Source organism: Streptomyces sp. NPDC086777 (assembly GCF_040702065.1).
In the GTDB taxonomy this organism is placed as follows: domain Bacteria; phylum Actinomycetota; class Actinomycetes; order Streptomycetales; family Streptomycetaceae; genus Streptomyces.
In genome coordinates this window covers 430,111-486,080 of sequence record NZ_JBFBJI010000002.1, presented here as the reverse complement: position 1 = coordinate 486,080, position 55,970 = coordinate 430,111, and the positions used below count along the sequence as shown (strand labels likewise).

Annotated in this window: 52 protein-coding genes and 1 riboswitch (2 of these 53 only partly in view); of the genes, 19 read left to right on the top strand and 33 right to left on the bottom strand. The window is 72.6% G+C overall.

Features of this window, described 5'->3' with window-relative positions; all coding sequences use genetic code 11:
- Positions 1–213: the beginning of a nitrate- and nitrite sensing domain-containing protein gene (locus tag AB0472_RS04830; protein ID WP_366353406.1), read on the bottom strand. Its footprint begins 2,622 nt before the window's first position; only the first 213 of its 2,835 coding nucleotides appear in the window; it begins with the start codon at positions 211–213; its stop codon lies off the left edge, out of view.
- Positions 214–646: 433 nt separating this feature from the next.
- Here AB0472_RS04830 and AB0472_RS04825 point away from each other — a divergent pair, with 433 nt between their 5' ends.
- Positions 647–1,117, top strand: a complete 471-nt coding sequence (locus tag AB0472_RS04825) for a hypothetical protein (RefSeq protein ID WP_366353404.1) — start codon at positions 647–649, stop codon at positions 1,115–1,117.
- A 58-nt stretch (positions 1,118–1,175) separates the two neighbouring features.
- Here AB0472_RS04825 and AB0472_RS04820 read toward each other — a convergent pair whose 3' ends face one another.
- From AB0472_RS04820 to AB0472_RS04805, 4 genes are all read right to left on the bottom strand, one after another.
- Positions 1,176–5,783, bottom strand: a complete 4,608-nt coding sequence (locus AB0472_RS04820) for a hypothetical protein (protein WP_366353402.1) — start codon at positions 5,781–5,783, stop codon at positions 1,176–1,178.
- 62 nt (positions 5,784–5,845) lie between these two features.
- Complete coding sequence (locus AB0472_RS04815; RefSeq protein WP_366353400.1) at positions 5,846–6,715, bottom strand: hypothetical protein; 870 nt, start codon at positions 6,713–6,715, stop codon at positions 5,846–5,848.
- A 106-nt stretch (positions 6,716–6,821) separates the two neighbouring features.
- Positions 6,822–8,351 (bottom strand): hypothetical protein, encoded by a 1,530-nt coding sequence (locus AB0472_RS04810; RefSeq protein ID WP_366353398.1) that lies wholly within the window; start codon positions 8,349–8,351, stop codon positions 6,822–6,824.
- 132 nt (positions 8,352–8,483) lie between these two features.
- Complete coding sequence (locus AB0472_RS04805) at positions 8,484–9,185, bottom strand: GntR family transcriptional regulator (RefSeq protein ID WP_366353396.1); 702 nt, start codon at positions 9,183–9,185, stop codon at positions 8,484–8,486.
- Positions 9,186–9,357: 172 nt separating this feature from the next.
- On the opposite strand from AB0472_RS04805, the gene AB0472_RS04800 reads away from it, so the two are divergent.
- From AB0472_RS04800 to AB0472_RS04780, 5 genes are all read left to right on the top strand, one after another.
- Positions 9,358–10,677, top strand: a complete 1,320-nt coding sequence (locus tag AB0472_RS04800) for an MFS transporter (protein ID WP_366353394.1) — start codon at positions 9,358–9,360, stop codon at positions 10,675–10,677.
- Positions 10,674–11,522 (top strand): putative hydro-lyase, encoded by an 849-nt coding sequence (locus tag AB0472_RS04795; RefSeq protein ID WP_366353392.1) that lies wholly within the window; start codon positions 10,674–10,676, stop codon positions 11,520–11,522. The genes AB0472_RS04800 and AB0472_RS04795 overlap by 4 nt, the downstream gene beginning before the upstream one ends.
- Before the next feature lie 19 nt (positions 11,523–11,541).
- Complete coding sequence (locus AB0472_RS04790; RefSeq protein WP_366353390.1) at positions 11,542–12,300, top strand: 5-oxoprolinase subunit PxpA; 759 nt, start codon at positions 11,542–11,544, stop codon at positions 12,298–12,300.
- Between the two features lie 125 nt (positions 12,301–12,425).
- The gene (locus AB0472_RS04785) at positions 12,426–13,043 is read left to right on the top strand and encodes an allophanate hydrolase subunit 1 (protein WP_366353472.1); all 618 of its coding nucleotides are present in this window, start codon (positions 12,426–12,428) and stop codon (positions 13,041–13,043) included.
- Positions 13,040–13,909 (top strand): biotin-dependent carboxyltransferase family protein, encoded by an 870-nt coding sequence (locus AB0472_RS04780; RefSeq protein ID WP_366353388.1) that lies wholly within the window; start codon positions 13,040–13,042, stop codon positions 13,907–13,909. The genes AB0472_RS04785 and AB0472_RS04780 overlap by 4 nt, the downstream gene beginning before the upstream one ends.
- Before the next feature lie 102 nt (positions 13,910–14,011).
- Here AB0472_RS04780 and AB0472_RS04775 read toward each other — a convergent pair whose 3' ends face one another.
- The 3 genes from AB0472_RS04775 to AB0472_RS04765 are packed head-to-tail and all read right to left on the bottom strand — an operon-like array spanning position 14,012 to position 17,216.
- Positions 14,012–14,863, bottom strand: coding sequence for an SGNH/GDSL hydrolase family protein (locus tag AB0472_RS04775; protein WP_366353386.1), 852 nt, complete (start codon positions 14,861–14,863; stop codon positions 14,012–14,014).
- Positions 14,860–16,089, bottom strand: a complete 1,230-nt coding sequence (locus tag AB0472_RS04770) for a glycosyltransferase (protein WP_366353384.1) — start codon at positions 16,087–16,089, stop codon at positions 14,860–14,862. The genes AB0472_RS04775 and AB0472_RS04770 overlap by 4 nt, the downstream gene beginning before the upstream one ends.
- Positions 16,086–17,216, bottom strand: a complete 1,131-nt coding sequence (locus tag AB0472_RS04765) for a glycosyltransferase family 1 protein (protein WP_366353382.1) — start codon at positions 17,214–17,216, stop codon at positions 16,086–16,088. Before AB0472_RS04765 ends, AB0472_RS04770 begins: the two co-directional genes overlap by 4 nt.
- On the opposite strand from AB0472_RS04765, the gene AB0472_RS04760 reads away from it, so the two are divergent.
- A complete protein-coding gene (locus AB0472_RS04760; RefSeq protein ID WP_366353473.1) occupies positions 17,118–17,336 on the top strand; it encodes a hypothetical protein in 219 nt (72 codons plus the stop codon). The two genes, AB0472_RS04765 and AB0472_RS04760, sit on opposite strands and share 99 nt — an antisense overlap.
- 127 nt (positions 17,337–17,463) lie before the next feature.
- Here the strand turns inward: AB0472_RS04760 and AB0472_RS04755 are convergent, their stop codons facing one another.
- A complete protein-coding gene (locus AB0472_RS04755) occupies positions 17,464–18,882 on the bottom strand; it encodes a HEAT repeat domain-containing protein (protein ID WP_366353380.1) in 1,419 nt (472 codons plus the stop codon).
- Between the two features lie 301 nt (positions 18,883–19,183).
- A complete protein-coding gene (locus tag AB0472_RS04750; RefSeq protein WP_366353378.1) occupies positions 19,184–19,576 on the bottom strand; it encodes an ankyrin repeat domain-containing protein in 393 nt (130 codons plus the stop codon).
- 340 nt (positions 19,577–19,916) lie between these two features.
- On the opposite strand from AB0472_RS04750, the gene AB0472_RS04745 reads away from it, so the two are divergent.
- Together AB0472_RS04745 and AB0472_RS04740 are read left to right on the top strand one after the other, a co-directional pair.
- Positions 19,917–20,111 carry a hypothetical protein gene (locus AB0472_RS04745; RefSeq protein ID WP_089103318.1) on the top strand — a complete coding sequence of 65 codons (195 nt, stop codon included), beginning with the start codon at positions 19,917–19,919 and terminating at the stop codon, positions 20,109–20,111.
- 37 nt (positions 20,112–20,148) lie between these two features.
- Positions 20,149–21,705, top strand: a complete 1,557-nt coding sequence (locus AB0472_RS04740; RefSeq protein ID WP_366353376.1) for a hypothetical protein — start codon at positions 20,149–20,151, stop codon at positions 21,703–21,705.
- A 181-nt stretch (positions 21,706–21,886) separates the two neighbouring features.
- Here AB0472_RS04740 and AB0472_RS04735 read toward each other — a convergent pair whose 3' ends face one another.
- Entirely contained in the window at positions 21,887–23,380 is a 1,494-nt protein-coding gene (locus tag AB0472_RS04735; protein ID WP_366353374.1) for a PLP-dependent aminotransferase family protein, read from the bottom strand.
- Between the two features lie 138 nt (positions 23,381–23,518).
- On the opposite strand from AB0472_RS04735, the gene AB0472_RS04730 reads away from it, so the two are divergent.
- From AB0472_RS04730 to AB0472_RS04715, 4 genes are all read left to right on the top strand, one after another.
- On the top strand, positions 23,519–24,172 hold the full coding sequence (locus AB0472_RS04730; protein WP_366353372.1) for a hypothetical protein: 654 nt from the start codon (positions 23,519–23,521) through the stop codon (positions 24,170–24,172).
- Positions 24,169–24,936: a glycerophosphodiester phosphodiesterase gene (locus AB0472_RS04725; RefSeq protein ID WP_366353370.1), complete on the top strand. Its 768-nt coding sequence runs from the start codon at positions 24,169–24,171 to the stop codon at positions 24,934–24,936. The genes AB0472_RS04730 and AB0472_RS04725 overlap by 4 nt, the downstream gene beginning before the upstream one ends.
- A gap of 41 nt (positions 24,937–24,977) precedes the next feature.
- Positions 24,978–26,324, top strand: a complete 1,347-nt coding sequence (locus AB0472_RS04720; RefSeq protein WP_366353369.1) for an MFS transporter — start codon at positions 24,978–24,980, stop codon at positions 26,322–26,324.
- 281 nt (positions 26,325–26,605) lie between these two features.
- A complete protein-coding gene (locus tag AB0472_RS04715; protein ID WP_010046329.1) occupies positions 26,606–26,980 on the top strand; it encodes an RNA polymerase-binding protein RbpA in 375 nt (124 codons plus the stop codon).
- Positions 26,981–27,084: 104 nt separating this feature from the next.
- Here AB0472_RS04715 and fxsA read toward each other — a convergent pair whose 3' ends face one another.
- From fxsA to AB0472_RS04695, 4 genes are all read right to left on the bottom strand, one after another.
- On the bottom strand, positions 27,085–27,648 hold the full coding sequence (fxsA, locus tag AB0472_RS04710; RefSeq protein WP_366353367.1) for an FxsA family membrane protein: 564 nt from the start codon (positions 27,646–27,648) through the stop codon (positions 27,085–27,087).
- Positions 27,649–27,726: 78 nt separating this feature from the next.
- Positions 27,727–28,521 carry a polyprenol monophosphomannose synthase gene (locus AB0472_RS04705; protein ID WP_366353365.1) on the bottom strand — a complete coding sequence of 265 codons (795 nt, stop codon included), beginning with the start codon at positions 28,519–28,521 and terminating at the stop codon, positions 27,727–27,729.
- A gap of 586 nt (positions 28,522–29,107) precedes the next feature.
- Entirely contained in the window at positions 29,108–30,724 is a 1,617-nt protein-coding gene (locus tag AB0472_RS04700; RefSeq protein ID WP_366353364.1) for an amidohydrolase, read from the bottom strand.
- A 272-nt stretch (positions 30,725–30,996) separates the two neighbouring features.
- Complete coding sequence (locus AB0472_RS04695; RefSeq protein WP_066997022.1) at positions 30,997–31,437, bottom strand: Lrp/AsnC family transcriptional regulator; 441 nt, start codon at positions 31,435–31,437, stop codon at positions 30,997–30,999.
- A 268-nt stretch (positions 31,438–31,705) separates the two neighbouring features.
- Between AB0472_RS04695 and AB0472_RS04690 the strand changes: the two genes are divergently transcribed.
- Positions 31,706–32,161, top strand: a complete 456-nt coding sequence (locus AB0472_RS04690; protein ID WP_366353362.1) for a hypothetical protein — start codon at positions 31,706–31,708, stop codon at positions 32,159–32,161.
- Position 32,162: 1 nt separating this feature from the next.
- Here AB0472_RS04690 and AB0472_RS04685 read toward each other — a convergent pair whose 3' ends face one another.
- Both AB0472_RS04685 and AB0472_RS04680 read right to left on the bottom strand, forming a co-directional pair.
- Positions 32,163–33,266 (bottom strand): phosphotransferase family protein, encoded by a 1,104-nt coding sequence (locus tag AB0472_RS04685; RefSeq protein WP_366353360.1) that lies wholly within the window; start codon positions 33,264–33,266, stop codon positions 32,163–32,165.
- Positions 33,267–33,280: 14 nt separating this feature from the next.
- Positions 33,281–34,381 (bottom strand): hypothetical protein, encoded by a 1,101-nt coding sequence (locus AB0472_RS04680; protein ID WP_366353358.1) that lies wholly within the window; start codon positions 34,379–34,381, stop codon positions 33,281–33,283.
- A 148-nt stretch (positions 34,382–34,529) separates the two neighbouring features.
- On the opposite strand from AB0472_RS04680, the gene AB0472_RS04675 reads away from it, so the two are divergent.
- Positions 34,530–34,781: a hypothetical protein gene (locus AB0472_RS04675; RefSeq protein WP_366353356.1), complete on the top strand. Its 252-nt coding sequence runs from the start codon at positions 34,530–34,532 to the stop codon at positions 34,779–34,781.
- Here the strand turns inward: AB0472_RS04675 and AB0472_RS04670 are convergent.
- The gene (locus tag AB0472_RS04670; RefSeq protein WP_366353354.1) at positions 34,744–35,916 is read right to left on the bottom strand and encodes an acyl-CoA dehydrogenase family protein; all 1,173 of its coding nucleotides are present in this window, start codon (positions 35,914–35,916) and stop codon (positions 34,744–34,746) included. The genes AB0472_RS04675 and AB0472_RS04670 overlap by 38 nt on opposite strands.
- A gap of 330 nt (positions 35,917–36,246) precedes the next feature.
- Between AB0472_RS04670 and AB0472_RS04665 the strand changes: the two genes are divergently transcribed.
- Positions 36,247–37,488: a glycoside hydrolase family 18 protein gene (locus AB0472_RS04665; protein ID WP_366353352.1), complete on the top strand. Its 1,242-nt coding sequence runs from the start codon at positions 36,247–36,249 to the stop codon at positions 37,486–37,488.
- 93 nt (positions 37,489–37,581) lie between these two features.
- Here AB0472_RS04665 and AB0472_RS04660 read toward each other — a convergent pair whose 3' ends face one another.
- The 5 genes from AB0472_RS04660 to AB0472_RS04640 form a co-directional block, all read right to left on the bottom strand.
- A complete protein-coding gene (locus AB0472_RS04660; protein ID WP_366353351.1) occupies positions 37,582–38,241 on the bottom strand; it encodes a TetR/AcrR family transcriptional regulator in 660 nt (219 codons plus the stop codon).
- A 53-nt stretch (positions 38,242–38,294) separates the two neighbouring features.
- Positions 38,295–38,435, bottom strand: coding sequence for an SCO1431 family membrane protein (locus tag AB0472_RS04655; protein ID WP_366353349.1), 141 nt, complete (start codon positions 38,433–38,435; stop codon positions 38,295–38,297).
- A 97-nt stretch (positions 38,436–38,532) separates the two neighbouring features.
- Positions 38,533–39,942, bottom strand: a complete 1,410-nt coding sequence (locus tag AB0472_RS04650) for a peptidase C39 family protein (protein ID WP_366353347.1) — start codon at positions 39,940–39,942, stop codon at positions 38,533–38,535.
- A 192-nt stretch (positions 39,943–40,134) separates the two neighbouring features.
- The gene (locus AB0472_RS04645) at positions 40,135–41,589 is read right to left on the bottom strand and encodes an amino acid permease (protein WP_366353471.1); all 1,455 of its coding nucleotides are present in this window, start codon (positions 41,587–41,589) and stop codon (positions 40,135–40,137) included.
- A 79-nt stretch (positions 41,590–41,668) separates the two neighbouring features.
- Positions 41,669–42,619 carry a hypothetical protein gene (locus tag AB0472_RS04640; protein WP_366353469.1) on the bottom strand — a complete coding sequence of 317 codons (951 nt, stop codon included), beginning with the start codon at positions 42,617–42,619 and terminating at the stop codon, positions 41,669–41,671.
- A 242-nt stretch (positions 42,620–42,861) separates the two neighbouring features.
- On the opposite strand from AB0472_RS04640, the gene AB0472_RS04635 reads away from it, so the two are divergent.
- On the top strand, positions 42,862–43,482 hold the full coding sequence (locus tag AB0472_RS04635; RefSeq protein ID WP_366353468.1) for a hypothetical protein: 621 nt from the start codon (positions 42,862–42,864) through the stop codon (positions 43,480–43,482).
- 430 nt (positions 43,483–43,912) lie between these two features.
- Positions 43,913–45,775 (top strand): AAA family ATPase, encoded by a 1,863-nt coding sequence (locus AB0472_RS04630; protein WP_366353345.1) that lies wholly within the window; start codon positions 43,913–43,915, stop codon positions 45,773–45,775.
- A gap of 189 nt (positions 45,776–45,964) precedes the next feature.
- Here the strand turns inward: AB0472_RS04630 and AB0472_RS04625 are convergent, their stop codons facing one another.
- From AB0472_RS04625 to AB0472_RS04580, 10 genes are all read right to left on the bottom strand, one after another.
- Positions 45,965–47,053, bottom strand: coding sequence for a hemolysin family protein (locus AB0472_RS04625; RefSeq protein WP_366353343.1), 1,089 nt, complete (start codon positions 47,051–47,053; stop codon positions 45,965–45,967).
- Positions 47,050–48,378 (bottom strand): hemolysin family protein, encoded by a 1,329-nt coding sequence (locus AB0472_RS04620; protein WP_366353341.1) that lies wholly within the window; start codon positions 48,376–48,378, stop codon positions 47,050–47,052. The genes AB0472_RS04625 and AB0472_RS04620 overlap by 4 nt, the downstream gene beginning before the upstream one ends.
- Positions 48,379–48,634: 256 nt before the next feature.
- Positions 48,635–49,090, bottom strand: coding sequence for a PH domain-containing protein (locus AB0472_RS04615; RefSeq protein WP_366353340.1), 456 nt, complete (start codon positions 49,088–49,090; stop codon positions 48,635–48,637).
- Between the two features lie 13 nt (positions 49,091–49,103).
- Positions 49,104–49,952: an ATP phosphoribosyltransferase gene (gene hisG, locus AB0472_RS04610; RefSeq protein WP_366353338.1), complete on the bottom strand. Its 849-nt coding sequence runs from the start codon at positions 49,950–49,952 to the stop codon at positions 49,104–49,106.
- A 60-nt stretch (positions 49,953–50,012) separates the two neighbouring features.
- Entirely contained in the window at positions 50,013–50,285 is a 273-nt protein-coding gene (locus AB0472_RS04605; RefSeq protein ID WP_030946750.1) for a phosphoribosyl-ATP diphosphatase, read from the bottom strand.
- 34 nt (positions 50,286–50,319) lie between these two features.
- On the bottom strand, positions 50,320–50,805 hold the full coding sequence (gene ribH / locus AB0472_RS04600; protein ID WP_366353336.1) for a 6,7-dimethyl-8-ribityllumazine synthase: 486 nt from the start codon (positions 50,803–50,805) through the stop codon (positions 50,320–50,322).
- A 23-nt stretch (positions 50,806–50,828) separates the two neighbouring features.
- A complete protein-coding gene (locus tag AB0472_RS04595) occupies positions 50,829–52,121 on the bottom strand; it encodes a bifunctional 3,4-dihydroxy-2-butanone-4-phosphate synthase/GTP cyclohydrolase II (RefSeq protein WP_366353334.1) in 1,293 nt (430 codons plus the stop codon).
- A complete protein-coding gene (gene pnuC, locus AB0472_RS04590; protein ID WP_366353332.1) occupies positions 52,118–52,768 on the bottom strand; it encodes a nicotinamide riboside transporter PnuC in 651 nt (216 codons plus the stop codon). The genes AB0472_RS04595 and pnuC overlap by 4 nt, the downstream gene beginning before the upstream one ends.
- Positions 52,765–53,370, bottom strand: a complete 606-nt coding sequence (locus AB0472_RS04585; RefSeq protein ID WP_366353331.1) for a riboflavin synthase — start codon at positions 53,368–53,370, stop codon at positions 52,765–52,767. The genes pnuC and AB0472_RS04585 overlap by 4 nt, the downstream gene beginning before the upstream one ends.
- 154 nt (positions 53,371–53,524) lie before the next feature.
- A riboswitch (FMN riboswitch) is annotated at positions 53,525–53,655 on the bottom strand.
- 274 nt (positions 53,656–53,929) lie between these two features.
- Positions 53,930–55,180 (bottom strand): ROK family transcriptional regulator, encoded by a 1,251-nt coding sequence (locus tag AB0472_RS04580; RefSeq protein WP_366353329.1) that lies wholly within the window; start codon positions 55,178–55,180, stop codon positions 53,930–53,932.
- A gap of 132 nt (positions 55,181–55,312) precedes the next feature.
- On the opposite strand from AB0472_RS04580, the gene AB0472_RS04575 reads away from it, so the two are divergent.
- Positions 55,313–55,970 carry the 5' portion of an MFS transporter gene (locus AB0472_RS04575; RefSeq protein WP_366353327.1) on the top strand. 557 nt of this gene lie beyond the right edge of the window, so 658 of the gene's 1,215 nt are visible here — the first part of the coding sequence; it begins with the start codon at positions 55,313–55,315; its stop codon lies off the right edge, out of view.

Genomic DNA, 55,970 nt, shown 5'->3' with positions numbered 1-55,970 from the left:
GACCAGGGTCTGCCGGCGCTCCTGCTGGAGGGCGCGGACCGCGTCCTCGGTGGGGTAGCCGAGGTCCTCGACGATCGCCGACACGTGGAACAGGTGGGTGACCTCGCGTCCCGTGAGCACGGCCGCGAATCCCCAGACGGCCGTCAGGGACACCAGCGGCACGAGAAGCAGCGCCACGATCTTCCGGCGGATCGACTTCCCGCGAAAGCGCATGGCCTCCCCCAGCTCGACCCCCGCCGGCCGGGGGTACACGTGTACGTCAACAAACGGCGCGAGCCTACTACCGTCACAGGGATAACTCGAAGAACTGTCCGGACGGTGAACTTCCGCCCGGGTGCACGGACATGGCGGACAGCCAGGACGAGTTGTCCGGGCATTGCGGGAGATTGCCACCGCGATCGCGTCGACTTCACGCGAGTGGGGCGGGAACGGCACGAAGGATCAGTTGGCCGGAATTTTTCCCTGGTCGGGAATCATCGGGCGAGTTCGTTCGTCCTTGTATGCGAGTGATGAGTGCGGATCCGGCCACAGGAGCCGCATCTCTGATCCGGGCGGCGTAAAACAGCGCAAGCCGGGCAGCCACAGGGGAGCCGGGGTCGTCGGACACCGGTGCGAAGGCTTGCCGGCGGTGGGGAGTGACACGTTGATGGGGACGGCTGAGCGGCGCCTGGCGCCCGAGGACGGCGCGGCCACGCACTCGACGGTGCGGCGACAGCAGGCGCAGTACCGGACGTTGTGGATCGAGGAGCCTGCCAAGCGGTACCGGATGCCGGACCCGGTGCGGACGGCGGCGGTGCGGTCGGTGATCATCGTCGCCGTCACGCTGTTCCTGGCCATGGTGGCGTTCTTCTGCACGATGACGCAGTCGTGGCTGGCGTTCCCGATGGTGATCAGCAGCGTGGTGAGCACGGTGGTGGCCACCTGGAGCGCGGTCGACGTCCTGGTGACCCGTCAGGTGTGGAACCAGCGCTACGGCGTGGTCTCGGAGCCGAGCAGCACGGCCCGTTCGCTCCGCCGGGAGCGGCGCGCGGCCCGGCGGCAGGAGCGGACCGCCGAGCGCGAGCAGAAGCGGATACGGCGGCGGGGCGGCCAGGCCGGACAGCTGACACACCCCTGACGCGCCGATGACACTCCCCCCGAGGCCGCCGTGCCCGGTGTCGCGGGGGGACCGTCCGTCAGGCCGACGGCTTCCTGAACATCCGGGTTGCGGTGATCTCGCTGTGCCCGGCCTCTCCCGCCTGCGGCTGCTGCGGCAGCCCGGGCCGGAGATGTTCCTCCACGCTGATGTACTTGAGGCCGGCCCGTAGGTCCGCGTCGTTCCGCAGGCGGATGACCAGCGGGAACTCGGCAAGCGCCGTGGTGTCGAAGAGCCCGGTCGTGTACAGCAGTTGCACGCCGAGCGCGTCCGACACGGCCCGCTGGAGCTCCAGCAGGTACGTCGCGTTGGCCCGCCCGATGGGGTTGTCGAGGAACAGCGTCCCCGCGTGCCGGTGCTTGTCCCGGCCCCGGTCGTTGGAGCGCAGGGCGGCCATCGTGCAGTACAGGGCGATGGCGGCGGTCAGCAGCTGGCCGCCGGAGAACACGTCGCCCATCTGACCCACCGGCACCCGCTCGGCGCGCAGCACCGCGTCCGGCTTGAGGATCTCGACGGCGACGCCCTTCGGCTGCAGGGCGGCCCCGACGCCCCGCAGCAGCAGGGACATTCCGTCCCGCCGCAGATCGGAGTTCTTCTTCACGGCGGCCCGGGTCGCCTCGTCGACGACCTCACCGAGCCGCTCGGTGAGGGTGGCCTGGTCGGGCTCCTCGAAGCGGATGCGGAGGAACTCCTGCCCGGACCACTCGCCGAGTCCCTCGGGCAGCCGGGAGAGCCGCTGGGCGGAGCGCAGGGTCGCCAGCGCGGACTCGACGAGCCCCCGCAGCCGGTCCACGATCGAGTCCCGGTTCCGCTCCAGCTGGGCCAGTTCGTCGGTCAGCACCCGCAACCGCGGCGCGAAGGCGTCCGACCACTTCTGGGCGTGCTCGGGCAGCGCGGAGGCGGGCAGTTCCCGGATCTGCTGGCGCGCGGGGGTCCGCACCGCCTCGTACCGGGTGGCGTTGGCGTGCCGTACGAGCACGTCGCTCGCCTCGCGGACGGCGGACTCGGCGGCGGACAGGTCCCCCGCGCAGCCGCGCAGCGACCTGCGGGCCTCGGCGGCGGACTGCCGGGCCTCCTCCAGGCCGCCGGGGTACGGCTCGGGCTCCTCCTGCTCCTCGTCGGCGGTGTGCTCGCGCAGCAGGTCGCGGAGCATGGCGGCGATCTCCTCGAAGCCGCTCGCCGCGTCCTCGGCCGCCCGGTGCGTGTCCAGCAGCTCGGCGTGCGCCTGACGGGCCTGGGTCAGCGCCTCGGTGCGGGCGGCCAGTTCGGCGGTCGCCGTGCGCAGCAGCGCCTGGGCGTGCTCGGCGTCGCGCGGCTGGAGTTCCTCGGGCAGTTCGGTGTGCGCGCCGCCGTCCTCGGGGGCGTGCCGCTCGGCCTCGCCGCGGAGCCGCCCGAGCTGCTCGCTCGCGGTGGACATGCGGGTCTCCAGGAGCTGCACCAGTTCCTCCGCGCGGGCGGCGGCGGCCTGCCGGGAGGGCCCGTCGGAGCCGTCGGGTGACTGGAGGAGCTGCTCGGCGCGAGTGCGGACCTTGTTGGTGAGCCGTTCCAGTTCGGCGAGTGCGGCGCTCTCGTCGCTCTCCGCACGGGCCTGTTCGGCACGGAGGTCGGCGCCGACGCCGACCTTCTCGTAGACCTGCGAGGCGGCCCGGTAGGCCTCGCGCAGGGCGGGCAGCGAGGACCGGGAGGCGTCCTCGTCGGTCTCGGGCACGTCGTCGGGGGCGCCGGCGATCTCCGAGCGCTCGGCGCGCAGCGCGCGGGCGGTGCGGCGGGCGTCGTCGGCGGCGCGCTGGGCGCCGCGCCGGTCCTCGTCGGCGACCCGGGCGCGTTCCAGGCAGGTCTGGGCGCGGGCCTCGGACTCGGTTGCCTCGTCGGCGAGTTCACGCAGCCTGACCTGCCAGCCGGCCCGCTCGCGCAGCCGGAACGCGAGCCCGGCGAGCGCGTCGGCCGCGCGCCGGGCCCGCTGGGCGGCCTCCTGCCGTTCGTCGCGCAGCTGTGCGGTCTCGGCGGCGGCCTCCTCGGCCTCCGCCCGCGCGGTCCGGGCCTCGGCCAGCTCGGCCTCGGACTCCTCCGCGAACACGCGTGCGTCCCGGGCCTCCTGCGCCAGCTCCACGAGCCGCCCGGCCGGGCAGCCGGTGCGCCAGGAGGCGAGCCGCGCGGCCAGCTCGCGGTCCTTGCCGAGCCGGGCGGCGAGGGCACGGATCTCCTCGTCCCGTTCGGTGGCCCGGGCGCGCAGCGCCTGCCGCTCCTCGTCGGCGGCGTGCTCGTCGTGCATGGCCGGGTTCGGCGGTACGAGGAACACGTCGCCCGGGGTGGCGTCGGGCGCCGGGGTCGGCGCGAGCAGGGCGGCGGCGGTGCCGACGGCGACGGCGGAGCGGGGCAGCAGGGCCGCCTCGCTCAGCGCCTCGCGGGCGCGGGCGTGCGTGTCGGGGTCGGTGATGACGACGCCGTCGACGAGTTCGGGGCGGGCGGCGAGCACGCGGGCGTGGTCGGCGGGGTCGACGGCCTGGGCGAGGTAGCGCCAGCCGGGCAGGGCCGGGATGCCGTGCTCGCCGAGGAACTCGACGGTGGCCAGCACGTCGGGGCCCGGCGGCAGCAGCCCGCCGTCGCCGAGGGCGCCGAGGATCCGGGCGTCGTCGGCGGCGGCGGTCCGCAGGTCGAACAGCTGCCGCTCGGCGGACCCGACGGCGTCGTCGAGCAGCTCCCGCAACTCGTCCGCGAACCGGTCGAGTTCCTCCGGCCCCAGGGCCGTGGGGGTGGTGTCGTCGTCGCTCTCGTGGCGGGGCCGGGGAACGGTGGTGCGGGAGCCGGTGAGGCCCAGTAGCCCGGTGAGCCGTTCCTCCGCCGCGAGGGTCTCGGCCAGGCGTTTCTCGGCGTCGTACGTCCGCTCGGCCGCGGTCGCCGCGTCCGCGGCACGGGCGGCGGTGAGTTCGGCGCGGGACTCGGCGGAGGCCGCCTCGCGCGCGTGCTCGCCCGCTCGGTGGGAGGCCTCACGGGCGGTGTCCCAGGCGGCCACGGCCGTCTTCTCGGCGTCGCTCGCCGCGAGGGCGGCCCTGGCCGGGTCGGCGTCCGGGGCGCTGTCGTCGAGCCAGCCCGCGCGGACCGCCTCGGCGGTCTCCTGCTCGACCTCGCCGAGCCGCTGCCTGAGGTGTCCGGCCTCGCTGCGGGCGCGCTGCGCCTCGGTGGCCGCGGAGGTCGAGTCCCGGTAGGCGCTGTCGCCGACCTCCTGGAGTGCGGCGGACCGCTCCTCCTCCTCGTTGGCGAGGCCCTCCGCGCTCTCGGCGGCCGCGTGCAGGGCCCGGACGAGTGCGACGGCGGCCTTGGCGCGGGCGGCCAGGGCGGGGGCCGCGTCCCGCTCCGCCTCCTGGATGGCGGCGGCCACGCGCGCGACGCGGTCGGCGGCCGCACGGTGGCGGAGCACGGCTTCGGCGGCCTGCCAGGCCGAGTGCAGGGTGCGCGCGTCGGCCAGCTCGCGCTTCTGCGCGGCGGCGGACTTCTCGCCGACGGCGAGCGCCAGAGAGGCGTGCCGGTAGGCGAGTTCGGCGGCGATCAGCGCGCTGCGCTCGCGGGCGCCGTCGGAGTGCGTGACGGCGTAGGCGGCGGCGGTGACCCGCTGGGCCAGGTCGGCGGCGCGCAGCCGCTCCTGCACGCCCCGCGCGGACAACCGGCGCGCCAGCGTACGCGTACGGCGTTCGGCGCCCGCGTGGATGTCACGCGCGCGCGACCGTCCCTCCGCGGCCTCCACGATCCGCCCCAGCAGGTCCACCGAGCCGGCGGTGAAGTCCCGTTCGGCGATCAGCTCGGCGCGCCGCCCGAGCTTGTTGCCGAAGCCGCCGACCAGGTCGGCGAGTCCGTCGGTGTCCCGGGTGTCGGTCACGGCCCGCAGCAGCAGGTCGGTGAAGTCGGAGTCCTTCTTCACCGCGAACAGGCCCGCGGCCTCGCCCTCGTCGGCGTTCATCTCGCGCTGGTAGCGGAAGAGTTCCGGGTCGAGGCCCAGGTCGCCTAGGTGCTCGATCCAGCGGTCGTGGATCTCCTCCCAGTACACGTCCAGGTGCGGGTACGCCTTGCCGGCCTCGGTGATGGCGTCCCGGAAGCCCTTCATGGTGCGCCGCCGCCCCCGGGCCCCGGAGGTGCCCTCCGCGGGCTGCCGTACGGCGGTGGATTCGGCGACCGGCAGATTGTCCAGCGAGAGCCCAGGTCCGGGCCGGAACGAGTACCAGGCCTCGGCGAACTTCCGCGGGTCGTTGGAGACCTGGCGGCCCCGCCACTCGCTCGCCTTGCCGACGACCACGCACTCGCCGGTGAGTGTGTGCTGCCACTCCAGGGCGACGTGCCCGCAGTCGTCGGCGAGCAGGAACTTGCGCAGCACACCCGAGCTCGCGCCGCCGAGGGTGTTGCGGTGGCCGGGCAGCATCACCGAGAAGATCAGCTTGAGCAGTACCGACTTGCCGCCGCCGTTCTCCAGGAAGAGCACGCCCGCGGGCGCGGGCCGGCGCGGCGGGCCGACCGGCTCCTCCTCGAAGAACTCCGCCTGGGTCGGCGCGGGGTCGGGCACGGGCTCGCCGACACCCCGCAGGTCCAGCACGGTGTCGGCGTAGCGCGCACCGGCCGGCCCGATGGAGTAGAGGCGGACCCGGGACAGCTCGTACATGGCGGACTCTCGTATGACGTGGGAAGAGGGTGGTGACGGCTCGGAAGGGGGGCGGGAACGGCTCAGGAGTGGAACGGGAGGCCCGCGTCGGCGACCAGGTCCAGGTCCTCGGTGGCGTCGGCGGGCAGCAGGCTGGCCGTGCCGTCCGTGACGGGGACGACGCCGAGCTCCAGCAGCTCGGCCATGGCGGCGGCGCCGGCCATGTCCCGTACCTGGAGCTGGTAGCGGGCCGTCGTGCGGTACGTGCCGCCCTGGTCGTCGCCGGTGCGCTGGAGGAACCCGGAGTCGGTGAGGAAGACGACCGCCTTGCCGATGATGCCGGTGGTGGAACCGGCCAGCCGGCGCGCGTCCTTGGTGGCCCCGGTCGCGCTGCGCCTGGCCCAGATCCGCCAGGCGGCCTCCAGACCGGGCGCGTCGGTGGCCGGATCGGTGTTCTCGCCGGCCTCCTCGGCCCGCTCCTCCAGCCGTCGGCAGGCCTGCCGGACGAAGGCGTCGACGCCGTTGACCGTGATCCGTCCGATGTAGCCGTCGTCGGCCAGGTCCTCGGGGCGGGGGAACGCCAGCGCGGCTACGGCGAGATGGGCGAGGCCGTGCAGGAAGCGGTCGCTGCCGTCCGCCGACGTACGGCGCGCGTAGTCGCCCATGCGAACGGCGAACACCGAGTCCTCGGCGGCGGTCACGGCCATCCCGGCCCGGGGCGACACCTCGAGGACCACGAGCCCGAGCCCGGCGGCCACCGCGTCGGCGAGCCGCGCGAACGGCGGGTCCTCCCGGTAGCGCCGCAGCAGCTCGGTGTACTCCTGATCACGCGCGGGCTGCACCTTGGGCTGCAGCCCGAAGGCGACGAGCCGCGCGGCGTCGGCGGCGTCGGCGGGCGTGACGGCAGTGTTGGCCGGCGCAGCAGGTGCGTCGGCCTCGACGTACTCGTTCACGGGGACAACTCCTTGAGCTTGGGAACAGAGGTCGGCGCGAGCGCCCCGGCAGCGGCGCGGGGACCTGCGCGACCAGCCACGGACGGCCTGCACCGGGCGTACGGCATCACGCCGCCTCGGTCCGGTCCGCGGCCATCCCCGCCGCGTCCAGCAGTGCCGTCCCGACGATCAGGTCGGCACCGCCGAAGCCGGGGTCGTCCAACTGCGTGCCGTCGTCCACCGCGAACAGCAGCTTCTCCTCGCCCTGGCGGTAGGCCGTGCCCACGGCCGGGCTGGCGGCGTGCACCGCCAGCAACGCGACCAGGTAGGCCAGGTCCTCGCCCCCCACGCGCCGCGCCTCCGCCAGCAGCCCGGACAGCCGGCGGGGCGCGTCGGCCGGCAGGTCCAGCAGCCGCATGGCGTCCGCCAGCTGCTCCTCGCTGAACCGGCTGTCGTCGGGGGTGGCGATGAGGTCCGGCTCCGGCATCTCCGCACCCAGGTGCTCCCGCTCCACCGGCGGCGTCAGCAGTATGTCGACGAGGTCGCCGACCCGCACCGACACCGGTGTCCGCAGCCCGGTCCCGCGCGCGAAGAACGCCCCCGTGACCCGGCCGGCCTGCTCCAGCGGCAGCGGCAGCAGCGGGGCGAGGAGGTGGCCGTAGAGGTCCGTCCCCGATGTGGTCATGGGCGTCGCGAACGCCTGCCGGTCCTGCTCCGCGCGGAACAGCGGCCCCGCCTCCAGCAGTCGCGACTGCAACTGGGTGTGCCGCCGGATGCAGTCCTTGACGATGTCGACGAGCTCGGCGGCGCGCCGCTTGTTCTCCGGCTCCTCGGTCTCGTCGCGGGCCTTGCGGATGTTGGTGAGGATCGCGTTCTCGTGCCGGTAGCGGTCGGCGACGTGGTCCAGCGCCTCGGCGATCATGTCGGGGACGGCGTTGAGCCAGTCCACCGCGCGGACGTTGCGCCGGGTGGCCTCCAGGGCCCGGCGAAGGCTCTCGGAGTACTGGACGGTCCGGTAGCGGGCCTGCTCCGCGGCGAGCTGGGCGTCGGCGAGCCGGCCGCGGTTGACCAGCACCTCCAGCTTGACCTCGGCGGCGATCTGGGCGCTGGTGACGTCCGTGTCGAGGGCGCCGACGAGGACGTTGACCGCCTCGTCGGTGGTACGGAGGTACACCGTGCCCTCCGGGCCGGGCACCTCCTCGATGAGCTTGAAGTCGTAGTCCCGGCGGACGTACGACCCGTCCGGCGCGAAGGTGCCGTACACCGCGCGGAAGCCGCGGTCGACGCTGCCGACGTTGATCAGGTTCTCCAGGACCCAGCGGGCCACGCGCTCGTGCTCGGCGACGGGGCGGTGCGGGGTCTGGGCGGAGATGCGCGGGATCAGCCGGGCGACGATCTGCTCGTGGTCGGCGCCGGTGTCGAAGTCCATGTTCAGGGTGACCAGGTCGATGGCGGAGAGGGCCACCTCGGCCATGCCGTACACCGAGTACTCGCCGGCCAGGTTCGCCTTGCGTGCGTCGAGGTCGTGCAGCGGTGCCGTGCAGGCGAGCGCGCGCAGCCGGCGCGCCAGCCCCTCGTCGGCGGCCGGGCCCGGTGCGGGGCGCGGCCCCGCGCCGAGCTGGGGCGGCACGCTGTCCGTCGATGCAGGCGAAGTCACGGTGCACAGACTAGGTCCTGGGTCTGACATCGGCCCAAACGGCACGGGTGGCTCCGCCAGTGGGGCCGGGTGCCGCAGGACGGTTGTCCGGGTGCGGGCCTGCGGGGGCTGGTCGCGCGGTTCCCCGCGCCCCTAGGGGGCGCTGTCCTCGCCCACCCTGCGGCGGTAGACCTCCACCACCCGTTCCAGGGAGTCCGTGAGGTATGTCTCCAGCAGGCGCTCGGCGGCGCGCCTGTCGCCGCGCTGCAGGGACTCCAGGATCTCCTGGTTGCGGGCCAGGTACGGCTCGTGCAGGGCGTGGGGGTCGTCGACCACGTGGAAGGCGAGGCGGAGCTCGGCGAAGACGCTGCGCATGAGCTCGTCGGTGCGTTCGCTGGCGGCCAGGGCGACCAGTTCCCGGTGGAAGTGGATATTGGCGGTACCCACCGCTTTCCAGTCATCCGCGCCGGCCGCCGACTGCCCCTCGGTGACCGCCGCCGACAGGCTCTCCAGGGCGTACGGCGGATCGCCGAGGCGGCGGACGACCGCACACTCGACCAGGGCGCGGGTGCGGTAGATGTCCTCGACGTCCTCCACGGTCAGGACCCGGACGAAGACGCCCCGGTTGAGTTCGTGCACCAGCAGTCGTTCGTGGGTGAGCAGCCGGAACGCCTCGCGCAGGGTGTTGCGGGAGACCCCGAGCGCGCCCCCGATGCCGTCCTCCGACAGGCGGGTGCCTGGCGGGAAGTAACCGTCCGCGATGCGGCTCCTGAGGATGTCGGAGACCCGTTCCGCGGTGCTGGTCCGCCCGAGGAGGGCGCGGTCGTCGGCCAGTCCCGTCAGCTGCTCTGCCATGCCCGGAATTCAACCGCAGACACAGGAACGAAACAACGCGGGTATTGAAGGATCGTTGAACGATCCTCTACGGTGCTCATCACGCTCACCTTGGTAGGCCGTTGGCACGGCCCCGGCACGGCCCCGCACCGCTCACTCCCCGCACCCTCCGTCCCTCATCTGCGAGGTGCCCATGAGCACGACTCCTCCACCGCAGGCCCTGTCCTCCGACGCGCACCCGGGCAGGGGTGAACGCACCGCCGAAGACGGCGCGTTCGGCTGGCTGCGCGCCCTCGGTCCGCGCGGCCGGCGTGCGTTCGCCGGAGCTTTCGGCGGATATGCCCTTGATTCGTACGACTACTTCACTCTGCCGCTGAGCATGGTCGCGCTCGCGGCGTACTTCGGCCTGGACAGCGGCCAGACGGGCCTGTTCACCACCGTCACCCTCGTGGTCTCCGCGGTCGGCGGCGCCGCGGCCGGCGTGTTCGCGGACCGGGTCGGCCGGGTCCGCGCGCTGATGATCACGGTGATCACCTACGCGATCTTCACGGTGGCCTGCGGCTTCGCGCCCAACTACGAGACCCTGCTGGTGTTCCGCGCGCTCCAGGGCCTCGGCTTCGGCGGCGAGTGGGCGGTCGGCGCGATCCTGGTCGCCGAGTACGCGAGCGCCCGCCACCGCGGCCGTACTCTCGGCGCCGTCCAGAGCTCCTGGGCGGTCGGCTGGGCGCTCGCCGCGATCGTGTACACGCTGGTCTTCTCGTTCGTCGGCGGCGACCTGGCCTGGCGGGTGATGTTCTGGACCGGCGCGCTGCCCGCGCTTCTCGTGGTGTGGCTGCGCCGCCGGGTGCACGACGCCCCGCAGGCGGTCGCGGTACGCGAACAGAGCCCCCGGCGCGGCTCGTTCGCCGCCATCTTCCGGCCGGGCACGGCCGACGCACCCGGACTGCTGCGCACCACGGTCTTCGCGGGCCTGCTGTCCACGGGGGTGCAGGGCGGGTACTACACGCTGGCCACCTGGGTCCCGACGTACCTCAAGACCGAGCGCGGTCTGTCGGTCGTCGGCACCGGCGGCTATCTGACCTTCCTGATCTCGGGAGCCTTCCTCGGCTATCTGACCGGCGGCTACCTCACCGACCGGCTGGGCCGGCGCCGCAACATCTGGCTGTTCGCGGTGCTGTCGGCGGTCTGCGTGCTGGCGTACGCGAACATCCCGGGCGGCGCCAACACGCTGCTCCTGGTGCTCGGTTTCCCGCTCGGCTTCTGCATGTCGGCGATCTTCAGCGGGTTCGGTTCGTACCTGAGCGAGCTGTATCCGACGGCGGTGCGCGGCACCGGCCAGGGCTTCACGTACAACGCGGGCCGCGCGGTGGGCGCGGTCTTCCCGACCCTGGTGGGCTTCCTGGCCGACAGCTGGGGCGTGGGCGGCGCGCTGGTCTTCGGCGCGGCCGGTTACGCACTCGCCGCCGTGGCCCTGTTCGGACTGCCGGAGACGCGCGGGAAGGAACTGGCGTGAACCGTACGGAAGAAGTCCTCGCCGCCCGTGCCGCGCAGGACCTGCCTGTCGCCCTCGTCGACGAGCACGCGCACGCGTGGAGCCCGAGAAGTGCCCGGGCCCGTTTCCGGGAGGGCCTCACGGGCCCGACGGCCGGGGTCGCGGCCGGGCACACCCAGGCCAACCTGATCTCGGTGCCGGCCGACTGGGCGTACGAGATGCTGCTGTTCTGCCAGCGCAACCCGAAGCCCTGTCCGGTGCTCGACGTCACCGACGCCGGCGCGACCGGCACCGCACTCGCTCAGGGCGCGGACCTGCGCACCGACCTGCCGCGCTACCGGGTGTGGCGGGACGGGGAGCTGGTGGACGAGCCGACGGACGTGCGCGCGTACTGGCGGGACGACCTGGTGTCGTTCCTGCTCGGGTGCAGCTTCACGTTCGAGTGGGCGCTGGCCGGGGCCGGGGTGCCGATCCGCCATGTCGAGCAGGGCCGGAACGTGCCCATGTACGTGACCAGCCGGCCGTGCCGTCCGGCGGGGCGGCTGCGTGGGCCGATGGTGGTGTCCATGCGCCCGGTGCCACCGCGGCATCTGTCGGCCGCGATCCGGGAGAGCAGTCTGCTCCCGGCGGTGCACGGCGGGCCCGTGCACTGCGGCGATCCCGCGGCGCTCGGCATCGCCGACCTCGGTCGGCCCGACTTCGGCGACCCGGTGGACGCCGAGCCGGACGACATCCCGGTGTTCTGGGCCTGCGGGGTGACCCCGCAGGCGGCGGTGACGGCGTCCCGGCCGCCGTTCGCCCTCACCCACGCACCGGGCCAGATGTTCATCAGCGACGCCCGCGACGAGCAGTACCGCGTGGCCTGACAGGAGAGACGGCGCATCCATGACCCCGATCGACCTGAACGCGGACCTCGGCGAGGGCTTCGGCCGCTGGCGGCTCACCGACGACGAGCAGCTGCTGTCCGTCGTGACCAGCGCCAATGTGGCCTGCGGCTTCCACGCGGGGGACGCGGCCACCATGCGGCGGGTGTGCGAGCTGGCGGCCGGGCGCGGGGTGACGATCGGCGCCCAGGTGTCCTACCGGGACCTCGCGGGGTTCGGACGGCGCGCGATGGACGTGCCGCGCGCCGAGCTGGCGGCCGAGGTGGCCTACCAGATCGGCGCTCTGGAGGTCTTCGCGCGGGCCGCCGGAGCGCGTGTGGCGTACGTGAAGCCGCACGGCGCGCTCTACAACCGGGTCGTGCACGACGAGGAGCAGGCCGCCGCGGTGGTCGACGGCGTGCTCCTCGCGGACGCCTCGCTGCCGGTTCTGGGGCTGCCCGGCTCCCGGTTGCTCGCAGTGGCCGGGAAGGCAGGACTGCCGGCGGTCACGGAGGCTTTCGCGGACCGCGCCTACACCGACGAGGGGACGCTCGTCCCGCGCGGGCGCGAGGGTGCGGTGGTGAGCGACCCGGAGGCGGTCGTGGAGCGCTCGGTGGAACTGGCGCGCTCCGGCACGGTCACCGCGCACTCGGGCGCGCGCATCGCAGTGCGCGCCCGCTCGCTCTGCCTGCACGGCGACACCCCGGGCGCCGTGGAGCTGGCGCGCAGGGTGCGCGCGCGGCTCACGACCGAGGGCATGACCGTGGCGGCCTTCGCATGAGCACGAGTACGAGCGGGAGCACGAGTACGAGCAGGAGCACGAGTGAGAGGACCGGCACGAACGTGAGCACCGGCCCGAGGAGCACGGGCACGCACGAGAGCACGGACCGTCCGTCGGCCGCGCCCGTGACGGTCCACCCGGTCGGCGACGACGCCCTCCTCGTCGAGGTCGGTTCCGGCGCGCAGGCGCAGGCCCTGCACGCCGAGCTGCTGCGCCGCCGTGCGGAGGGCTCGCTGACCGTCCGCGAGATCGTGCCTGCCGCCCGTACCGTTCTGCTCGACGGCCTCGACGACCCGGCCCGCCTGGCCGCCGAGCTGGCCGCCGCCGTGGTCCCGCCCGCTCCGCCGCACGCGCGGGCGGCGATCGAGCTGCCGGTGCGCTACGACGGCCCGGACCTCGCCGAGGTCGCCGCCCACTGGCGGGTTCCCGAACGGGAGGTGGCCCGGATCCACGCGGGCACCGAGTTCACGGTCGCCTTCTGCGGCTTCGCGCCCGGCTTCGGCTACCTCACCGGGCTGCCCGCCCGCTACGACGTGCCGCGCCGGGCCACCCCGCGCACCGCGGTGCCCGCGGGCGCGGTGGCGCTGGCCGGGCCGTACACCGGTGTGTACCCGCGGTCCTCGCCGGGTGGCTGGCAGCTGATCGGAACGACGGAGGCGGTGCTGTGGGACCACGCGCGCGTGCCGGCCGCGCTACTGGCGCCGGGGACGCGCGTGCGGTTCGTGCCGGTGGGGGACGTATGACCGACCGTGCGCTCGTGGTCGTACGGGCCGGTGCGCTGACCACCGTGCAGGACCGGGGGCGGCCCGGGCACGCGCATCTGGGGGTGCCCCGTTCCGGGGCGCTGGACCCGCCCGCGGCGGCACTGGTGAACCGGCTGGTCGGCAACGCGCCGGACGCGGCCGTTCTGGAGACGACACTCAACGGGTGTGCCGTGCGGCCGCGTTCGGCGGTCGTGGTGGCGGTCGGCGGCGCGCCGTGCCCCGTCACGGTGGGCGGGCGTCCGGCGGCCTGGGGCGCGCCGGTCGTGGTGGCGGCCGGGGAGCTGCTGGAGGTGGGAACGGCCCGCTCCGGCGTACGGGGTTATGTGGCCGTCGCCGGCGGGATCGCGGTGGAACCGGTGCTCGGCAGCCGGTCCACGGACCTGCTCTCCGGGCTGGGTCCGGCCCCGCTGGCGGACGGCACGGTGCTGCCGCTCGGCACACCCGCGGGACCGCACGCGCGCGTGGACGTCGTACCGCAGCCGTCCCCGCCGACGGAACTCGTGCTGCGGGTGACGCCCGGCCCGCGGGCCGACTGGTTCACGAAGGAGGCCGTCCGGGCGTTCACCTCGCGCGCGTACCGCGTGTCGTCCGCGAGCAACCGCATCGGGCTGCGCACGGAAGGGCCCGCCCTGGAGCGGGCCCGTACCGGTGAACTCCCCAGCGAGGGCATGGTTCTCGGCGCCGTGCAGGTGCCGCCGGACGGGCGTCCGGTGGTGTTCCTGGCCGACCATCCGACCACCGGCGGCTATCCGGTGATCGCGGTGGTCCGCGCCGCCGACCTCCCGGCCGCGGCCCAGGCGGTCCCGGGCATCCCGGTCCGTTTCCTGGCCGTACGCCGCCGCTGAACCGCCGTACCACGCAGCCGAACCGCCGTACCACGCAGCCGAACCACTGCGTCACGCAGCCGTACCGTGCCCCGACGTGGCTGATTCACCGCGGTGGCCTCGTCACGCGGCGTCCGCCGGCCGCTCCGGCGGCTGGAGGGCGGCCAGCGCGGCGGAGACCGCGGCGGACGCGCTCAGGTCCAGGCGGGCGCTGGTGCCCCTGCGGCGGTGCCGCATCTCGTCGACGGCCAGCCGCAGCAGCTGGGGCAGCAGGTCCCGGCAGCGCCTGATCACCCAGGCGGTGCCGGCCGTGGCCAGCCACAGGAGACTCGCCTTCTTCGTCGGCGGCGGGAACTCGGGCTCGGGGGACGGCGCCGTCCCGGTCGCCATGCCCAGCGGGGCGAGCAGGGCGTGGAAGCGGACGGCGAGCTGCCGGTGCCCGCGCTCGCACGGGTGCAGCCGGTCCGCGCTCCACATCTCCCGGTCGGTGAGCCAGGCGCCCTCCGACGCGTGCAGGTGCACGGCCCCGTACCGCTCGGACAGGGCGTGCACCACGGCGTTCACCGCACGGCCCCGGCGGGCCAGCGGCCGGGCCAGGGCGCCCGGCAGCCCCCACATCGCACCGGGGTCGGGCAGGCACGCCGTGAGCAGGGTCGCGCCCTGCGCGGTCAGGGCCGCGTAGACCTTGTCGAGCCGTTCGGCCACCGCGTGGATGTCGAACGTGCAGCGCAGGGTGTCGTTGACGCCTATGACGACGGCGACGATGTCGGGACGCAGTTCCAGCGCGGCCGGGGTCTGGCGTTCCAGCACGTCACGTGTCTGTGCCCCGCTGACCGCGAGGTTGGTGAACTCCACCTCCTTCACGGCGAGCCCGCCGGCCAGCAGCGCGGCCCAGCCGCGCCACCCGTCGCCGGCGGGATCGCCCACGCCCTCGGTCAGCGAGTCGCCGAGCGCCACGAAGCGAACCGTTCTCATGCCACGCCCTCCGGCACGACACGGCGGACCGGTGCCGTCGTTCCGCTGTCGCCGGGACTGGCGTCAAGGCTCCCGTCACGGCGGGACAGCACCGGCGCGTCGTGCGCGGCGAGGAACGCCTCGACGGCCGTTTCCCAGCCGAAGCACTCCGCACGCGCGCGTGCCGTCTCCCGGCGCTCGGCCGTGGGCCGCTCCAGGAGCATCTCCACGGCGTCGGCGAACGCCTCGCCGCGGTCCGCCGCGGTGGCGCCGGCGGAACCGATCACCTCGGGCAGCGCGGACGAGGCGCTGGCGACCACGGGCGTCCCGCAGGCCATCGCCTCCAGGGCGGCCAGCCCGAACGTCTCGGCGGGTCCCGGCGCCAGGGCGACGTCGGCGGACGCCTGCAGCGCGCCCAGACTGTCGCGGTCGGAGACGTGCCCCAGGAAGGTCACCGGCAGCCTGCGCTCCCGCACCCGCTGCTCCAGACGCTCCCGCAGCGGCCCGTCGCCGGCCACCACCAGGATCACCCGGCGGCCGCGCCGTACCAGCGCCTCCACGGCGTCGACGGCGGTGCCGGGCCGCTTCTCCACGGACAGCCGCGAGCACATGACGAGCAGCGCCTCGTCCTCGCGCGCGTACCGCGCCCGCAGGTCGGGGGCGCGGAGCGAGGGGTGGCGGCCCGCGAGGTCGACGCCCAGGGGGGCGCGTACGACGTTGCGCGCGCCGATGCGGATGAACTCGCGCTCGGCGAACTCGGTGGTGCACACCACGCGCGCGTAGGTGTGCGCGGTACGGATGTTGAGCGCGTCGGCGGTGCGCCGGGACATGTTCTCGGACATGCCCCAGGTGCGCAGGACTCCGTCGGCGGTCTCATGGGAGACCATCACGGCGGGGATCCGGGCGCGCCGGGCCCAGCGGCCGGTCCAGCGCAGGGTGGTGCGGTCGGACACCTCCAGTCGGTCAGGGGCGAGGTGCTCCAGGAGGGTCTGGACCCGCTTCCTGTCGACGAGGACGCGGTAACCGCCGGTGCCGGGCAGCAGCGGGCCGGGCAGCGTGATGACCCGGCCCTGCTCCTCGTACCGGTCCGAGTAGCGCTCGCCCGGCACGATCAGCACCGACTCGTGCCCGGCCGCCACGAAGCCCTTGCCGAGTTCACGCAGGGCGGTGCGCAGACCGCCGGAGGCGGGGGCGACGAAGTTGGCCAGCCGGACGATGCGCAGCGGGCCCGGCGTGGTGGCGCTCATGCCGCCACCACCGGTCGGCGCGCCGCGAGCACGTCCTCGTAGTGGCCGATCAGCTGGTCGCCGACGGCGGCCCAGGTGCGGCCCTCGACCGTGGTCCGCGCGGCGTGGCCGAACGCGGCCCGCATCCCGGCGTCGGCGACGAGGGAGGCCACGGCCGCCCGTACGGCGCCGGCGTCGCGGGGCGGGACCAGGAACCCGGTGCGGCCGTGGTCGACCAGGTCGATCGGACCGCCGACGGCGGGCGCGACGACCGGGACACCGCTGGCCATGGCCTCCTGGACGGTCTGGCAGAACGTCTCGAAGGGGCCGGTGTGCGCGAAGACGTCGAACGAGGCGAAGATCCGCGCGAGGTCGTCGCCGGTGCGGCGGCCGAGGAAGACCGCACCCGGCAGCGCCTCGGTGAGGTGGGCCTGGGCGGGCCCGTCGCCCACGATCACGACCTTGACGCCTTCCAGGCCGCAGACCCCGGCCAGGAGTTCGACCTGCTTCTCGGGGGCGAGACGGCCGACGTAGCCGACGATGACCTCGCCGTTCGGAGCGATCTCGCGGCGCAGTGCCTCGTCGCGGAACTCGGGGCGGAAGCGGACGGTGTCCACGCCGCGCTGCCACAGCTGGATCCGGGGCACCCCGTGCGCCTCCAGATCGGCGATCGAGGCGGTGGACGGGGCGAGGGTGCGGTCGGCGGCGCCGTGCACGGACCGGATCCGCCGCCAGGCGGCCGCCTCGCCGGCGCCCACGTAGGTGCGGGCGTATCCGGCCAGGTCGGTCTGGTAGACGGCGACGGCCGGGATGCCGAGCCGGGCGGCGGCGGCCATGCCGCGGACGCCGAGGATGAAGGGGCTGGCCAGGTGCACCACGTCGGGGCGGTGCTCGATCAGCGCGGCGGCGAGCCTGCGGCTGGGGAGAGCCACGCGGACCTGGGGATAGCCCGGGAGCGGAAGGGAGGGGACGTGGACGACAGGGCAGGGCGCGGCAGCCGCGGCGAGCCTGTTTCCGGGGGCGGGGGCCGGAGCGACGACGAGGGGAGCGTGACCGCGATCGACGAGGTGTCGGGCGGTCTGGAGCGCGCAGTGGGCCACGCCGTTCACATCGGGGGGAAAGGATTCGGTCACGATGACGACACGCATACCGGTGTTGTCGCCGCGCTGGACGTGGCCGCGTCAAAGTGGATCTTTCCGGTGGTTAAACGTCCCATGAGCGTTGCCCTGCACACCCGAGCGGGCCAACCGGCGGCCATGCCCGGCTGACCCGGCGGTCACCGCTCGTTCACCCGGCGCGCAGTCGTCCGCTCGTGGAACGTGCACGGGATCCCCCGTGGTTCCCGTGGTTCCCGCTGATCCCGTGGTGAAAGCAGGTGCCCGGTGCAGTGATATGTCACATGGCAGCCGGGTCCGGTCCGATACGGCTGCGTACGGCCGTCTGCACCTCCGCCTCCTCGGCGGGGTCGGCGGCGAGCCGGCGGAGCTGTTCGACGACCCGGGCGTCACCGGTCTCGGCGTGCCGGGCGGCGAGTTCGCGGGTGGTCTCCTCGCAGTCCCACAGGCATTCGACGGCGAAGCCGGTGGCGAAGGAGGGATCGGTGGCGGCCAGGGCGCGGGCGGCGCGGCCACGCAGGTGGGACGAGGCGGTCTCGCGGTAGACGTGGCGCAGGACGGGGGCGGCGCAGACGATGCCGAGGCGTCCGGTGCCGTCGACGAGCGTCCACAGCGTGGGCGCGTCCGGGCCTTCGCCGCGTACGGCCTCCCGGAGTGCGGCGAGGACCAGTTCGCTGTCCTTGGATCCGCCCCGGCAGGCGAGCATCCGGGCGGCGGCGGCGCCGAGGGCGTCCGGCCGGCGGGCCCAGCCGCGCGCCCGGTCGACGGCGGCGATGCTGCGCATGCGTTCGAAGGCGTCGACGGCGGCCTCCACGACGGCGGCCGTGCCGTCGGCGACCGCGGCCTCGATGAGGTTCAGCGCGTCGGGGTCGTTGCTGTCGGCGAGGTAGCGCAGTGCGGTGGAGCGGGCTCCGTCGGTGCCGTCCTTGGCGGCCTGGAGGATCTCCGGCCGGTCCTCGGGGCCGGCGACGGCGACCAGGCAGCGGGCGGCCGGCACGTGGAGGGCCGCGCCGCGCTCGACGCCCTGCTGGGCCCATTCGAAGACGGCCCGCACGCTCCACCCCGGACGGGGCCCGGTAGGTCGCAGCTGCCGCTGCCAGCGGTCGAAGCAGCCGGCCTCCTGTGCGGCACGCACGCGTGTGGCGATGGGCTCGCGGGGGTCCTCGGCCCACAGCCGCCAGGGCCGTGGCTCGAACGCGTCCCGTACGGCGGCGGCCAGCTCGGCCTCGCCCTCGGCGTCCGTGGTGAACCGTGCCAGCACCGGAGCGGCGAGGGCGCGCAGGCCGGCGTCGTCGTCGCGCAGCGCCAGCTCGTCCAGGGCCCAGGCCCAGTTGGAGCCCGTCGCGGCATACCGGCGCAGCAGGTCGAGCGCGTCCCGCCTGCCGTAGGAGGCGAGGTGTCCGAGGACGGCGAGCGCGAGGCCGGTGCGGGACTCCTCGGTGTCGAGGACGTCCTCGGCCTCGAAGAGGTGCGCCTCGACGGCGTCCAGCTCGCCGTGCAGGTCCAGGTAGAGCCGGGCGTAGTACAGGGAGCGGTTCTCCACCTGCCAGTCGTGGCGGGGGTCGTGGAGCACGCAGTGGTTCAGCGCCGCGAGCGCCTCGGCGCGCGGTGCGGTGAGCGCGTGCAGCGTGCCGTCGCCTCGGCCCCGCTGAAGCAGGCCGAGCAGCGTGCCGCTGGGCGCTATGACCGGATCGAACATGGGAAACAGCCTCACATCAAGCGTCGACGCAACCGGAGAACACGCACTACCTGGCCGCGTGACACAACGTCGGAGCGCCCGCCGTCTCTTGCTTGCTGTAGACCATTTCTCTCTGCCTCTCGTCAGTGGCCCATGCGGGCCGCATCACGGCCCGCGCGGTGCGGCAACACCTGCCCAGCCATCGCGTCCGTGAATCACGACGTCATGATGACTCGGCACTTCGACCTGCCGCGACCGAAATTTCGGCGGCCCTGTACCGCCTCCCCCGTTTTGTGTGTTTTAGCTGGTCAGAACAGATGGGTCAGGAGGTGCCGAATAGTTCCAGAACCTCCGTCTTGCTGAACATCCGCGCGGTGTCGACCGCCGAGGGAGTGCCCGCCGCCGGGTCCGCGCCGGCTTCCACCAGCACCCTGACGACGTCCGTCTCGCCCTTGAAGACCGCTCCGGCGAGTGGCGACTGGCCTCGGTCGTTGACCCGGTCCGCCTCGGCGCCCCGGGCGAGCAGCTCACGCACCGCCGCGGCATGGCCGTGGTAGGCGGCGAGCATCACGAGGGAGTCGCCGCGGTCGTTGGTGAGGTTGGCCGGAACGCCCGCGTCGAGGTACGCCACGAGCTCCTCGGTCCGCCCCTGCCGGGCCAGATCGAAGATCCTGGTCGCCAGCTCCACGACCTCGGGGTCGGGGGCTTCGCTCATCGGCCGGACCGCCTCTCCTGTGCACTGCGGGGACTATCGCGGACTGAGGGAGCGTACGGCAACGGGCGGGCCGCGGGGCCGTACGAGTGAATCGCCAGCCTACTGGCTCAGGGTGCACATGACCGGATCTGCCCGAGGTAAAGATCACCGCGCCCCCGCCGGACGATCACCTTCCCGCACCACAGGGCGGCCAATCCGGCCAACACAGAACACGAACGATCCACCAGATGGGTGAAATAAGTCGACATTCACCCATTCGCACCTTTAATCGTATGGATACCTGGTGTGATCCTGGAAGAACTCATGGTGACTGTCCCCCTTCGACACCAGGAGATCTCAAATGATCCTCTCCATCTCAGGCGTCATCGTCCTCGGCATCGTCGTCTTCCTCTTCTTCCGCAAGGACGGGCTGAAGCCGTCGCACGCCACGGCCTCGGCGCTCTTCGGCTTCTATCTCGCCAGCACGGCCATCGCGCCGAGCATCAAGGCAGGCGGCGAGAGCCTGGCGAGCCTGCTCGGCGGCATCAAGTTCTGACACCCGACCCGCCCGTACGCACCGTGAGGAGACAGCAGTGGCACGGCGCCCTCTCCCCCGCATTCTGAGCAACGGCGGCGCGCAGCTCGCCCGGAGCCGGGAGCTGGCCCGGACGGCCGCCGACAGCGCCACCGACGTCCTCCACCCCCTCATCACCGTGACCCGCGGGCTGAGCCGGCTGGCCGCGGCCGGGCGGCGCAGATGGGCGGAGACACCCAAGGACAAACGCGGGCCGCTCCTGTTCCTGGGGGCCTCGGTCGTCCTGGTCGTGGCGCTGGTGCCGTACGGACCGCTGCTCGCCGTCATCACCCTGATGGCGGCGAGCGCCTGGCAGGGCCGCGACCGCACCCCACCCCCGCCGGAGGGCCCCGACGAGTCGCAGACCCAGCGGCTCCAGTCCCTGTACGAGGCCCTGGTGCCGTACTTCTCGGCCGCCGAGGACCCGGCGCCGCTGTACGCACACGGCGGGGAGTGGGACAAGGCCTTCCTCGCCCACGAGTTCGACGACGCGGGCCGCCTCGGCCAGCTGCTGCTCCGCTACCCCGCGTACTTCCCTGACGGCGAGCCGCAGGCCCGCGCGCGGATCGAGAACCTGCTCACCGCGAAGTCCGGGCGGGGCCGCGAGTACCACTTCGCGTGGGACGAGGAGGGCAACCGGCTCATGGTGACCGTCCTCGCCCCGCTGCCCACCGACATCGCCGCCCAGCGCTTCGTCACCGCGCCGGGCGAGACGGTCCTCGGGTTCACCGACGCCGGCGAGGTCCAGCGCACGCTCCCGCTCGGGTACGGCGACGAGCAGCGTGACGTACCGCCGGTCGTCTGGCGCACCGGCGCCCGCTCCACCGAACCGCACCTGCTGGTCATGGGCCGTCCCGGCAGCGGTACCTCGACCCTGCTGCGCTCCGTCGCCCTGCAGGCCCTCCAGTACGGCGACGTCCTCATCGTCGAGGGCGGCGGCACCGGTGAGTACATGTGCCTCGCCGGCCGGGACGGGGTCCTCGCGGTGGAGTGCGGGCTGGCCGGGGCCCTGGCCAGCCTGGAGTGGGCCGCGAACGAGACGGAGCGGCGGCTCATCGCCGTCAGCCGCGCACGCCAGGCGGGCCACCCGCCGCCGGACGACTGCCGCCGCCCCCTGTGGATCCTCCTCGACCGCCCGAGCGCCTTCGTGCACCTGGCCGCGGCGGACGGCAACAAGGACCCGCAGGCCCTGCTCCAGGCTCCTCTCCGGCACGGCCGCGCGGCCAACGTCACCGTGGTGGTCGCCGAACAGCTCGACAACGCGGACGTGTTGAGCGAGGCGGTACGACAGCACGCGTGCGCGCGGGTCGTGCTGGGACCGGCGCTGCCGGACGAACTGGCCGCCGCGCTGGGGGCCCCGCCGCACACGACGCCGCTGGCTCAGGTCCCGCCGGGGCGGGGGTATGCGCGGCTGGGACACGGTCCGGTGCTGCGGCTTCAGGTGCCTGCGACTCCGGATCCGTACGACGACGCGACGAGCGAGGTGGACCGGGAGGCGGTGCTGGCCCTGTTGCCGCCGAGGAGCGAGGGGGTGCAGGAGGCGGCACCCCTGGAGGCTGCGGTCGCCGAGGGCTGAGGTGGGGGCGGGTGTCCCTCGCCCGATCTTGCGGGGTGCCGCCGCGCCCACCCGTACCGCCCTGCGGCACGACTGCCCGCGGCTGTAGCCGGATGAGACACGGCTTGGGCAGCGCGCCCCGAGGGGCGCGGGGAACTGCGCGACCAGCCCCCACTCACCCGCAGCCGAACGACGACCCCTGCTACGCCACAAAGGTGCGCGGTGCCTCCCCACTCCCCCCGGCCTCCACCAGCCGCGCCGCCGCGGCCAACCGCACCGCCGCCTCCTCCGCCACCGCGCCCCCCACGGTGAACGGAAGACGCACATAGCCCTCGAAGGCCCCGTCGACCCCGAAGCGGGGACCGGACGGGACGCGGACCCCCACCCGCTCCCCCGCCTCCGCCAGCCGGGAACCGGACAGTCCCCCCGCCCGGACCCAGAGGGTCAGCCCGCCCTTGGGCACCTCGAACTCCCAGGTCGGCAGCTCGCGGCGGACCGCCGTCACCAGGGCGTCCCGGTTCTCGCGGGCCTGGGCCCTGCGCAGTTCGACGGCCTGGGCCCAGCCCCCCGTGCTGAACAGCCAGTTCACCGCCAGCTGCTCCAGCACCGGCGTGCCCAGGTCGGCGTAGGCCCGCGCGGCGACCAGGCTGCGGATCACGTCGGGAGCCGCCCGTACCCAGCCGATGCGCATGCCCGCCCAGAACGCCTTGCTGGCGGAGCCCACGGTGATGACGGTGGAGCCCGCCGGATCGAAGCCGCAGACCGGACGGGGCATCTCCACGTCGTCGTCGAGCCACAGCTCGCTCATCGTCTCGTCGGCGACCAGCACCGTCCCGGCCGAGCGGGCCGCGTCCACCAGCCGGCGCCGCTGGTCGTCGTCGGCGAGCGCCCCGGTGGGGTTGTGGAAGTCGGCGACCACGTAGGCGATCCGGGGCGCGGCCTCCCGCAGCACCTGACGCCAGCGGTCCAGGTCCCAGCCGCCCAGTCCCTCGGCCATCGCCACCGGCACCAGGCGGGCGCCCGCCTCCCGCATCAGCTGGAGGATGTTGGCGTAGGAGGGTGACTCGACAGCGATGCGCTCGCCGCGCCCGCCGAAGAGGTGGCAGATCGCGTCGATCGCGCCCATCGCCCCGGTCGTGACCATGATCTGCTCGGGCATGGTGGGGATCCCGCGCGCCGTGTAACGCTCGGCGATCATCGACCGGAGGACGGGAAGCCCGGCCGGGTAGTCGCCGTGGGTGTGGGCGTAGGGCGGGAGTTCCGCCAGGGCGCCCTGGACCGCTCGGGTCAGCCACGGCTCGGGGGCGGCCGGGGCGGCGGTGCCGAGGTCGATCACCGAGCCGAGCGCCTCGGGGGGCAGGGGTTCCAGGCCGCGGGCCGGAAGCGGGTTGCCGGCCGGGACCGCGGTCCAGCTGCCCGCACCGCGGCGGGACTCCAGGAAGCCCTCCGTGCGCAGCGCCTCGTACGCCGCCGCCACCGTCGTGCGGCTCACGGACAGGGCGAGGGCCAGTTCGCGTTCGGCGGGCAGCCGGGCGGCGACCGGGACGCGGCCCTCCAGGACCAGCAGCCGGACGCCGTCGGCGAGGGCGCGGTAGGCCGGCGGGCGCCGGGTGCCGGGACCGGCCGGGCGGTCCTGCTGCGAGTTGAGCAGCCGGGCGAGCTGCGCGGGCCCCACCGCCGAGGTCCACTGCGCCATGCGAATCAGTCCACCTTCCCCGAATTGGCCATGGATGCCGTTCCCTTCCAAGCCACAGAGTGACACGAGCCAGTCCACCTTTTCCACTGCCGGCTCTTGCCGCCGCCGTCCTTTCCCTCACCCATCAGGGGGTACCTCTTGTCCACGCAAGGCCGTCTCGGGCGACGGTTGGTCCAGCTCTACGCGGGGCTCACGCTGTACGGCGTCAGTTCCGCGCTGCTCGTCGAGGCGGGCCTCGGCCTGGAGCCGTGGGGTGTGCTGCACCAGGGGCTCGCCGGGCACACCGGGCTCGGCATCGGCACGGTGTCGATCGTCGTGGGGGCGGCCGTGCTGCTCCTGTGGGTCCCGCTGCGCCAGCGGCCGGGCCTCGGCACGGTCTCCAACGTCTTCGTCATCGGCCTCGCCATCAACGCCGCGCTCGCCGTCCTCCCCGACGCGCACGCGTTCGCCGTGCGGATCCCGCTGATGGCGGGCGGCATCGTGCTCAACGGGGCGGCGACCGGCCTGTACATCGCGGCGAGCTTCGGGCCCGGCCCGCGGGACGGCCTGATGACGGGGCTGCACCGGCGTACCGGCCGTTCGATCCGGCTCATCCGGACGGCGATCGAGGTCGCGGTGGTCGCCACGGGGTTCGCGCTCGGCGGGACGGTCGGCGTCGGCACCCTGCTCTACGCGGTGTCCATCGGACCCCTGGCACAGCTGTTCCTGAGGGTGTTCGCCGTCCCGGCGGCATCCGGCCGCAGCACTGTCGTTGCCACGGGGTCACCCGGGCGCGCGATACTGCGCAAGTGAGCACGCTGACACGCCACCCGTACCTGGACCACCCCGGCCCCATCGCCTTCGCCCATCGGGGCGGAGCCGCGGACGGCCTGGAGAACACCGTGGCGCAGTTCCGGCGCGCGGTCGAACTCGGCTACCGGTACATCGAGACCGATGTGCACGCCACGGCGGACGGCAGGCTCGTCGCCTTCCACGACGACACCCTGGACCGGGTCACCGACGGGGCCGGCCGGATCGCCGACCTGCCGTGGGAGGACGTACGGCAGGCGCGCGTGGCGGGCCGCGAGCCGCTCCCCCTCTTCGAGGAGTTGCTGGAGGAGTTCCCGGACGTCCGCTGGAACGTGGACGCCAAGGCGGAACCGGCCCTGCGGCCGCTTCTCGAGCTCGTCGAGAAGACGGACTCCTACGACCGGGTCTGCGTCGGGTCGTTCTCGGAGGCGCGGGTGCTGCGCGCGCAGCGGCTGGCCGGGCCGCGCCTGGCCACTTCGTTCGGCACGCGCGGTGTGGTCGGGCTGCGGCTGCGCTCCTGGGGACTGCCCGCGTCGGTGCGCCGGTCGGCGGTCGCCGCGCAGGTGCCCGAGTCCCAGTCGGGGGTCCCGGTGGTCGACCGGCGCTTCGTGCGCGCCGCCCACGCGCTCGGGCTGCACGTCCACGTGTGGACCATCAACGAACCCGAGCGGATGCACCGGCTCCTGGACCTGGGAGTGGATGGCATCATGACCGATCACATCGACACGTTGCGTGAGGTCATGCAGGATCGCCGCGTCTGGTTCTGAGGCGCGCGAGCGGTACTGCTGCGGGAGAGGCAAGGGCGCGGGTGGGCACCGAAACCGTGCGGTCGGGGGTCGTCGACGAGGCCACCGAGCTGCGGCGCGAACAGCGCGGCTGGTATTTCTACGACTGGGCGTGCTCGGTCTACTCGACGAGCGTCCTGACCGTGTTCCTCGGTCCGTACCTCACGTCGGTCGCCGACCACGCGGCGGACGCCGACGGCTACGTCCACCCGCTGGGCATCCCCGTCCGGGCGGGCTCCTTCTTCGCCTACTCGGTCTCCCTGTCGGTGGTCCTCGCGGTCGTCCTCATGCCCCTGGTGGGCAGCGCGGCCGACCGGACCGGCCGCAAGAAGCACCTGCTCGGCGTGGCCGCGTACACCGGGGCCGCGGCGACGACGGGCATGTTCTTCCTGGACGGCGACCGCTATCTGCTCGGCGGGCTGCTGCTGGTCGTCGCGAACGCCGCCCAGTCCGTCGCCCTGATGCTCTACAACTCCTACCTCCCCCAGATCGCCCCGCCCGAGGAACGCGACACCGTCTCCGCCCGGGGCTGGGCCTTCGGCTACGTGGCCGGCTCCCTGGTGCTGGTCGTCGACCTGGTCCTCTACTCGGCACACGACTCCTTCGGCCTCTCCGAGACGGAGGCGGTCCGCATCTGCCTGGCCGGGGCGGGCCTGTGGTGGGGCGCCTTCACCCTCGTACCACTGCGCCGGCTGCGCGACCGCGGCGGCCGGACGGACGGGGCGACGGCGCCGGGGCTGCGACAACTCGCGGCGACGGTCCGGGACATGCGCCGCCATCCGCTGACGCTCTCCTTCCTGCTGGCGTACCTCGTCTACAACGACGGCATCCAGACCGTGATCTCCCAGGCGTCCGTCTACGGCTCGGAGGAGCTCGGGCTCGGCCAGTCGACGCTCATCGGCGCGGTCCTGATGGTGCAGGTGCTGGCCGTGGCGGGCGCGCTGACGATGGGGCGGCTGGCCAGGACGTACGGCGCGAAGCGCACCATCCTGGGATCGCTGGTGGCATGGACGGTGACGCTGGCGGCCGGGTACTTCCTGCCGGCCGGGGCACCGGTGTGGTTCTTCGCCCTCGCGGCCGGCATCGGTCTGGTCCTCGGCGGCAGCCAGGCCCTGTCCCGCTCCCTGTTCTCCCATCTCGTGCCGCCCGGAAAAGAAGCCGAGTACTTCGCGGCGTACGAGATGAGCGATCGGGGGATGAGCTGGCTGGGACCGCTGTTGTTCGGGATCACCTACCAGCTGACCGGGAGCTACCGCTCGGCGATCATCTCGCTGGTGGTCTTCTTCGTCATCGGGTTCGCGCTGCTCGCGCGGGTACCGGTGCGTCGGGCGATCGGCGAGGCCGGCAATCCGGTTCCGCAGAAGGTCTAGCGGGAAGATCCAGCGGGAAGATTTAGCGTTCAACGCGGAAGGGCGGTAGTGTACGCGTTTGGCCTGCCAGGCGTACCGTTACTGCGCGTCAAAGATGCCGAAACGCTGGGTGACATCTGTTAGCAGATGTGACAAACCGGGCGCTGGTGGGTACAACAAGGGGCGGCTACGACGGCGACGCATGACCCGGAACGGGAATCTTTACCGCCGACCGGACGTTGACCGGATGACGACGACAGCGACACCTGTCCTGTGGGCGACAAGCCCGGGAGGCACGATTCATGAGTGAGCGAGCTCTTCGCGGTACGCGCCTCGTGGTGACCAGCTACGAGACGGACCGCGGTATCGACCTGGCCCCGCGCCAGGCCGTGGAGTACGCATGCGAGAAGGGGCACCGGTTCGAGATGCCCTTCTCGGTCGAGGCGGAGATCCCGCCGGAGTGGGAGTGCAAGGTCTGCGGGGCCCAGGCACTCCTCGTGGACGGCGACGGCCCTGAGGAGAAGAAGGCCAAGCCCGCGCGTACCCACTGGGACATGCTGATGGAGCGGCGCACCCGTGAGGAACTCGAAGAGGTCCTCGAGGAGCGTCTGGCGGTTCTGCGTTCCGGGGCGATGAACATCGCGATCCATCCCAGGGACAGCCGCAAGTCGGCATAGTCCGTGCAGTTCCGCGTAGCAGCGGAAGCCGACACAACAACCGAGGGCGCCGTACGTTCACGAACGTACGGCGCCCTCGGTTGTTGTGGGCAGGTGCGACGCGCTCACCGCGTCAGCGGCGGTCGCTCCCCCGCCGGCTCGTCCCCGGGCCGGGGACCGTCGTTGCGGATCACCTCGCCCTGGACGACCTTTCCGTCCGGGCGGTGCATGCGGACCTGCTGGAAGGCGTCGCCCAGGGTGCCGGGGACGGCGGAACGCAGCTTGCGGTCGAAGGTGCGCTCGGCGAAACGCGAGACCGCCTTCTGGACCGGGGGCAGCAGGAGCAGCAGGCCGAGGACGTCGGAGGCCAGGCCGGGGATCATGAGCAGCAGGCCGCCCAGCATCATGAGGCCGTTACCACCGCCGCGCTCCGGGGAGCCGCCGCGCTGGATCGCCTCGTTCAGGCTTCGGAAGGCGCGCCGCCCGGCCCGCTTGATGACCACGGCACCGGCGACGAAGCCCGCCACCAGCAGCAGGAACACCGTCATGCCGCCCGCCGCGCCCGCGACCACCGTCAGCAGCCAGATCTCCAGCACCAGCCAGACCGCCAGACCCAGCGGCAGGTATCTGCCGAGCCGCGAGCGGCGGGGCCGGGTGGTGGACGGAGGGGTCTGCGCGCCAGTCGTCATGCACCCAGTGTGCCTGGGCCAGGCTCAGTGCGGCATAAGGGGATGATCAACCGGAACCGTGGGTTTCCCGGGCGTCGGCTAGGAGGGCCTGCCCTTGCCGGTCATCCGGCCCACGCGGTCGGTGACGCCCCACGAGGTGACCCGCCACAGCGCCTCGACAAGGATGTCGCGGCTCATCTTGGAGTCGCCGAACTCCCGCTCGACGAAGGTGATGGGCACCTCGACGACCTGGTAGCCGGCCTTGATCGCGCGGCGGGCCAGGTCGACCTGGAAGCAGTAGCCCTGCGAGGCGACCTCGTCGAGCCCCAGGCCCTCAAGGGTCTCGCGGCGGAAGGCGCGGTACCCGCCGGTGATGTCCCGGAGGGGAAGGTCGAGGGCGAGCCGGGAGTACAGGGAGCCGCCCCGGGAGATGAACTCACGGGACTTCGGCCAGTTGACCACCCGGCCGCCGGGCACCCAGCGGGACCCGAGCACCAGGTCGGCGCCCTTCAGCGCGGTCAGCAGCCGGGGCAGCTCCTCCGGCTGGTGGGAGCCGTCGGCGTCCATCTCGACGAGCACGCCGTAGCCGTTGTCCATGCCCCAGCGGAAGCCGGCGAGGTAGGCGGCGCCGAGGCCCTCCTTGCCCTTGCGGTGCAGCACCTGGACGTGGTCGTCCTCGGCGGCCAGCTCGTCGGCGAGCTTGCCCGTGCCGTCGGGGCTGTTGTCGTCCGCCACCAGCACGTGTGCCTCGGGGACGGCCTGGCGCACCCGGCCGACGATGGACTTGATGTTCTCCGACTCGTTGTACGTGGGAATGATCACCAAGGCCGTGCCGAGCGGGCCGAACCGCCTCCCCTGGGACTGTGCCGCAAGGGTTCCGTCGCCGTCGTTCACTGCTGCCCCTTCATGTCGTACGCAGGGGACCACCATAGTGGCCGCTGCCTGCACTGAAGCGACAGCTCATTCGTATGGTGGTGTCGATTCCGCAAGAACGGGGTAAGGATGCCCGTTTCGGGTGGCGGCCATACGTGCTTTCGCCACTCTGTTCCCCTGCGGATGGGGGCCCGGCGCCCTTCGGGCCGACCTGGGACCCGCTGGCTGCGGATCGACCGAAAGCCGTTGTCTACTGAGCTCCGGGCCCCACCCGGGTCACACCTCCCGACCGGCCGGAACGTTCCCTCGTCGGCGCGGGCGCTGAGCCTGGCTCCCAGTGACGGTGCCCCGGTGCGGCACACCGTCCCTGACCCAGCGGCGCTGCGACGAGTGCGCGAACTGCTCCCCGGTCGGGCGTCCGGTGGTGGACTCCGCCGAACCTACCGGCCCGCTGCCGCTGGCTGTCAACAGCCGTTTGACCTGCGTAAATGCCCCCAAACCGCTGGTCAGCGCAGAGGATGCGCAGGTCGCGCGACGGAGCATCGGCCGTCGATCACGGCCGCGCCACCCCGGGAGATCACTCGCCCGGCCGTACGAATGTGGGAGGTCACTCGCCCGGTCGTACGAACACGGTCCGGCCGCCCACCACGGTGCGCAGACAGACCGGCAGCTCGTGACCCGGGCTCAGGTCGGGCAGGCCAGGGGTGCCGGAGCGCGGGTCGGTGGACCAGCGGGCGACCCGGTCGTCGGGCGCCTGCACCACCAGTTCGTCGGTGCGCCAGACCGCGTAGTCGGCGGGCGCCCCCGGTACCAGGACACCCGCGTCGTCCCGGCCGATCGCGCGCCAGCCGCCGCGGGTGTGCGCGGTGAACGCGGCCCGCACGGAGACCCGGTGCTCGGGCGTGTGGTGGAAGGCGGCGGCCCGGACGGTCCCCCAGGGGTCGAGCGGGGTGACGGGGCTGTCGGAGCCGAAGGCGAGCGGGACCCCGGCCTTGAGGAGGGCGGCGAACGGGTTGAGGGTGCGGGCCCGCCCGGCGCCGAGCCGCTGGGCGTACATGCCGTCCGGGCCACCCCACAGCGCGTCGAAGGCGGGCTGTACGGAGGCGATCAGGCCGAGTTCCGCGAAGCCGGCGATGTGCTCGGGCGTGAGCATCTCGGCGTGCTCGACGCGGTGCCGGGCGGCGCGGACGCGGGCCAGGCCGACCTTCTCGGCGGCGGCGCGCACGCCCTCCACGACGGCGGTCACGGCGCCGTCGCCGATGGCGTGGAAGCCGGCCTGCAGTCCGGCCTCGGTACAGGCGGTGACGTGGGCGGCGACGGCGACCGCGTCCAGGTAGGCGGCCCCGGTGCTGTCACCGGCGTCGGCGTAAGGCTCGTGCAGGCAGGCGGTGTGGGAGCCGAGGGAGCCGTCGACGAACAGGTCTCCGGCGGCGCCGAGGGCGCCCAGGCGACGGGCGTTGGCGATGCCCTCGTCGGCCGCGTCGGCCCAGTAGCCGACGACGCGCGGTCCCGGCAGTTCGCCGGCGAGCCGCAGCAGCCCGGTGAAGTCGTCCTCGGAGGAGATCTTCGGCCCGCCGCACTCGTGCACGGTGCCGATGCCGAGCGAAGCCGCGTGCGCGAGGGCGGTGCGCTGGGCCTCGGCGCGCTGCGCGGGCGTCACGGCCGCGAACGCGGCGGCGCGGACGGCGTGGTGGGCGTCGCTCGTCAGAGGGGCGTCCGCCCGGGGCAGCGCATCCGCGACCAGGTCCAGCAGGGCGGTGGTGACGACCGCCGAGTGGACGTCGATACGGGAGAGGTAGAGCGGGCGGCCGCCGGTGGCCGCGTCCAGTTCGGCGCGGGTCGGCGGGCGGCCGTCGGCCCAGCGGGCGGCGTCCCAGCCGTGCCCGAGCAGCACCCGGTCGTCCGGGCGGGCGGCGGCGAAGTCCCTGACCAGCGCGAGGGCCGCGGCCAGCGAGGTGGCCCCGGACAGGTCGAGGCCGGTCAGAGCGAGGCCGGTGGAGGTGGTGTGCACGTGGGCGTCCGTGAAGGCGGGCGTGACCAGGGCCCCGTCCAGGTCGACGACCTCGTCGACCGCGTCCGCGAAGGCGTCGGCGGCCCCCTCGGAACCGACCCAGGCGACCTGCCCCCGCTCCACGACCATCGCGGTCGCGAACGGATCGGCGGGACTGTGGACCTCGCCGCGGCGGAGAAGGACGGTCTGGGGCTCGGGGCTGCGCTCACTCATGGAGAACAGTTTCGCCCCTCGGTCCCGATCACTCTGAACGGGGGGACCCCGAACGCGCTCCCTCAGGGGCACGGGGAACTGCGCGACCAGCCACGACGCACCCGCGGCCGGCCGTCTCCCGCCCGCCGTGGCCCAAGTTGCGCTCGGAGCACGTTCACAGGCACCCGGCACCGTCGGCCGCGCCCACCCGTCCCGCCCTGCGGAACGCCTGCCCACGGCGGTATCAGTCCCAGCGGCAGCCGCAGCCGGCACGACGACGGCGGGCGCGGCGTTCAGATCTTCGGCGGACGTGCCTCGTACGGCGTCGACAGCACCACCGTCGTGCGGGTCGAGACCCCCGCCAGGCTGCGCAGCCTGGCCAGCAGTTCCTCCAGTTCGTGCGGGGTCGCCACCCGCACCTTGAGGATGTAGTTCTCGTCGCCCGCCACGCTGTGGCACGCCTCGATCTCGGGCACGCCGGCCAGGCGGTCCGCGATGTCGTCGGGGGCGCTGGGGTCGAACGGTTTCACCGAGATGAACGCCGTCATCGGCAGCCCGACGGCCTCCGGGTCGACCACCGCGGCATAGCCGCGGATGACGCCACGCTGCTCCAGCCGGCGCACCCGCTGGTGCACGGCCGACGTGGACAGACCCGTGGCCTTGCCCAGGTCCGTGTAGCTCATCCGCCCGTCCTTGACGAGCAGCTGCACGATTTGACGGTCCAGCTCCTCCATGGCGCAAAAGCTACAGTGCGCCTGATCTCCACGGATAGCTCGGCCGCCCAGGTCATGGCCGGTTCGTGATGTCAGGGAGCGCCGGCCGCGGGCCGCCCGGGGGGACAAATCCGCCCCAGCGGGCACCTGCGTGCGGCATGTGACGAACGCCACAGCCCTTGAACAGGCTCCGTGATGCCCTCGCGATTACCGCCGAGACCGGACGGGAAGTGCTTGCTGTGGTCGAGGCCGCAGCGCCGTAACGGCCCAGCCCGAGGGGGAGTTACCCATGCAGAGTCTTAAGCGCCCTGGTCGTCCCGTGTCCAAGCGCCCGCAGTTGGTGGTCGAGCCCGAGCCGGAGGGCGTCGAACCCGACCTCTACGAGGCCGAGGAACTGGACACCTACGACACCTTCGAGATGTTCCGGGTGATCTGCCCGGACTGCGCGCAGTCCATCGCGCTGCTGGCGGACGAGGAGTTCCTGCCGGAGCACGCGCTGTGCGCATCGCCGTGGAACCCGTTCGGCCTCACGGTCTGTGCCGGCACGGGCCGCGCGGCGGACGACGTCCCGTCCGCGGACGAGTCCGCCGAGCCGCAGGAGCAGGACACCGCCCTCCTGCTCACCCTGCCGCAGGGTCTGAACTGGCGGACGCAGCCCTTCTCGCACGTCGGCGGCCCGGGCTCGCGCCCGATGCGCGTGTCGGCGCTGCGCCCCGGCGGCCGCGACGTCCGTCAGGCCGCCTGAGTCACCGCACCGCGTCCCAGTACCTGCCCTGCACCATGGCGCGCAGACTCCCGTGGTGCAGGATCAGTGTGTCCGGGTCCGCGGGGACGGCGGCCTCGCCGAAGTACACCTGCCGGTAGGCGATGCGCAGCATGACGATCGCGTGCCGCAGGGCGGCGTAGAGGGTGTAGAAGTCCATGTCCCGCGGGGTGTGGCCGGTCAGGCGGGCGTAGCGGGCCTCGACGCGGTCGCGGCGCAGGAACGCGGGCAGCCCCGGCTGCCCGGCGGCGGCCGTGAGGTCCTGGAAGAAGCGGTGCAGGTAGACGCTCCAGCCGAGGTCCACCTCGCGCGGGGCCACGGCCGCCATCTCCCAGTCGAGGACGGCGACGGCGTCGAACCCGTCGTACACGACGTTCCCGATCCGGGCGTCGCCCCAGTTGAGGACGGGCGTGCCGGGTTCGCGCGGCCACAGGTCGGCCAGCCGGTCGAAGGCGGCCTCGATCAGGGGTGAGCGCGCGAGTCCGTCCACCACCCAGTCGTAGTAGCGCCGTTGGGACTCGACGTGCCGGTGCAGGGCGTCGCCGTCCCCGGGGAAGGTGAGGAACTCGGCTTCGGCAAGGGGCACTTGGTCGTGCAGTCGGGCCAACAGGTCGACGGAGACGGCTTCGAGGTGCTCGCGTTCCGTGTCGGTGGCCGCGTGCAGCCAGTTCCCCTCGTACGTGTAGGGCATGACGTCGGGCGGGACGCGCCCCTCGACGCGCTCCATCACGAAGAAGGGCGCGCCGAGCGGTCCGGGGTCCTCCTCCAGCCACAGGACGCGGGGCACGGGCAGATCCGTGCGGTCGGCGACCAGTCGCATGGTCCGGTACTGCCGGGTGAGGTCGTACGACGGGAAGACCGTGTACGCCGACGGGTCCGCCGCCAGTCTCAACGCGCAGGCCCGCACCGGCGGTTCAGGGTGCTCGATCTCGAAGAGCAGGGTCTCGCTGGACATGCCGTTGGAGGCGGGGACCGTGACGCCGGCGGCCTTGGCGCCCGGGAGCCGGGTGTCCAGCCACGCGGTCAGCCGGCGCGCGAGGTCCTCCGGGTCGCGGGTGGTGGTGCGTGGACGCGGTTTCGTCGTCATCCCGGCCTCCTCCGTCAGGGCGCCACCGAGTCGAAGCCGGTGAAGCCGCTGGGATCGTGTCTGCCGAACGAGCCGTGTTCGAAGATGCCGTGGCCGAGCCGTCCGTCGAGGCGGAAGCGGGCGGAGTGGTCGGTGACGCCGTAGGCCGCGCGGGGGTGCGGCGCGGTCAGGTCGTAGGTACGGCGGTCCACCCATCCGCGGCCCTGCCAGGTGCCGTGCTGCCAGTCCTCCGCCGGCGGGTAGCCGGCGCCGACCGCGAGCGGTGTGGAGGTGAGGATCTCCACCTCCAGTTCCCGGGGTTTGCGCGGGTCGCCGAGGTGGACGACGGCCCGTTCGGGGTGCCGGGTGCCGGAGCGGTAGGCGATCTCGGTGTGCGGCCAGCCGAGTTGGCGGTCGCGGTCGCCGGGGCGGACCAGGGTGGCCTCGTTCAGGGTGCGGTGGCCGTCGGCGTCCTCCTGGGTGATGACCATCAGGAAGCGGTCCTCGAAGCGGACCGGGCACCAGATCCAGTGGAAGCCCTCGGTCGGGTTCTCCTCGGCGAGCCGCCCGGCCTCCTCCCCCGGGATGGGGCGGACGCCCCAGCTGCGGTCCCGGGTGCCGGTCCAGCCCGCCGGGTCGGCCCGGAACTCCTCGCCGCCGGCCCGGATCACCCCGGACACTCCCCCGGCCTGCACGAACCTGCGGCCCTCCAGGGTGAGCCGGTCGCCCCGGCGCTGGAGGTGGTGCGGTTCCCACAGGGCCGGGTAGTCGGCGGTCCAGACGAGGTCGTAGGAGAGTGCGTCGTCGGCACAGGTCAGGCGGAAGCGCCGGAGAGGTTCCTCGACCTCGATGCGCAGCGGGCCGACCGCGAGCCGCATCCGGTCCTCGCCCAGGGCGTCCGAGGCGCGGACCGCGTGCAGGGTGTCCCCGGTGCGCAGGGTGGCGTAGGCGTCGATGACCCCGACGTTCGGGTAGACGCCGAGGCCGAGGATGAGCAGGGCGCGGCCGTCGTGGTCGAGGACGTGGAAGATGCACCGGTCGTAGGCGTTCCGGTCCCCGGTGGCGACGTGCTTCATCGAGAGCGGGACCTGGTGCACGGGGTACTCGTCGAGCGGTACGGGACGGTCGTCGGCCATGGCAGGCCTCCCCGGAGGCTGGAGACGGGGTCCGGCTGACGGTACGTCAGAAAACGGACGGAGACCAGATCCGGGAACGGACGTCCACGAACTCACGCACGATTCGGGGGATCGGTGACCAGGGCGGCCGCCTTCGCGTTGGCCGGTCATGACGACCACCTACACCGCTCTCGGCCGTCAGCGCCGGATCTTCGTGCCCCCGCCCGCGGCATCGCTGCCGCCTCCCCCGCCGCAGGATCCGCCCATCTACCGCGATCTGATGCGGACCTGGGCCGAGCGGGGCCGCGCCCTGCCGGGCCGCCACGACCCGGAGTGGGTCAGACTGGCGGCGCCGACGGTCACCCGCGGGCAGTTCAGCGGGTTCAGCGACTTTCCGGCCCCGCCACGTGACGGGCGATGACCATCCGCTGGATCTGGTTGGTGCCCTCGACGATCTGCAGGACCTTGGCCTCGCGCATGTAGCGCTCGACCGGGAAGTCCGCGGTGTAGCCGTAGCCGCCGAGTATCTGGACGGCGTCGGTGGCGACCTTCATCGCGGTGTCGGTGCAGTGCAGCTTGGCCATGGCCGCCTGCTTGGCGAACGGCCGGCCCGCGTCGCGCAGCCGGGCCGCCGCGAGGTACAGCGCCCGGCCGGCCTCGATCTGGGTGGCCATGTCGGCGATCATGAAGCGCAGGCCCTGGAAGTCGGCGATGGGGTGGCCGAACTGCCGTCGGCCGGTGGCGTAGCCGACCGCCTCGTCCAGGGCCGCCTGAGCCAGGCCGACGGCACAGGCGGCGATGCCGAGCCGCCCGGAGTCCAGCGCGGAGAGGGCGATGGCGAAACCCTGGCCCTCCTCCCCCAGGCGGCGGTCGTCGGGGACCCGCACGTCGTCCAGGTGGACCTGGGCGGTGGGCGAGCCCTTCATGCCCATCTTCTTCTCGGGCACCGCGCCGCTGAGCCCCTCGGCGTCGCCGGGGACCAGGAAGGCGGTGATCCCGTGCGAGCCCTCGGCGCCGGTGCGGGCCATGACCGTGTAGAAGTCGGCGACGCCGCCGTGCGTGATCCAGGCCTTGGTGCCGTTGATCACCCAGGAATCACCGTCCCGGACGGCCCGGGTGCGCAGGGAGGCGGCATCCGAACCGGAAGCCGGCTCGGAGAGGCAGTAGGCGCCGAGCAGGCCGCCGCCGAGTATCGCGGGCAGGTGTTCGACCTGCTGCTGCTTGGTGCCGTAGGCGGCGAGCGCGTAGCTCGCGAGGGTGTGCACGCTGACGCCGAGGCCGACGGTGAGGCGGGCCGCGGCCAGTTCCTCCAGCACCTGGAGGTAGACCTCGTAGGGCTGCTCGCCGCCGCCGTACTCGGCGTCGTAGGGCAGGCCGAGGAGGCCTGACTCGGAGAGCAGGGTGAAGACCTCGCGGGGGAAGCGCCCGGCGTCCTCCTCCTCGGCCGCCTTCGGCGCGATCTCACGGCGGGCGATCTCCCGGACCAGCGCGAGCAGGTCCCTCGCCTCGTCCGTGGGCAGTTGACGCTCCACCGGCTGCGGGTCGCGGTCGGACATGGCGTCGGTCTCCTCCCTGTCGGGCAACGACGGTCACGGCCCGTGGGATAGGGGCGGCTCCGCCTGTCGTACGGATGCGGCCGAGGTCGGTGTTCCGGGTCGCGGAAGCTGCTGACCTGCGGCTGCGCAGTGAGTATGCCCGATCGGGGACCTCCCGTCACCAGTTAACGACCGCTTACTTCAGGAATTCCAGGCCAACATCCCCAACCCGCGAAATTGGTCCGAACCATTGACCCGACTGGTCTAGTCCTCCTAAGGTCCATGACCAACGCTTTACCGCGTTCATGCCAATCGGCGCGCGTTCCCCTCTCCCCCAGGAGGAGACACCCGATGCACATCTCCCACCGCTCCCGGTTCCGGGCGCTGCTCTCCGCGGCCTGTTGTGCCGTCCTCGGCGCCGGGCTGCTGGCCGGCGCGGGCACGGCGACCGCCGCCGCCCGTTCCGCCCCGGCCGCCCCCCACGTACAGGCCGGCTCCAAGGTCGTCGGCTACTTCACGGAATGGGGCACCTACGACCGCAAGTACCTGGTCAAGAACGTCGAGACCTCCGGCTCGGCCGCGAAACTGACCCACATCAACTACGCCTTCGGCAACGTCACCGGCGGCAAGTGCGCGATGGGCGACTCCTACGCGGCGACCGACCGGACCTACACCGCCGCCGAGTCCGTGGACGGCGTCGCCGACACGTGGGACCAGCCGCTGCGCGGCAACTTCAACCAGCTGCTGAAGCTGAAGAAGAAGCACCCGAACCTCAGGATCCTCTGGTCCTTCGGCGGCTGGACCTGGTCGAGCGGCTTCGGCGAGGCCGCCAGGAACCCCACCGCCTTCGCCCAGTCCTGCTACGACCTGGTGAAGAACTCCAAGTGGGCCGGTGTCTTCGACGGCATCGACATCGACTGGGAGTACCCGAACGCCTGCGGCAACACCTGCGACACCAGCGGCCGGGACGCGTTCCGGGAGGTGCTGGCCGCGCTGCGCGCGAAGTTCGGCAGCAGCTCGCTCGTCACGGCGGCGATCACCGCCGACGCCACCAGCGGCGGCAAGATCGACGCGGCCGACTACGCGGGCGCGGCGCAGTACGTCGACTGGTACAACCCGATGACGTACGACTACTTCGGCGCCTGGGCCTCGACCGGCCCGACGGCACCGCACTCGCCGCTGAACTCCTACTCGGGCATCCCGACGGCGAACTTCCACACGTCCGCGACCATCGCCAAGCTCCGGGGCCTCGGCATCCCGGCGGCCAAGCTGCTGCTCGGCATCGGCTTCTACGGCCGCGGCTGGACCGGGGTCACCCAGGCGGCACCCGGCGGCTCGGCCACCGGTCCGGCGGCGGGCACCTACGAGGCGGGCATCGACGACTACAAGGTGCTCAGGACCAAGTGCCCGGCGACCGGCACGGTGGGCGGCACGGCGTACGCCAAGTGCGGCAGCGACTGGTGGAGCTACGACACCCCGGCGACCATCGCGACCAAGATGACCTACAAGAACCAGCAGGGCCTGGGCGGCACCTTCCTCTGGGAGCTGAGCGGCGACACCGCGAACGGCGAGCTGATCAAGGCCATCAACTGACCCCGGTCACGGGGGCCTGGGGCGGGGGAACCACGAGCCCTCCGCCCCAGCGGCCGGTCCGGCGGGGCGACGCGGCGGACCGGCCCGGGTGCGTCAGGTGTCCCGGCGGGCCGGAGCCGGGGCACGGTAGGACGGGTCCAGCTCCTCGATGGCGCGCATGGTGCCGCCGAGCGTCTTGACCAGCAGCTCGCACATGGTCTCGCGGGAGAGTTCGGGCCGGTCGATCCAGTCGAGGGTGGCGCCCTCCACGCTGCACAGCCAGGCGAGCAGGCCGACCCTGGCGAGCGGGGCGATGTCGGTACGGCCGTAGGCGCCCTCGGCGATGGTCGCGACGATCGCCTCGCGCACCCCGTCCCGGATGGCGTGCACCTCGGTGTCGAAGCCGACACCGCCGCTGACGATCGTGCGGTACGCGGCCTGGTGGTGCTCGGCGTAGCGCAGGTAGCTGTCGATGGTCCGGTGGACCCGGTCCACCTGGGGCAGTTCCAGGCCGCTCGCCGCATAGGTGACCAGGTCGGCGACGGAGTCCTGGATGATCGCCAGGTAGTAGCCGCGCTTCGACTGGAAGTAGTAGTAGATCAGCCCTTTGGCGACATGCGCCTGCTTGGCGATGTCGTCCATGGAGAGCGCGTCGTACGAGGTGTCGGCGAACAACTTCCGCCCGATGGCGATGAGTTCGGCGCGGCGGGCCACGGAACGCTCGGTGCCGCGCGCCCGGGGACGGGCGGCGGCACGTTGTTGGCTGATATTCAATTTCGACCCTGGTCTCAACGGGCTGCGGGACATTCGCAGTATGTCAGTTCAGGTCACAGCAGGCCGAGTTGAGTCACCAACATGGCGAGGACCACGACCAGAGTCCAGCCCATGACATGTTCCAGAACCTTGGGGCCGTCGTCCTTGGGGCCGCCGGTGCGGGCACGGGCGGCGGTGGCGGAGTGCGTGGTCATGAAGTCCACCATGCCATTGATTGCGGCTTTTGCGGTGGAGAGCTTGGTCACAGGAGAGCGGCCCACGGGTTGCCCCGGGGGCCGCTGTCGCGCCCGGTCAGCGCACGCCGACCGCCGCGAGAGCCTTGAGCTGGGCCGCGGTCGGACAGGCCGGGAAGTACAGGTAGCAGACGCCCCCGGTGCCGGACGCGACGTTCCCACTGGCGTTGTAGCGCTTGGTGCGCAGCCAGATGTTCTCGAACTCCCGGCGCAGATAGACCCGCCGGACCGCGTCGTCGTCGGCCGAGCACGGGTCGTTGGCGATCACGTCGCCGTCCGCGGTGAAGCCGATCACGGTCATCAGGTGTCCGGAGGTGCCGTACCCGGCGCCCGTCAGCTCCGACGCGAGGAACGACTGTGACGTTATGGCCGGAATGCCGGCCGCGATCAGGGTCTCCAGGTCGGTGAGCGAGGCCAGTCGCGTTATCACGCCCTGGAGGTCCTGGTACGTCGACGCGTAGGCGGCGTTGAACGGCCAGTTGCCGCAGCCCCCGTACTGGTAGTCGTAGGTGTAGCGGGCCGCGTAGCAGACCTGCGGGTCGGCGAAGGACGGGTCGACCCAGGCCAGCTGCGCGGCGGTGGGCCGGCCGCCCCAGTACTCGACGATCATCTGCGAGGAGGTGGGGCTGCACCAGGCCTCGCCGCCGTTGTCGTACTCGGGGTACTGGCCCTTGTGGATCTCCTGCGAGTAGCGCGGGACCTTGAGTTCCTGGGCCAGGCCCGGGGTGGAGGCCGGAACGGTGAAGCGGTCCGGGATGTCGGAGCCCATGGCGCCGAGCCGCCACACGGTCGGGGTGAGCTTGGTGCCCGGCTTGCGGTAGAGGGTCAGGCGCAGCTGGTACGAGGCGAGGCGCAGGCCGGTCGTCGCGTCGTCGATGGCGAAGGTGTCGGTCCAGACGGTGCTCCTGCCGTCGGTCTGGCCGTCCACCGAGGTCCGCTTGATGTCCTGGTCGCCGGCCGCCCAGCGGCCCATGACGTACCAGGGGGTCGCGGTGCCGTCGGAGTAGGTGCCGTGCAGTTCGATCTGGATCCAGGTGCCGGCCGGGGTGTCCGCGTTCCAGGAGGCGATGGTCTCGGTGGCGGGGACGGCGAGCCGGTGTACCGGGCCGGTCCAGGTGGCGTACTCCCAGTCGGCCGTGGTGCCGGTGTGCGGGTCGGTGTAGGAGATGGTGCCGGCCGGGGTGCCGATCACCACGCCGGGGCGTTTCCCGGCGACGGCGCCGGCGCCCTTGGCGGTGCCGGTCTTCCAGTCGCTGTGGGTCGTCCAGGAGCGGTAGTCGATCGGGCGGGTCCCGTGCCTGCCGTTCCCGGGCCGGCGGGTCCGGGTCCGGGCGGTGTCGCCGGCGTCGGACTCCGGCGCGGCGACCGCGGGCGCCGCGGGGACCACGCCCTGGGCCACGGCCGCCGCCGCGACGGAGGCGGCGGCCGCCAGAACGGTTCTGCGGGACGGCTGTTCGGCTCTGCTCATGGGTGAAGGACCCCCAGGTGTGCGCGTCACGGCTGATCCGGAGCAAGGTCTGTGCGCCAACTATGAAGCAGGCGCCATGCCCCTGCCAGCACTTCCGGCCATGCCACGCCCACCAATATTGGTCTCGTCCGCTGAAAGGGCCGCGGCGCGCTCGCCGGGGCCCCTCCCGCGGTCATGCGCGGCTTCACCGGCTCAGATGAGGTCCATCGCGGCGACCTCGTCGGGGCGGCCGTAGCTGACCGGGCCCTGGAAGCGGCGGCGGGCGGTGGCGAACCACCAGACCGTGGCCACGGCCAGGACGACGGCCAGGGCGATCGGCGCGTAGTTGAAGGAGTCGGCGGTGATCGGCGACGCCTGCGGCAGCATGAACAGGATGCTGCTGAGCAGGATCCAGACCACCGCCAGCCACCCGACGGGCCTGCTCCAGCGGCCCAGGTTCCACGGACCCGGCTGGAATTCGTCGCCCAGGCGCAGCCGCAGGAAGACCGGCACGGCGTAGGCGAGGAACAGGCCGACGACGTTGACGCTGACGATCGCGGTGAACGCCGTGTGCGACCACCAGCCCGGCACCACCAGGGCGAGCGAGCAGGCCACCGCGAGCCAGACGGCCTTGACGGGCGTCCTGGTGCGGGGCGAGACCGAGTGCCAAAGGCGCGAGCCGGGCATGGCGCCGTCCCGGGAGAAGGCGAAGATCTGCCGGGTGTTGCTGGTGAGGTTGGCGAGGCCGCAGAAGAGCATCGCGCCGATGACGACGAGCAGCATCGCCTTGGCCCAGCCCATGCCGAGTCCGTCGATGAGAATCTGGACGGGCGGCGCGGAGGAGCCCGCCACCTTGGCGTAGTCGCCGATGCTGTAGACCAGCGCGAGCATCAGGACCAGGCCGGTGATCGCCGAATAGCCGATGGACCGGATGATCCCTCTGGGGGCGTTGACCGTGGCCTGGACGGTTTCCTCGGACATGTGGAAGCTGCCGTCGAAGCCGGTGAAGGTCCAGCTGGTGACCAGCAGCCCGAGCAGGCCGCCGTAAAGGCCGTTGGTGAAGCCGGTGTTGTTCACGAAATGCGTCACGAAGGAAGCCGACCGGTGGTGGTCCGGCATCACGATCAGTGTGCTCACGATCACCACGAGTCCGATCAGCAGCCACCAGACGGAAATCCGGTTCAGTACGGCGACCAGCTGCACGGTGTAGGTGTTGGCGAGCCCCTGGACCACGATGATCACGGCGGTGATCAGGACCGTCTGGTGGGCGGTCGGCGTGTACGAGGGCCACTGCAGGGCGACGAAGGCCTGGATGAAGGTGGCGGCGGCGTAGCCGGTGGCCGCGGTGCCGCCGATCTGGCCCACGAAGTTCAGCCAGCCCGTGTACCAGGACCAGGCGCCCTTGTGCCGCTTGGCGAGTTTACCGGCGGAGAAATACAGGGCACCGCTCGTCGGATAGGCGGAGGCGACTTCCGCCATCGCGGCGCCGATGCACAGCACCATCACGCAGACGCCGATCCAGCCGAATACGAGAATGCGGGGGCCTCCCGCGTTCATACCGAATCCGAAGGACGAGAAGATCCCGGAGAGAATGTTGATGATGGTGAAGGAGATGGCGAAATTGTCGAAGGCCTGGAATCGGCGGGTGAGTTTCCGCGGATAACCCATCGCGTGCAGGGTCGCGTCGTCGTCGAGCGTGACGGGGTCCGCTGTGCGTTCTGACACGTGCCGGCCTTTCTCTCGGAATCTAGGAGGGGATGGGCAGGCCGCAGGCGCGGCGGGCCCGGGAGAGCTGGTCGGCCGGTTCGCCGAAGACGCTCCAGGGCATGCGGGAGGCGTACGGCCCCATGGCCGTGAAGACGGCCCGGGCCTCGAACGCGCACTGGGCCATGACCAGCGCGTGCGCGAGGTAGGCGAGGTCGAGAACCGGGGTGAAGCGGTATCCGGCGACCGTGGGCAGCCAGTTGTGGTAGATCGACAATGCGGTGCTGCGCCACTGGGGCTGTTCCCAGACCCGCTCGGCGAGCAGCTGGGTGGGGTTGTGGCTCTCCACCAGTGCGACCAGCGGCAGCAGCCGCAGCCCGGAGTCGGCGGGGGCCCGCTGGGCGAGGAAGGCGGCGACGTCCCAGGCCGCGTTGACCGAGCCGCCGTAGCGGGTGAAGAAGAAGGACAGGAAGCGGTGGTGGGCCTCGCGGTGCCAGGGGTCGAGGCCGAGGGTGTGCGCGAACAGCCGCCAGGGACCGGACGGGGAGGTCAGCAGGCCGCCCGGGGCGGGATCGTGCGGGCGGTGCAGCCGGGCCATCGCCAGCTTGGCGGCCCAGGGCGTGGGGTCGGCGGGGTTCAGGGCGCTGGCCCGGTCGCAGGCGGCGAGGGCGATCCGCTCCAGCGCCTCGGCCCGTTCGTCGCGGGCGTCGGCGGCCCGGATCGCCCGCTGTACGGCCACCCGGGCCCACATCAGCGCGGACTCGGGGCCCGGCTCCTCGGCCAGCCACCGCTCGACCAGGTCGGTGCCGGCCGCCTCGGAGGCGAGGACCAGGGAACGGTGCGCGCGCAGGGCGAAGTCGGCACGCGTCTCGGCCAGCGCCTCACGGGCACTCAGATATCTTCCGGCGCGCACGTCCACGCATACGCTCGCGAGCAAGCGGTCGTCGGCCGCCGGATGCCATACGTAGTGCCCCTCGAATAACTCCGCGGCCATCTTCCCCTGTCCGTCCCCGTTCGACGCGTGCACCAGGCACCTTACTCAGGGCCGGGCGGACCGGAAACGCACGAGATCGACATATCGGTCAGCCGGTCGGAAATATTGACGGCGAGAGCGGGGAGCGCCTCGACATTGGTTCAAGCCGATACTTTCCGGGGGTCGTAAACACCCGCTATGCGCCGCACTACTAGAATGTTTCCGGAAAACACCCCACACCGCAGCACACCACGGGAACGGCCATTCACCAGCTCGCCTCCGCACTCCAGGCCCTGCCGCCCTCCTGCGGCCCGGTCCGCCTCGTCGGCGTCGACGGGCACGCCGGGTCCGGGAAGACGACGTTCGCCGGCCGGCTCGCCACCGCCCTGGGCGGGGCACCGGTGCTGCACCTCGACGACATCGCCAGCCACGATGAACTGTTCGCCTGGACCGGCCGGCTGCTGGCCCAGGTGATCGAGCCGCTCGGGCGCGGCCGCACGGCGCGGTACTCCCCCTACGACTGGCACACCCGCCGCTTCGGCCCGCCCCGCCCGCTGGAGGCGGCCCCGGTGGTTCTCGTCGAGGGCGTCGGCGCCGGGCGCCGGGCGCTGCGCCCCTTCCTGGCCCGGCTGCTCTGGATGGAGCTGCCGCACGAGGAGGCCTGGACGCGGGGCAGGGCGCGGGACGGCGCGGAGCAACGGGATTTCTGGGCCCAGTGGGTCGGAGCGGAACACGAACACTTCTGCGAAGACCCCTCAAGGCCGTACGCCGACCTGCTGGTGACACAGTCACATAAGGGATATGAGGTGCTGCCGGGGCCTGCGAAGACACTTGGACCGGACCAGTCCATCACCCACCGTGACGGACCGTCCGCTGTGTGCTGAACTCGTGAAGACGCGCCTCCAGGAAGTTGCCCGAGTACCTCAACTCGGCTTGACCGGGGGGCCGTACAGGACTTACGTTCTCAATGAGCGGCCGTTCGAAGCCGCACCACAGACGCGAAGCCCCCGGTTGTTCCCCCGTGATCGGGGGCTTCGTTCTGCCCTTTACCCCTTTTGCGTGCGCGGCGCGCGCCCTCACGCTCACCCTCGGTCACCGACCCGTGTGCGCCCCCGTCTGCCCCCACCTCGCCAAACGGCCCGTGCGGCACCCTTCGGCAGGCGGTCGAACCGCAGGTACGATGCCCTCGGTGCGACCTTCGAACGGCTGCCTCGCGCACCTGCAACTCCGGTCCGCGGCACAGCGGTTCGACCAACGGCGGCCATCGGGGGGAGCCCGGGGCCAACCACGGGGGCACGGTTTGTGGGGGACGTGATGGATTTCGGCACGCAGGGCCCCGAGGCCCCGGCCGACCTCGCCTGGCTGCGAGGCGTGGACGCCTACACGATGGGCGCCTATCCGCAGGCCGAGGAGGAGTTCCGCGCTGCGGTGCGGATGGATCCCGGGATGGCGGACGCCTGGCTCGGGCTGCACGCGCTGCGCGTCGACACGACGACCGCGTTGCTGCGGATGTTCCGGCACCGGGAGCGCTTCGGCGAACAGCGCGGCCGGCATCGCCGCACCCTGAACTCCTGGTACTGGCTCGGCTGGTGGGTGCAGCCGGTCCTGGAGAGCCCGCGCGACCTCCTGCTCGCGCACTCCTCGCACTGGCTGGACGGCCGGCACGTGCCGGAGCTGGACCGGGCCCTCGCCGGACTGCCGCCGGTGGACGCCGACCCGCAGGTCCGCTTCCTGCACGCCTGCCGGTCCTACCTGGTCAAGGACTGGGAGCAGCTGGTACGCCACACCGACCCGCTCCTCGACGACCCCATGCTCGGCATCGAGGCGGGCCTGTTCGGCGGCATGGCCCGGGTCCGCCTCGAAATGTACGGCCAGGCCGAACCGCTGCTCTCCGCCGCGCTGATGCGCTGCCGCAGCGAGCAGCCGCAGCGCAAGGAGCTGCGCTACTGGCTGGCCAGGGCGCACGAGGGCACCGGCCGCAGCGCCGCCGCGCTCCCCCTCTACCGGGCCGTGCACCGCGTCGACCCCGCCTTCATGGACACCTCGGCGCGGCTGGCCGCGATAGCCGAGGGCGACGGGTACGAGGACGCGGCCGGATTCGCGGCGATCACCCTCAGCGGCGCCGGGCAGGACGTCGTGGACGGGCCGGACCTGTTCGACCCGCTCTTCGGCACCGAGGGGCGCGATCTGCGGCTCGGCGATCCGGAGCCGCCGGCCGGGGCGATGCCGTCGGTGATCGACCCGGCGGTGCGCGAGAAGGTCGTGCCGTCGCCCCCGCTGCCGGCCGGCCCGACCGACCCCGCGTTACTTGAGGAAGCGCTCGCCGAACTGGAGCGCATGGTCGGGCTCGAACCCGTGAAACGACAGGTCAAAGCGCTGTCCGCGCAGTTGAACATGGCCCGGTTGCGGGCCGGGCAGGGGCTGCCGGTGCAGCCGCCGAAACGCCACTTCGTCTTCTCCGGACCGTCCGGCACCGGGAAGACCACCGTCGCCCGCATCCTCGGCCGCGTCTTCTACGCGCTGGGCCTGCTCGGCGGGGACCATCTCGTGGAGGCGCAGCGCGCCGACCTGGTCGGCGAGTACCTGGGCCAGACCGCCGTGAAGGCGAACGAGCTGATCGACTCCGCGATCGGCGGCGTGCTCTTCGTCGACGAGGCCTACTCCCTCTCCAACTCCGGTTACGGCAAGGGAGACGCGTACGGCGACGAGGCGCTGCAGGTACTGCTGAAGCGGGCCGAGGACAACCGGGACCACCTGGTGGTGATCCTGGCCGGCTACCCGGAGGGCATGGACCGCCTGCTGGCCGCGAACCCCGGGCTCTCCTCGCGCTTCACCACGCGTGTCGACTTTCCCTCCTACCGGCCCCTCGAACTGACGTCGATCGGCGAGGTGCTGGCCGCCGAGAACGGGGACGCGTGGGACGAGGAGGCGCTGGAGGAGCTGCGCTCGATCGCCGGGCACGTGGTGGACCAGGGGTGGATCGACGAGCTGGGCAACGGGCGGTTCCTGCGGACGCTGTACGAGAAGAGCTGCGCGTACCGGGATCTGCGGTTGTCGGCGTATCCGGGGGTGCTGTCGCGGGACGACCTGGCGACGCTGCGGTTGCCGGACCTGATGCAGGCGTACGGAGAGGTGCTGTCGGGGAGGGGGCCGCAGGATCCGGCGGCCGGGATGTAGCTGCGGGGTGGGCTGGGGCGGCGGGGGGACGCTTACCGGCGCTTGCAGGGAGCCGCCCCCAGCGATCGGTCGGGGGTACCCCCAGCGCCCACCCGTGCCGCCCTGCGGCACTCCTGCCCGCAGCCGGGTTTTCAGGGGTGCGGGGAACTGCGCGGCCGGCCCCCACCGGCCGGCAGCTCCCCGCGGCGCTCAGCCCACCGGCACTTCCTCCGGCTCCCCGCTGGAACGAGGCTCCGGCGTCCTGGTCGACGTCGGCTGTTCCCGGTGTGCCGGGTCCGTCACCTCGCCGACCAGCAGTTCGAGGACGTCCTCCAGGGCCGCCAGGCCAAGGACGCGGCCGTTCGCGTCGGCCACCTGGGCGAGGTGGGTCGCCGCCCGGCGCATCACCGTCAGCGCGTCGTCGAGGGGCAGCTCGGCCCGCAGTGTCGTCATCGGGCGCCATATCTGCTGCGGAACCGCCCGGTCGGAGTCCTCCAGGTCGAGTACGTCCTTCACGTGCACGTACCCCATGAAGGCCCCGGACTCGGCCGCCACCGGGAAGCGGGAGTAGCCGGTGCGGGCGGTGAGCTCGACGATCTGGCCCGGGGTGACCGACGGCGGGACCGTGATCAGGGACTCGCGGCGCAGCAGCACGTCCGTCACCGGGCGGGAGCCCAGTTCCAGCGCGTCCTCGAGGCGTTCCTGCTCCTCGGGGTCGAGGAGACCCGCCTGGCCGGAGTCCTCCAGGAGCCGGTTGAGCTGCTCGCTGGTGACGACGGCCTCGACCTCGTCCTTCGGCTCGACCCGGAACAGCTTCAGGATGCCCTGGGCGCAGGCGCCGAGCGCGACGGTGATCGGCCGGCACACGCGGGCGAAGGCGACCAGGCCCGGGCTCAGCCACAGTGCCGCCTTCTCGGGCGCCGCCATCGCCAGGTTCTTCGGCACCATCTCGCCGATGACCAGGTGGAAGAAGACCACCCCGGCCAGCGCGATCACGTAGCCCAGGGGGTGGATCACCCCCTCCGGCAGCCGCACCGCCTCGAACAGTGGTTCCAGCAGGTGGGCCACCGTAGGTTCGGCCACCGCGCCCAGCGTCAGCGAGCAGACCGTGATGCCGAACTGGGCGGCGGCCATCATCTGCGGCAGGCGCTCCAGGCCGTAGAGGACCTGGCGGGCCCGGGCGGTGCCCAGGGGTTCGATCTGGCTGCGGCGGACGGAGACGAGCGCGAACTCGGCGCCGACGAAGAAGCCGTTGGCCAGGACCAGCAGGCCGGCGAAGACCAGTTGGAGAACGCTCATCGGGCGGCCTCCGCGACGGCGGGGGCGGTGCGGACCAGGCGGACCCGTTCCGCGCGGTAGTGGCCGACCCGGCGGACGGACAGCCGCCAGCCGGGCAGCTCGGCACGGTCGCCGGGCGCCGGGATGCGTCCGAGCAGGTCGGCGACCAGGCCGGCGACCGTCTCGTACGGGCCCTCGGGCACGTCCAGGCCTATCCGCTGGAGGATGTCGACGCGGACGCTGCCGTCGACGTCCCAGGCGGGCTTGCCGTCCTGGGACGGGACGGACGCGAGTTCCGGCGCGTCGGGGCTGTCGTGCTCGTCGCGGACCTCGCCGACGAGTTCCTCGACGATGTCCTCCAGGGTGACCACGCCCGCCGTACCGCCGTACTCGTCGACGACGACCGCGATGGGCTGCTCGGAGCGGAGCCGGGCGAGGAGGGGCTGGACCGGGAGGGTCTCGGGGACCAGCAGGGCCTTGCGGGCGATGCGGCCGACCGGGGTGCGCAGCCGGTCGTGGACCGGGACGGCCAGCGCGTCCTTGAGGTGGGCCATGCCGACGATCTCGTCGATCTTCTCCCGGTAGACCGGGAAGCGGGACAGGCCGGTGGCCCGGGTGAGGTTGACGACGTCCTCGGTGGTCGCCGTGTCCTGGAGGGCGCTGACCTTCACCCGGGGGGTCATGACGTGCTGGGCGGTCAGCTCGCCCAGGGACAGGGTGCGGACGAACAGGTCGGCCGTGTCCTGTTCCAGTGCGCCGGCCTGGGCGGAGTGCCGGGCCAGGGAGACCAGTTCGCCGGGGGTGCGGGCGGAGGCCAGCTCCTCGGCGGGCTCGACGCCGAGGGCGCGGACGAGCCGGTTGGCGACCGTGTTCAGCGCGGCGATGACCGGGCGGAACAGGCGGGAGAAGCGGGCCTGCGGGCCGGCCACGAAGCGCGCGACCTGGAGGGGCTTGGAGACCGCCCAGTTCTTGGGTACGAGTTCGCCGATCACCATCTGGATCGCCGAGGCGAGCAGCATGCCGACCACGACGGCGATGCCGGAGACCGCGCCGTCGGGCAGGCCGATCGCGGTGAGCGGGCCGCGCAGCAGCTCGGCCAGCGCCGGTTCGGCGAGCATGCCGACGACGAGGGAGGTGATGGTGATGCCCAGCTGGGTGCCGGAGAGCTGGAAGGACAGCTCCTTCAGCGACTCGACGACCGTACGGGCGCGCTTGTCGCCGTCGGCGGCGGCCTTCTCGGCCTCGGGCCGCTCCACGGTCACCAGGCCGAACTCGGCGGCCACGAAGAAGCCGTTCGCGAGGATGAGCAGGAACGCGGCTGCCAGGAGCAGCAGGGGGGTGGTCATGATGCCGCCGCCTCCGAAGCCTCGTGGACTGCGCGAAGGCGGTCCACGGTATGTCGGGAGGGGGCGGCGCAGGTACTACAGGACGATCCGTCCATCGCCGGAGAGGGTCACTCCTCGGGTAGCAGGAACCCCTGTGCGCGGGGCGCGCGACAGGGGTGGAGGCGGGACGTGAAAAGCCTCCGCCAACAGATTAATCAAGACAGGGGCCGGTGCGGCAGGGGCGACGGCGCGGAGACGGCCCCGAAGTTGCGTGATTTCAGCCCTGATGCTGTTCGGGGTGGTGGCTCGTGCGGGCCTCGACGAGGGCGCGCAGGGCCGTGGCGTCGGCGATGGCGCGCTGCTTGGCGATGCCCGGCTGGATGCCGAGCGCGGGCAGGCTGGTGCCGTCGCTGAGGTTGAGGAACACCCACGGGTCACCCGGGCGGAGGTTCACCTGGACGATCTCCGCCCACTCCAGGCGCCGCTTGCCGGCGACGTTGACGACGGTGACCCCGGACTCGTCGGCGACCACCTTCACCCGGGCCAGCTGGGCCAGCACCCAGAAGATCAGCGCGCCGGTGACGACGAAGCTGAGCTTCTCCCCCGGGCCGAGCTGCTCCAGGAGCAGCGCGACCCCGGAGATGGTGGCGAAGATCGCGACACCCGCGGTGAGCAGGATCACACGGGTCAGGCCCGGCCGGAAGGTGACGGGCAGCGAGGGAAGCTCGGACATCTCGCGCGGGACCTCAGAGGCGGCAGGCGTGGATGGCCGTGGTCAGGATGGCGCGGGCGCCGATGTCGTACAGGTCGTCCATGATCCGCTGGGCGTCCTTGGTGGGGACCATGGCGCGGACGGCGACCCAGCCCTCGTTGTGCAGCGGGGAGACGGTCGGCGACTCCAGGCCGGGGGTGAGGGCGACGGCCTTCTCCAGCTGCTCGACCCGGCAGTCGTAGTCCATCATCACGTACGTCCGGGCGACCAGGACACCCTGGAGGCGGCGCAGGAACTGCTGGACCTTGGGTTCCTCGGCGTCGGCGCCGGTGCGGCGGATCACGATCGCCTCGGACTTCATGATCGGCTCGCCGAAGACCTCCAGGCCGGCGTTGCGCAGCGACGTGCCGGTCTCGACGACGTCGGCGATGACCTCGGCGACGCCCAGCTCGATGGCGGTCTCGACGGCGCCGTCCAGGTGGACGACGGAGGCGTCGACGCCGCTGTCGGAGAGGTGCTTGGCGACGATGCCCTCGTAGGAGGTGGCGACCGTCTTGCCCTTGAGGTCCGCCAGGCCGTTCGCCTCGCCGGGCTTGGCGGCGAAGCGGAAGGTGGAGCGGGCGAAGCCGAGCGGCAGGATCTCCTCGGCGTTGGCGGCGGAATCCACCAGCAGGTCCCGTCCGGTGATGCCGATGTCGAGGCGGCCGGAGGAGACGTAGATCGCGATGTCGCGGGGGCGGAGGTAGAAGAACTCGACGTCGTTGACCGGGTCGACGGTGCGGAGTTCCTTGGACTCCCGCCGCTGGCGGTAGCCGGCCTCATGCAGCATGTCCGCCGCAGGTCCTGAGAGGGAACCCTTGTTGGGGACGGCGATGCGCAGCATGAGGTCGGCTTCCTTTGCTCGGACTTTGCTCTGCAGGTGACGGGTTTGTCGGAAAAGGTTCTACAGGTGGGCGTAGACGTCGTCCAGCGAGATTCCGCGGGCGACCATCATCACCTGGACGTGGTAGAGCAGCTGCGAGATCTCTTCGGCGGCCGCTTCCTTGCCCTCGTACTCGGCGGCCATCCAGACCTCGGCGGCCTCCTCGACGACCTTCTTGCCGATGGCATGGACCCCCTTGCCGACCAGCTCGGCGGTGCGGGAGGTGGCGGGGTCCCCGTGGGCGGCCTTGTGCTGGAGCTCGGTGAAGAGCTCCTCGAAAGTCTTGTTGGACATGGTGAACGCCAGACTACGCCAATCGCCGCGTCGCTCAGTGCCAGGGTTCGGATACCGAGCGGAGCGTGGCCGCCGTCGCCACCGCCGCCGTCACCGCCTCGTGGCCCTTGTCCTCGTTGGAGCCCGGGAGGCCGGCGCGGTCCAGGGCCTGCTCCTCGTTGTCGCAGGTGAGTACACCGAAACCGACGGGGACGCCGGTGTCGACGGCGACCTGGGTGAGGCCCTGGGTGACGCCCTGACACACGTACTCGAAGTGCGGGGTACCGCCGCGGATGACGACGCCGAGGGCGACCACCGCGTCGTAGCCGCGGCCGGCCAGCACCTTGGCGGCGACCGTCAGCTCCCAGGTACCGGGGACCCGGAGCAGGGTCGGCTCGTCGATCCCCAGGTCGCGCAGGGCGCGCAGGGCACCGTCCACCAGACCGTCCATCACCTTCTCGTGCCACTGGGACGCGATGACCGCGACCCGCAGGTCACTGACATTGCGTACGGACAGTTCAGGTGCACCCTTGCCGCTCACGTCTCTCCTCAGTGCTGTTTCTTCTACTGGTTGCCACAGGTGGACAGCGCCGGGGGCGTGTCCAGCCAGGGCAGGTCGTGGCCCATCCGGTCCCGCTTGGTGCGCAGGTAGCGGAGGTTGTGCTCGCCGGCCTGTACGGGCATCGGCTCGCGTCCGCTGAGCTTGATGCCGTGACTCAGCAGCGCGTCGCTCTTGTCGGGGTTGTTGGTCATCAGGCGGACGCTGCGCACCCCGAGGTCGGTCAGGATCTGGGCGCCGGCACCGTAGTCACGGGCGTCGGCGGGCAGTCCGAGTTCGAGGTTGGCGTCGAGGGTGTCGCGGCCGCGCTCCTGGAGTTCGTAGGCGCGCAGCTTGGACAGCAGACCGATGCCGCGCCCCTCGTGGCCGCGCAGGTAGACGACGACGCCCCGGCCCTCGTCCTGGATGCGGTCCAGGGCGGCGTCGAGCTGGGGCCCGCAGTCGCAGCGGGCGGAGCCGAAGACATCCCCGGTCAGGCACTCGGAGTGGACCCGGACCAGCACGTCCTCGCCCTCGCCGATCTCGCCGTGGACGAGGGCGACGTGCTCGACGCCGTCGGTGGTGGAGCGGTAGCCGTAGGCGGTGAAGGTGCCGTGCTTGGTGGGCAGGTTGACCTCGGCCTCGCGGCGGACGGTGGGTTCGGCGGCCCGGCGGTGGGTGATCAGGTCCGCGATGGAGATGATCGTCAGGCCGTGCTTGCGGGCGAACGGGATCAGCTCCGGGAGGCGGAGCATCCGGCCGTCCTCGCCGGCGATCTCGACGATGGCGCCGGCCGGGCGCAGGCCGGCGAGGCGGGCGAGGTCGACGGCGGCCTCGGTGTGGCCGTTGCGGACCAGGACACCGCCGGGCCGGGCGCGCAGCGGGAAGACGTGGCCGGGGCGGACGAGGTCCGTCGGCCCGGCCTCGCCGCTCGCCAGCAGCCGGAGCGTGGTGGCGCGGTCGGCGGCGGAGATGCCGGTGGTGACGCCGTGCGCGGCGGAGGCGTCCACGGAGACGGTGAACGCGGTCTTCATGGACTCGGTGTTGTCACCGACCATCTGCGGCAGCTGGAGCCGGTCCAGTTCCTCGCCCTCCATGGGGGCGCAGATCAGGCCGCGGCACTCGCTCATCATGAAGGCGACGATCTCGGGGGTGATCTTCTCGGCGGCGACGACGAGGTCGCCCTCGTTCTCGCGGTCCTCGTCGTCGACGACCACGATCGGACGGCCGGCCGCGATGTCGGCGATGGCCTGCTCGACCGGGTCGAGCGTGAGGTCTTCGGCGCCTTCGGTGCTGTAGAGGATGGGTGCCGCGGTCATGCGCGTGCTCCTTCCAGAGCGGGCCGCGTGCCCTGGCGGGAGCGCAGCCACCAGTCGCGCAGGCCCCACAGGACGAGCGCGCCGTAGATGACGTAGACGAAGCCGGAGAAGGCGTAGCCGTTGGTGAAGTTGAGGGGGACGCCGACCGCGTCGACCAGGAGCCAGGCGATCCAGAACTCGACCATGCCGCGCGCCTGGGCGTACATGGCGACGATGGTGCCGACGAAGATGTAGGCGTCCGGCCAGGGGTCCCAGGACAGCGACGGGTAGGCCTTGAAGAGCAGGGCGACGGCGACGGTTCCGACGGCCGCGGCGGCGACCATCGCGCCGCGCTCCTGCCAGCTGGCGAAGCGGGGCGCGATGTGGCCGTCACCGCCGTCTTCGGCCCGGCCCCTGTTGCGGTTCCACTGCCACCAGCCGTACAGGGCGACGACCATGACGACGACCTGCTTGCCGGCGCTGCCGGTGAGGTGGCCGAAGAAGGCGCCGAAGAGGATCAGGCCGGAGGCGAACTGGACCGGCCAACTCCACAGGTTGCGGCGCCAGCCGAGGGCGAGGGCGGCCAGGCCGAGGATGTTGCCGATCATGTCCGACCACAGGATGTGCTGGCCGAACATGGCGAAGGCCTCGGAGTTCAGCCAGTTCACCGGCCTGCTCCCTGCGTGCCGGCGAGCAGGCGCTCCACGTACTTGGCGACGACGTCGACCTCCAGGTTGACCGGGTCGCCGGGCTGCTTGCGGCCGAGGGTGGTGAGGTCGAGGGTGGTGGGGATCAGGCTGACCGTGAAGTAGTCGGGGCCGGCCTCGACGACGGTGAGGCTGATGCCGTCGACCGTGATCGAGCCCTTCTCGACGACGTAGCGGGCGAGGTCGGCCGGGAGGGAGACCCTGACGATCTCCCAGTGCTCGGAGGGGGTGCGGGCCAGGACCTGGCCGGTGCCGTCGACATGGCCCTGCACGATGTGGCCGCCCAGGCGGGAACCGACCGCGGTGGGACGCTCCAGGTTGACACGGGAGCCGACGTCCAGGGCGCCGAGGGAGGAACGCTTGAGGGTCTCCGCCATGACGTCGGCGGTGAACTCGTCGCCCTCGTGCTCCACGACCGTCAGACAGACGCCGTTCACGGCGATGGAGTCGCCGTGCTGCGCGCCCTCGGTCACTACGGGGCCACGGAGCCGGAAACGGGACGCGTCGCCGAGGTTCTCGACGGCGGTGACCTCACCCAGCTCTTCGACGATTCCGGTGAACACTTCCCGGGTCCTCCTGCCTCAACGGGGCACGGACTCCGGGGCCTGTCGACGAACGACAGAATCAGCGCACGATCACACCGGGGGCGACGCCGAGAAGGCCCCGTCCGTCACGGACGAGACCAGATACGGCGGCGCGCACCTACATGCTCGCCCGCCGCGCACTGCCTCCCATCCGGACTTTAACCGTCGGTCCAGGAATTTCACCTGGTCAACCGGCCGCTGGAAGCGGACGGGTCGCGGACTGTAACCGCCGGTTCGGAGTTTCACCGACCCCGGAGTGCGCTGCTTCTGGTACAAGGCCAGTGTGCCACGCTCGGTGGTGGTCCATGCGGGGGCGGTGTGTGGGGTCCCTCACAGCTCCTGCCGCTGGACTTCCCAGACGGGCCGCCGTGTGCCCAACTGGCGCCCGGACCAGGACTCTTGACCGTGGTTCACATCTATTGACCCCACTGGTCTAGTCCTTTTAGGGTTCGAGCGGACCCGGTGGCGGTGACGACGGCCCTTGCCCGTCGCCGGGCCCGCCCAGTCGGGGCCGCCCGTTCCGGCGCACGGCGCGGGGTCAGCGGTCGGGCGCCGCGAAGAGTTCGTCCTGGGCCCGCTCGCGGGCCGTCAGCAGGGCACCGCGCAGGACGGCCGTGCCGCCCAGGGCGCCGGCGCGCACCTCGGTGGCCAGCGGGGACATGCCGCGGAGCCGCGCCTCCACCCGCGCGGCGAGCGCCGCGCCGCCGGCGGGACCGATCTCACCGCCGAGGACCACGCAGCCGGGGTCCAGGACGGCGACCACCGCGGCCACGCCCACGGCGACGCGGTCGGCGAGGGCGTCGAGGAAACAGGCGTGTGCCGGGTTCGGTCGGGAGTCGGATGCGGCGCCGTCGTGGCCGGCCGCGCGGTATTCCGGGCCCCTTTGGGGCGCGACCGCGCCGGCCTCGGCCACCAGGCTCGCGGCGGTCGAACCGCTCACCGCCATCCCGCATTCCCGCGCCAGCTCCACGATCGCCGCCGCGCCCACCAGTGAGTGGTACCCCCCTGAGCAGTCCGTCGCCGTCGGCAGTCCCGTCGTGCCCGGTACCGGCAGGAAGCCGATCTCGCCCGTGCCGCCGGAGGCGCCCCGGCGCAGGCTGCCGTCGAGGACGACGGCGGCGCCGCAGCTGTTGCCCAGCCAGAGCAGGACGAAGGTGTCGCGGTCCCGGGCGGCCCCCTCCCGCTGTTCGGCGAGGGCGGCCAGGTTGGTCTCGTTCTCGACGTCGACCCGGGCCTGCGGGAACCGTTCCTGGAGCGCGGCGACGAGCCTGCGGTGCCAGGCGGGCAGGCCGGCCGAGTCGCGGAGTTCACCGGTGGCCGGGTCGACGAGCCCGGGCGCCCCGATGCCCACGGTGTGCAGTCGCGCCCCGCCCCCGGACGCCCCCGCCTCCTTGGCCGCGCGCTCCACCAGCTCCACCGCCTGCCCGACGGCCGCGGTCTCCCCCTCCTCCGGCACGACCGGTACCGACTCTTCCGCCAGCACCCGCCCCACCAGGTCGGAGACCAGCACCGAGACGCTCTCGGTGCGCACGTCGAGGGCGGCCAGGTACGCGCGGTCGGCGACGATGCCGTACAGCCGGGCGTTCGGCCCCCGGCGCTGCTCGCCCGACTCGCCGACCACCGTGATCAGGCCGGACGCGGTGAGCCGTTCGACGAGGTCGGCGACGGTCGGCCGGGACAGTCCGGTCAGCTGCTTCAACTGCCCTGCGGTCAGCGGGCCTTCCTGCTGGAGCAGGCTCAACGCAAGCCGGTCGTTGATGGCCCGGGCGGTGCTCGGTGATGCGGGCATGACGGGCATCCTCCCAGATCCCTGTGGCCCGGGACGGCCACATGTCACCCTATCTATCAGGCAGGGTACCTGATAGTTTACGGCGGACAGCGGGGGCAGCGGGGCGGCACCCACCCGGGGAGGGGCAGGACCATGAAAGACATGGGTTACGAGCAGCACGGGGTGAAGCGGGCGCGCCATGCCGTCGCGGCCGTGTTCACCGTGCACGGCGCCGTCACCGGCTCGTTCGCGACCCGGGTGCCGTGGGTCCAGGACCATGCCTCGCTCAGCGCCGGGCAGTTGGGCTTCGCGCTCGCGTTCACGGCGTTCGGCGCCTCGTGCTCGATGCCGCTGGCCGGCCGGATCAGCCACCGCTTCGGCAGCCGTACGGCGCTGCGTGGGCTGATCGCGATGTGGACGCTGTCGCTGGTCCTGCCGTCGCTCGCCACCAACCTGTACCTGCTGTGCCTGGCGATGTTCGTGTACGGCGCGAGCGCCGGCATGGCGGACGTGGTGATGAACGCGCTCGGCGTGGAGATCGAGCGGGTGCTCGACAGGTCGATCATGTCCGGGCTGCACGGCATGTGGAGCGCGGGCACCCTGGTCGGCTCGGCGGCCGGCACCGTCGCCGCACATCTGGGTACGGACGCCCGCGTGCACTTCGCCCTGGCCTCGGCGGTCCTCACCGCGCTCGGCGTGCTGGCGGCCGGGTTCGTCCCGGACGTCAGGCCCGGCGACGACGAGGAGCCGCCGCCGAGGTTCACGCTGCCGCCCCGCTCGGCGCTGCTCATCGGCACGGTGGGCTTCTGCG

What these genes read in the sequence shown, in the direction of transcription:
- AB0472_RS04825 (WP_366353404.1), top strand. Translation starts at nt 647, where the DNA reads ATGGGGACGGCTGAGCGGCGCCTGGCGCCCGAGGACGGCGCGGCCACG.
- AB0472_RS04820 (WP_366353402.1), bottom strand. Translation starts at nt 5,783, where the DNA reads ATGTACGAGCTGTCCCGGGTCCGCCTCTACTCCATCGGGCCGGCCGGT.
- AB0472_RS04805 (WP_366353396.1), bottom strand. Translation starts at nt 9,185, where the DNA reads ATGGCAGAGCAGCTGACGGGACTGGCCGACGACCGCGCCCTCCTCGGG.
- AB0472_RS04800 (WP_366353394.1), top strand. Translation starts at nt 9,358, where the DNA reads ATGAGCACGACTCCTCCACCGCAGGCCCTGTCCTCCGACGCGCACCCG.
- AB0472_RS04790 (WP_366353390.1), top strand. Translation starts at nt 11,542, where the DNA reads ATGACCCCGATCGACCTGAACGCGGACCTCGGCGAGGGCTTCGGCCGC.
- AB0472_RS04780 (WP_366353388.1), top strand. Translation starts at nt 13,040, where the DNA reads ATGACCGACCGTGCGCTCGTGGTCGTACGGGCCGGTGCGCTGACCACC.
- AB0472_RS04775 (WP_366353386.1), bottom strand. Translation starts at nt 14,863, where the DNA reads ATGAGAACGGTTCGCTTCGTGGCGCTCGGCGACTCGCTGACCGAGGGC.
- AB0472_RS04770 (WP_366353384.1), bottom strand. Translation starts at nt 16,089, where the DNA reads ATGAGCGCCACCACGCCGGGCCCGCTGCGCATCGTCCGGCTGGCCAAC.
- AB0472_RS04765 (WP_366353382.1), bottom strand. Translation starts at nt 17,216, where the DNA reads ATGCGTGTCGTCATCGTGACCGAATCCTTTCCCCCCGATGTGAACGGC.
- AB0472_RS04755 (WP_366353380.1), bottom strand. Translation starts at nt 18,882, where the DNA reads ATGTTCGATCCGGTCATAGCGCCCAGCGGCACGCTGCTCGGCCTGCTT.
- AB0472_RS04750 (WP_366353378.1), bottom strand. Translation starts at nt 19,576, where the DNA reads ATGAGCGAAGCCCCCGACCCCGAGGTCGTGGAGCTGGCGACCAGGATC.
- AB0472_RS04745 (WP_089103318.1), top strand. Translation starts at nt 19,917, where the DNA reads ATGATCCTCTCCATCTCAGGCGTCATCGTCCTCGGCATCGTCGTCTTC.
- AB0472_RS04735 (WP_366353374.1), bottom strand. Translation starts at nt 23,380, where the DNA reads ATGGCGCAGTGGACCTCGGCGGTGGGGCCCGCGCAGCTCGCCCGGCTG.
- AB0472_RS04715 (WP_010046329.1), top strand. Translation starts at nt 26,606, where the DNA reads ATGAGTGAGCGAGCTCTTCGCGGTACGCGCCTCGTGGTGACCAGCTAC.
- fxsA (WP_366353367.1), bottom strand. Translation starts at nt 27,648, where the DNA reads ATGACGACTGGCGCGCAGACCCCTCCGTCCACCACCCGGCCCCGCCGC.
- AB0472_RS04700 (WP_366353364.1), bottom strand. Translation starts at nt 30,724, where the DNA reads ATGAGTGAGCGCAGCCCCGAGCCCCAGACCGTCCTTCTCCGCCGCGGC.
- AB0472_RS04695 (WP_066997022.1), bottom strand. Translation starts at nt 31,437, where the DNA reads ATGGAGGAGCTGGACCGTCAAATCGTGCAGCTGCTCGTCAAGGACGGG.
- AB0472_RS04690 (WP_366353362.1), top strand. Translation starts at nt 31,706, where the DNA reads ATGCAGAGTCTTAAGCGCCCTGGTCGTCCCGTGTCCAAGCGCCCGCAG.
- AB0472_RS04685 (WP_366353360.1), bottom strand. Translation starts at nt 33,266, where the DNA reads ATGACGACGAAACCGCGTCCACGCACCACCACCCGCGACCCGGAGGAC.
- AB0472_RS04680 (WP_366353358.1), bottom strand. Translation starts at nt 34,381, where the DNA reads ATGGCCGACGACCGTCCCGTACCGCTCGACGAGTACCCCGTGCACCAG.
- AB0472_RS04675 (WP_366353356.1), top strand. Translation starts at nt 34,530, where the DNA reads ATGACGACCACCTACACCGCTCTCGGCCGTCAGCGCCGGATCTTCGTG.
- AB0472_RS04670 (WP_366353354.1), bottom strand. Translation starts at nt 35,916, where the DNA reads ATGTCCGACCGCGACCCGCAGCCGGTGGAGCGTCAACTGCCCACGGAC.
- AB0472_RS04665 (WP_366353352.1), top strand. Translation starts at nt 36,247, where the DNA reads ATGCACATCTCCCACCGCTCCCGGTTCCGGGCGCTGCTCTCCGCGGCC.
- AB0472_RS04655 (WP_366353349.1), bottom strand. Translation starts at nt 38,435, where the DNA reads ATGACCACGCACTCCGCCACCGCCGCCCGTGCCCGCACCGGCGGCCCC.
- AB0472_RS04650 (WP_366353347.1), bottom strand. Translation starts at nt 39,942, where the DNA reads ATGAGCAGAGCCGAACAGCCGTCCCGCAGAACCGTTCTGGCGGCCGCC.
- AB0472_RS04645 (WP_366353471.1), bottom strand. Translation starts at nt 41,589, where the DNA reads ATGGGTTATCCGCGGAAACTCACCCGCCGATTCCAGGCCTTCGACAAT.
- AB0472_RS04640 (WP_366353469.1), bottom strand. Translation starts at nt 42,619, where the DNA reads ATGGCCGCGGAGTTATTCGAGGGGCACTACGTATGGCATCCGGCGGCC.
- AB0472_RS04630 (WP_366353345.1), top strand. Translation starts at nt 43,913, where the DNA reads ATGGATTTCGGCACGCAGGGCCCCGAGGCCCCGGCCGACCTCGCCTGG.
- AB0472_RS04625 (WP_366353343.1), bottom strand. Translation starts at nt 47,053, where the DNA reads ATGAGCGTTCTCCAACTGGTCTTCGCCGGCCTGCTGGTCCTGGCCAAC.
- AB0472_RS04620 (WP_366353341.1), bottom strand. Translation starts at nt 48,378, where the DNA reads ATGACCACCCCCCTGCTGCTCCTGGCAGCCGCGTTCCTGCTCATCCTC.
- AB0472_RS04615 (WP_366353340.1), bottom strand. Translation starts at nt 49,090, where the DNA reads ATGTCCGAGCTTCCCTCGCTGCCCGTCACCTTCCGGCCGGGCCTGACC.
- hisG (WP_366353338.1), bottom strand. Translation starts at nt 49,952, where the DNA reads ATGCTGCGCATCGCCGTCCCCAACAAGGGTTCCCTCTCAGGACCTGCG.
- AB0472_RS04605 (WP_030946750.1), bottom strand. Translation starts at nt 50,285, where the DNA reads ATGTCCAACAAGACTTTCGAGGAGCTCTTCACCGAGCTCCAGCACAAG.
- AB0472_RS04595 (WP_366353334.1), bottom strand. Translation starts at nt 52,121, where the DNA reads ATGACCGCGGCACCCATCCTCTACAGCACCGAAGGCGCCGAAGACCTC.
- AB0472_RS04580 (WP_366353329.1), bottom strand. Translation starts at nt 55,180, where the DNA reads ATGCCCGCATCACCGAGCACCGCCCGGGCCATCAACGACCGGCTTGCG.